General features: G+C 32.9%; 54 protein-coding genes (2 of these 54 running past the window's edge). 8 read left to right on the top strand and 46 right to left on the bottom strand.

The window, feature by feature from the left end:
* The 11 genes from ACFSR1_RS22615 to prs form a co-directional block, all read right to left on the bottom strand.
* A protein-coding gene (locus ACFSR1_RS22615) for a nicotinate phosphoribosyltransferase (protein ID WP_378295300.1) crosses the window boundary here: on the bottom strand, positions 1-938 show its 5' portion. 508 nt of this gene lie to the left of the window's left edge; only the first 938 of its 1446 coding nucleotides appear in the window; the start codon lies at positions 936-938; the stop codon falls past the left edge of the window.
* 111 nt (positions 939-1049) lie between these two features.
* Positions 1050-2204 (bottom strand): hypothetical protein, encoded by a 1155-nt coding sequence (locus tag ACFSR1_RS22610; protein ID WP_378295299.1) that lies wholly within the window; start codon positions 2202-2204, stop codon positions 1050-1052.
* Positions 2205-2280: 76 nt separating this feature from the next.
* Positions 2281-3015: a metallophosphoesterase family protein gene (locus tag ACFSR1_RS22605; RefSeq protein ID WP_378295298.1), complete on the bottom strand. Its 735-nt coding sequence runs from the start codon at positions 3013-3015 to the stop codon at positions 2281-2283.
* A 53-nt stretch (positions 3016-3068) separates the two neighbouring features.
* The gene (locus ACFSR1_RS22600; protein ID WP_378295297.1) at positions 3069-3614 is read right to left on the bottom strand and encodes an RNA 2'-phosphotransferase; all 546 of its coding nucleotides are present in this window, start codon (positions 3612-3614) and stop codon (positions 3069-3071) included.
* 83 nt (positions 3615-3697) lie between these two features.
* Entirely contained in the window at positions 3698-4240 is a 543-nt protein-coding gene (locus ACFSR1_RS22595) for an LOG family protein (RefSeq protein ID WP_378295296.1), read from the bottom strand.
* The gene (locus tag ACFSR1_RS22590) at positions 4228-4746 is read right to left on the bottom strand and encodes an O-acetyl-ADP-ribose deacetylase (protein WP_378295295.1); all 519 of its coding nucleotides are present in this window, start codon (positions 4744-4746) and stop codon (positions 4228-4230) included. Before ACFSR1_RS22590 ends, ACFSR1_RS22595 begins: the two co-directional genes overlap by 13 nt.
* Before the next feature lie 17 nt (positions 4747-4763).
* Entirely contained in the window at positions 4764-5351 is a 588-nt protein-coding gene (locus ACFSR1_RS22585) for a DUF4291 domain-containing protein (protein WP_378295294.1), read from the bottom strand.
* Between the two features lie 16 nt (positions 5352-5367).
* Positions 5368-6003, bottom strand: coding sequence for a DUF4291 domain-containing protein (locus tag ACFSR1_RS22580; RefSeq protein WP_378295293.1), 636 nt, complete (start codon positions 6001-6003; stop codon positions 5368-5370).
* A gap of 24 nt (positions 6004-6027) precedes the next feature.
* Complete coding sequence (locus tag ACFSR1_RS22575; RefSeq protein WP_378295292.1) at positions 6028-6576, bottom strand: NADAR family protein; 549 nt, start codon at positions 6574-6576, stop codon at positions 6028-6030.
* 261 nt (positions 6577-6837) lie between these two features.
* Positions 6838-8148 carry a hypothetical protein gene (locus ACFSR1_RS22570; protein ID WP_378295291.1) on the bottom strand — a complete coding sequence of 437 codons (1311 nt, stop codon included), beginning with the start codon at positions 8146-8148 and terminating at the stop codon, positions 6838-6840.
* A gap of 77 nt (positions 8149-8225) precedes the next feature.
* Positions 8226-9047, bottom strand: coding sequence for a ribose-phosphate diphosphokinase (gene prs / locus ACFSR1_RS22565; protein ID WP_378295290.1), 822 nt, complete (start codon positions 9045-9047; stop codon positions 8226-8228).
* Positions 9048-9299: 252 nt separating this feature from the next.
* Here prs and ACFSR1_RS22560 point away from each other — a divergent pair, with 252 nt between their 5' ends.
* On the top strand, positions 9300-12605 hold the full coding sequence (locus tag ACFSR1_RS22560; RefSeq protein ID WP_378295289.1) for a DUF7452 domain-containing protein: 3306 nt from the start codon (positions 9300-9302) through the stop codon (positions 12603-12605).
* Positions 12606-12663: 58 nt separating this feature from the next.
* On the opposite strand, the gene ACFSR1_RS22555 is transcribed toward ACFSR1_RS22560, so the two are convergent.
* From ACFSR1_RS22555 to ACFSR1_RS22525, 7 genes are all read right to left on the bottom strand, one after another.
* On the bottom strand, positions 12664-13344 hold the full coding sequence (locus ACFSR1_RS22555) for an NUDIX hydrolase (RefSeq protein ID WP_378295288.1): 681 nt from the start codon (positions 13342-13344) through the stop codon (positions 12664-12666).
* A gap of 97 nt (positions 13345-13441) precedes the next feature.
* A complete protein-coding gene (locus tag ACFSR1_RS22550) occupies positions 13442-15709 on the bottom strand; it encodes an aconitate hydratase (protein ID WP_378295287.1) in 2268 nt (755 codons plus the stop codon).
* Between the two features lie 318 nt (positions 15710-16027).
* The gene (locus tag ACFSR1_RS22545; protein ID WP_378295286.1) at positions 16028-16495 is read right to left on the bottom strand and encodes a hypothetical protein; all 468 of its coding nucleotides are present in this window, start codon (positions 16493-16495) and stop codon (positions 16028-16030) included.
* Positions 16496-16680: 185 nt separating this feature from the next.
* A complete protein-coding gene (locus ACFSR1_RS22540; RefSeq protein ID WP_378295285.1) occupies positions 16681-17634 on the bottom strand; it encodes an AAA family ATPase in 954 nt (317 codons plus the stop codon).
* A 1-nt stretch (position 17635) separates the two neighbouring features.
* On the bottom strand, positions 17636-19066 hold the full coding sequence (locus ACFSR1_RS22535; RefSeq protein WP_378295284.1) for a peptidylprolyl isomerase: 1431 nt from the start codon (positions 19064-19066) through the stop codon (positions 17636-17638).
* Positions 19050-19898, bottom strand: a complete 849-nt coding sequence (locus ACFSR1_RS22530; protein WP_378295283.1) for a peptidyl-prolyl cis-trans isomerase — start codon at positions 19896-19898, stop codon at positions 19050-19052. Before ACFSR1_RS22530 ends, ACFSR1_RS22535 begins: the two co-directional genes overlap by 17 nt.
* Positions 19899-21854 carry a peptidylprolyl isomerase gene (locus ACFSR1_RS22525; RefSeq protein WP_378295282.1) on the bottom strand — a complete coding sequence of 652 codons (1956 nt, stop codon included), beginning with the start codon at positions 21852-21854 and terminating at the stop codon, positions 19899-19901. It abuts the gene before it with no gap.
* Positions 21855-22128: 274 nt separating this feature from the next.
* Between ACFSR1_RS22525 and ACFSR1_RS22520 the strand changes: the two genes are divergently transcribed.
* Together ACFSR1_RS22520 and ACFSR1_RS22515 are read left to right on the top strand one after the other, a co-directional pair.
* Entirely contained in the window at positions 22129-22368 is a 240-nt protein-coding gene (locus ACFSR1_RS22520) for a hypothetical protein (protein ID WP_378295281.1), read from the top strand.
* 90 nt (positions 22369-22458) lie between these two features.
* Positions 22459-22965 (top strand): OmpH family outer membrane protein, encoded by a 507-nt coding sequence (locus tag ACFSR1_RS22515; RefSeq protein ID WP_378295280.1) that lies wholly within the window; start codon positions 22459-22461, stop codon positions 22963-22965.
* A 66-nt stretch (positions 22966-23031) separates the two neighbouring features.
* On the opposite strand, the gene ACFSR1_RS22510 is transcribed toward ACFSR1_RS22515, so the two are convergent.
* From ACFSR1_RS22510 to guaB, 3 genes are all read right to left on the bottom strand, one after another.
* Complete coding sequence (locus ACFSR1_RS22510; RefSeq protein WP_378295279.1) at positions 23032-23865, bottom strand: tetratricopeptide repeat protein; 834 nt, start codon at positions 23863-23865, stop codon at positions 23032-23034.
* Positions 23837-24796: a hypothetical protein gene (locus ACFSR1_RS22505; RefSeq protein ID WP_378295278.1), complete on the bottom strand. Its 960-nt coding sequence runs from the start codon at positions 24794-24796 to the stop codon at positions 23837-23839. Before ACFSR1_RS22505 ends, ACFSR1_RS22510 begins: the two co-directional genes overlap by 29 nt.
* 215 nt (positions 24797-25011) lie before the next feature.
* Positions 25012-26484, bottom strand: a complete 1473-nt coding sequence (gene guaB, locus ACFSR1_RS22500; protein WP_378295277.1) for an IMP dehydrogenase — start codon at positions 26482-26484, stop codon at positions 25012-25014.
* A 309-nt stretch (positions 26485-26793) separates the two neighbouring features.
* Between guaB and ACFSR1_RS22495 the strand changes: the two genes are divergently transcribed.
* Entirely contained in the window at positions 26794-27564 is a 771-nt protein-coding gene (locus ACFSR1_RS22495; protein WP_378295276.1) for a phosphatase PAP2 family protein, read from the top strand.
* 9 nt (positions 27565-27573) lie between these two features.
* On the opposite strand, the gene ACFSR1_RS22490 is transcribed toward ACFSR1_RS22495, so the two are convergent.
* Positions 27574-28083 carry a DinB family protein gene (locus ACFSR1_RS22490; RefSeq protein ID WP_378295275.1) on the bottom strand — a complete coding sequence of 170 codons (510 nt, stop codon included), beginning with the start codon at positions 28081-28083 and terminating at the stop codon, positions 27574-27576.
* Between the two features lie 559 nt (positions 28084-28642).
* Here ACFSR1_RS22490 and ACFSR1_RS22485 point away from each other — a divergent pair.
* The gene (locus ACFSR1_RS22485) at positions 28643-29008 is read left to right on the top strand and encodes a hypothetical protein (protein ID WP_378295274.1); all 366 of its coding nucleotides are present in this window, start codon (positions 28643-28645) and stop codon (positions 29006-29008) included.
* Positions 29009-29069: 61 nt separating this feature from the next.
* On the opposite strand, the gene ACFSR1_RS22480 is transcribed toward ACFSR1_RS22485, so the two are convergent.
* Both ACFSR1_RS22480 and ACFSR1_RS22475 read right to left on the bottom strand, forming a co-directional pair.
* Positions 29070-29717, bottom strand: coding sequence for a hypothetical protein (locus tag ACFSR1_RS22480; RefSeq protein WP_378295273.1), 648 nt, complete (start codon positions 29715-29717; stop codon positions 29070-29072).
* 221 nt (positions 29718-29938) lie between these two features.
* Complete coding sequence (locus ACFSR1_RS22475) at positions 29939-30838, bottom strand: glycoside hydrolase family 16 protein (RefSeq protein ID WP_378295272.1); 900 nt, start codon at positions 30836-30838, stop codon at positions 29939-29941.
* 805 nt (positions 30839-31643) lie between these two features.
* Between ACFSR1_RS22475 and ACFSR1_RS22470 the strand changes: the two genes are divergently transcribed.
* Positions 31644-32387 (top strand): slipin family protein, encoded by a 744-nt coding sequence (locus ACFSR1_RS22470; RefSeq protein ID WP_378295271.1) that lies wholly within the window; start codon positions 31644-31646, stop codon positions 32385-32387.
* A 22-nt stretch (positions 32388-32409) separates the two neighbouring features.
* Here ACFSR1_RS22470 and ACFSR1_RS22465 read toward each other — a convergent pair whose 3' ends face one another.
* Entirely contained in the window at positions 32410-32766 is a 357-nt protein-coding gene (locus ACFSR1_RS22465; RefSeq protein WP_378295270.1) for a hypothetical protein, read from the bottom strand.
* 260 nt (positions 32767-33026) lie between these two features.
* Between ACFSR1_RS22465 and ACFSR1_RS22460 the strand changes: the two genes are divergently transcribed.
* Positions 33027-34109 carry an acyloxyacyl hydrolase gene (locus ACFSR1_RS22460; RefSeq protein ID WP_378295269.1) on the top strand — a complete coding sequence of 361 codons (1083 nt, stop codon included), beginning with the start codon at positions 33027-33029 and terminating at the stop codon, positions 34107-34109.
* Positions 34110-34133: 24 nt separating this feature from the next.
* Here the strand turns inward: ACFSR1_RS22460 and ACFSR1_RS22455 are convergent, their stop codons facing one another.
* From ACFSR1_RS22455 to ACFSR1_RS22440, 4 genes are all read right to left on the bottom strand, one after another.
* Positions 34134-34736 (bottom strand): hypothetical protein, encoded by a 603-nt coding sequence (locus ACFSR1_RS22455; protein ID WP_378295268.1) that lies wholly within the window; start codon positions 34734-34736, stop codon positions 34134-34136.
* Entirely contained in the window at positions 34729-35223 is a 495-nt protein-coding gene (locus ACFSR1_RS22450; RefSeq protein ID WP_378295267.1) for an RNA polymerase sigma factor, read from the bottom strand. The genes ACFSR1_RS22455 and ACFSR1_RS22450 overlap by 8 nt, the downstream gene beginning before the upstream one ends.
* The gene (locus ACFSR1_RS22445) at positions 35216-36055 is read right to left on the bottom strand and encodes an alpha/beta fold hydrolase (protein WP_378295266.1); all 840 of its coding nucleotides are present in this window, start codon (positions 36053-36055) and stop codon (positions 35216-35218) included. The genes ACFSR1_RS22450 and ACFSR1_RS22445 overlap by 8 nt, the downstream gene beginning before the upstream one ends.
* Before the next feature lie 214 nt (positions 36056-36269).
* Positions 36270-36461, bottom strand: a complete 192-nt coding sequence (locus ACFSR1_RS22440) for a cold-shock protein (RefSeq protein ID WP_299261159.1) — start codon at positions 36459-36461, stop codon at positions 36270-36272.
* 294 nt (positions 36462-36755) lie between these two features.
* Between ACFSR1_RS22440 and ACFSR1_RS22435 the strand changes: the two genes are divergently transcribed.
* Complete coding sequence (locus ACFSR1_RS22435; RefSeq protein ID WP_378295265.1) at positions 36756-37688, top strand: hypothetical protein; 933 nt, start codon at positions 36756-36758, stop codon at positions 37686-37688.
* Positions 37689-38017: 329 nt separating this feature from the next.
* Here the strand turns inward: ACFSR1_RS22435 and ACFSR1_RS22430 are convergent, their stop codons facing one another.
* From ACFSR1_RS22430 to ACFSR1_RS22350, 17 genes are all read right to left on the bottom strand, one after another.
* Positions 38018-39586, bottom strand: a complete 1569-nt coding sequence (locus tag ACFSR1_RS22430; RefSeq protein ID WP_378295264.1) for a serine hydrolase — start codon at positions 39584-39586, stop codon at positions 38018-38020.
* A gap of 282 nt (positions 39587-39868) precedes the next feature.
* Positions 39869-41713 carry a cystathionine beta-synthase gene (locus tag ACFSR1_RS22425; protein ID WP_378295263.1) on the bottom strand — a complete coding sequence of 615 codons (1845 nt, stop codon included), beginning with the start codon at positions 41711-41713 and terminating at the stop codon, positions 39869-39871.
* Positions 41714-42167: 454 nt separating this feature from the next.
* The gene (locus ACFSR1_RS22420) at positions 42168-42899 is read right to left on the bottom strand and encodes a LytR/AlgR family response regulator transcription factor (protein ID WP_378295262.1); all 732 of its coding nucleotides are present in this window, start codon (positions 42897-42899) and stop codon (positions 42168-42170) included.
* Entirely contained in the window at positions 42896-43957 is a 1062-nt protein-coding gene (locus ACFSR1_RS22415; protein WP_378295261.1) for a sensor histidine kinase, read from the bottom strand. The genes ACFSR1_RS22420 and ACFSR1_RS22415 overlap by 4 nt, the downstream gene beginning before the upstream one ends.
* A gap of 46 nt (positions 43958-44003) precedes the next feature.
* Positions 44004-44516, bottom strand: a complete 513-nt coding sequence (locus ACFSR1_RS22410; protein ID WP_378295260.1) for a hypothetical protein — start codon at positions 44514-44516, stop codon at positions 44004-44006.
* Between the two features lie 299 nt (positions 44517-44815).
* Positions 44816-47104 (bottom strand): alpha/beta hydrolase family protein, encoded by a 2289-nt coding sequence (locus ACFSR1_RS22405; protein ID WP_378295259.1) that lies wholly within the window; start codon positions 47102-47104, stop codon positions 44816-44818.
* Between the two features lie 484 nt (positions 47105-47588).
* Positions 47589-48866: an RNA polymerase sigma factor gene (locus tag ACFSR1_RS22400; RefSeq protein ID WP_378295258.1), complete on the bottom strand. Its 1278-nt coding sequence runs from the start codon at positions 48864-48866 to the stop codon at positions 47589-47591.
* Between the two features lie 9 nt (positions 48867-48875).
* Entirely contained in the window at positions 48876-49220 is a 345-nt protein-coding gene (locus ACFSR1_RS22395) for a YciI family protein (protein ID WP_378295257.1), read from the bottom strand.
* Positions 49221-49238: 18 nt separating this feature from the next.
* On the bottom strand, positions 49239-49586 hold the full coding sequence (locus tag ACFSR1_RS22390) for a YciI family protein (protein WP_378295256.1): 348 nt from the start codon (positions 49584-49586) through the stop codon (positions 49239-49241).
* 114 nt (positions 49587-49700) lie between these two features.
* Positions 49701-50867 carry a DUF3999 family protein gene (locus tag ACFSR1_RS22385; RefSeq protein ID WP_378295255.1) on the bottom strand — a complete coding sequence of 389 codons (1167 nt, stop codon included), beginning with the start codon at positions 50865-50867 and terminating at the stop codon, positions 49701-49703.
* A 49-nt stretch (positions 50868-50916) separates the two neighbouring features.
* The gene (locus ACFSR1_RS22380) at positions 50917-53235 is read right to left on the bottom strand and encodes a DUF2339 domain-containing protein (RefSeq protein ID WP_378295254.1); all 2319 of its coding nucleotides are present in this window, start codon (positions 53233-53235) and stop codon (positions 50917-50919) included.
* A gap of 211 nt (positions 53236-53446) precedes the next feature.
* Positions 53447-54208, bottom strand: a complete 762-nt coding sequence (locus ACFSR1_RS22375; protein ID WP_378295253.1) for a hypothetical protein — start codon at positions 54206-54208, stop codon at positions 53447-53449.
* Entirely contained in the window at positions 54205-54969 is a 765-nt protein-coding gene (locus ACFSR1_RS22370; RefSeq protein WP_378295252.1) for a YARHG domain-containing protein, read from the bottom strand. The genes ACFSR1_RS22375 and ACFSR1_RS22370 overlap by 4 nt, the downstream gene beginning before the upstream one ends.
* A 116-nt stretch (positions 54970-55085) precedes the next feature.
* Entirely contained in the window at positions 55086-56333 is a 1248-nt protein-coding gene (locus tag ACFSR1_RS22365; protein ID WP_378295251.1) for a DUF3570 domain-containing protein, read from the bottom strand.
* A 57-nt stretch (positions 56334-56390) separates the two neighbouring features.
* Positions 56391-56600: a DUF4266 domain-containing protein gene (locus ACFSR1_RS22360; protein ID WP_378295250.1), complete on the bottom strand. Its 210-nt coding sequence runs from the start codon at positions 56598-56600 to the stop codon at positions 56391-56393.
* Between the two features lie 59 nt (positions 56601-56659).
* Entirely contained in the window at positions 56660-57556 is an 897-nt protein-coding gene (locus tag ACFSR1_RS22355) for an FAD:protein FMN transferase (RefSeq protein WP_378295249.1), read from the bottom strand.
* Between the two features lie 86 nt (positions 57557-57642).
* A protein-coding gene (locus ACFSR1_RS22350) for a thioredoxin family protein (RefSeq protein ID WP_378295248.1) crosses the window boundary here: on the bottom strand, positions 57643-57671 show its 3' portion. 412 nt of this gene lie beyond the right edge of the window; only the last 29 of its 441 coding nucleotides appear in the window; the start codon falls outside the window, past its right edge; its stop codon occupies positions 57643-57645.

The following is a 57671-nucleotide window of genomic DNA, read 5'->3' as shown; positions in this document are numbered from 1 at the left end:
CCACAAATGATATCCACAGGATCACCAGAATCTGGTCTAATTACTAGTTTACCTTCACGCTGTAGAATTTCATTTTTTAACTTAGGAAGATATTCTGTCAATACTTTCCAGAGGTCCCAGGTATCAGATACTACAGATAAAATTCCGGCCGGATAGGTTTCCAATAATCTTCTGAAAGTACCGATCTCATCATCTTTACTACCGGCACACATTACACTATGTTCTGTAGCATTAACGCTACCAATTACTAATTCTTTGGTCACATCAGCATTATAATACATTTCATATGCTTTTGCTACGGGTAAGGTATCACTACCTGAAAATGAGAGTGCATGCCCCATACCACTTAGGATCGAAGATTCTGTACCAGACATTCCTCTCATGGAAAAATCATGACCTTGCCAGGTGATAAATTCCAAGTTTTCTTTATCAGTTTCTGAAGCGTAGTTACTAAGGATTTTTTGGTATTGTTTTGCAATAGTAGCAGAAGTACACGGTTGCCATATAATACTGGACAATAAGGTTTCTAAATAGTTTGTTAGCCAAAAATACTCCGGTTTTGTATTCACTAAGGTAAACATTGGTACTCTAATAGGAACCTCTGTGCCTTCAGGCAATGCTTTTATTTCTATTGGCAAATAGCCTAAATCATGTAATTCTGAAATATGCTGGATATCATAATCCACACCTAAATAATGATCCACATATTTTTTATATTCTGAAACAACTTCTTTTTTTGGGAGGTTGAAAAAGCTTTCATTAAATCTTTTGATCAAATATTCTTTAACAAAATACTGTAATCCAAAAAATACTACATTATCAATTCCTTCTATCCTGCTCTTTCTGGGAGTCCAGTTAGAATACACTAAGGTTGTTCCATCTGGATATTGTTCTTTATGACCTAATTTGTAACCGTCTGTTAATAATAGTGGATTCATATATGTTTATTATTTTGCGTTAATTATACGCAAATATAGTTTTTATTTTTAAACTGTAAAAATTTAAAATAAACTTTCTTGAGGATTATTCTAAAACTAATATAATAGATGCTAGTTTTCTCGCTTTAGATTCATGTGTTCTTTAAACACTTTTTGAAAGTTAATCAGATTCACTTCCTCATTTTTCACTTCCGAACCTTCTTTATATTCAATATAGAATGAGTTTTCCTTTTTCTCAATGAAACGAATTCCACTTTCTATTCTTCCATCATCGCCGGTTGTTACATATCCTCTCCATATTTCTGGTTCTTTAAGACGTGTGTCTTTTTCTCTCTTAATCTCATTTATAGAAGCCTCTATAAAATCATTAAAAAAGTTTTGTATATCTTGAGAAATGAAAATTTCAGGTTTTTCAAAATAGATCTTTGCCACATCTATTATATCTAATCTAGATGAATATTCTTTAAAACCATTAGTCCCGTATATATAAGTTTCCTCATTTTGATCATATATATACAATGTACTATTTGGAGGCAGGTTTTCTAACCCTTTTGTTATGAAATATTTAGAACCTATTTCCTTATCATTTATGGTATAGGAAGCTACCCAATTACCGCTCTTATTAAACATTTTTACCTCTAACTTATCTCCTACTGCCGCCAACGTTGGTGATCCTATGAAGATCGTATCTGAACGCAAGATTACAGAATTTCTTTGATAATAATGTATAGCAAATACATCCACGTGCATTGCTATAACTTTTTTGTTCTCAATTTTTCTTGAAATTATTCCTGAATCCAATTCCTCATACTCATACCCATCTATTATTTTACCATTCTGATAAACAGATTTAATATTTAATTTTGGCTTATATACATCTTTCATATACGCCTCATAATCTTCTTCACTCATTACTTCTCCTTCTTGCTCTTGTAAATCTTCTATTTCAGTGGTTTCTGCTCCTAATGCCATTTGATAGACATCTAAAGAATATTGAAATTTTGCTTCTCCATTTTCATAATAATCTACTGTTGGAAATTCATCATTTCCTTTTGAGAAATATCCGTTATACGGTTTACCATTTTTATAAAAGCCTTTATATACTTTTTGAGGTTTTTCGACAATAATGAAGGAATCGTCTTCTATGAAATCATCCATATGTTGAGAGTTTACAGGGTTAAATAAAAGAACGCAGAATACTGAAAGAAAAGTAACTTTGACACTACTTTTGATAGTGTTTCCTGATGGAAATTTGACAACAATCATTTACGAAATTTTAGAAGATAAAAGTAAGTGCAATTTTCTATAGAAAATACCCTGTTTTCAGTTAAAACAGAAAGTGTTAATTTCGACCTTTTTCATCAGGATACAAAGAAGGTAGAGCATCACTTTGCCAAAATTCTTTGGTATCGATATCTAGTATAGTAAGTTTTCCGGTAAAAGCTGCACCTGTATCGATATTCCATAGGTTATATGCTTTTATCGGTGAGTCCTGTTTATAATTCGTGGTAGGTGTATGCCCTATGTAGATTTCTTTATAATGATTGAATCGTTTTGGAGAAGTAAGTATATCTTCAAGCGTTTTTTCTGCTACTTTATCCGCAAGTAGTGCAGCTTCCCATAATGTTCTATCCCAGTAGTAATTGGATTCATATTCTTCCTTACCTACTCCGTGCATGGAAGTAAATCCGGCATGAACAAAAAGCCTGTTTTCCGAATCTATATAGTAATTCTGTAAGTCTTTAAAAAACTGTTTATGGGCATCACTGGTTAGCAAACCGGATTGAATATAACTATCTATTGTTTCTTTTCCTCCATGAGCTAACCAAACAGGATTTGTAGCTCCTTTATCCAGCCATAAACCACACCACAAATCGTGATTCCCTCTTATAAAAACACATGTATTAGATATCGAAAGATTTATTAATTTCTGAATTGTTTCTGCTGATTCACTCCACCCATCGACGTAATCTCCTAAGAAGATTAATTTATCTTCTGATGTTACTTTAGCTCTTTCTAACACCTGTATTAATGCTTTGTACCCTCCATGAATGTCTCCAATTACTAGTGTTCTCATAATATTCCTTTTTAAGACCTGTCAGGTTTTGAAAACCTGACAGGTCTAACTCCTTATTTTTTGAACTCAATATATTCTGGAGCAACAACGTCTGTCAACCACACACCATTATCAGATTGATAAAACTCAATCCCTTTACGGTGCATCTCACCAGATCGAACAGTAAGTATGATGGGTACTCCTCTCCGAGAACCAACTCTCATTGCAGTTTCTCGTTCTTCACTAAGATGTACGTGATGTCTGCTCATCTTTAGCAAACCTTTTCTTCGTATATCCTCTATGAACTTTCCTACTGTTCCGTGATATAAAAATTCTGGTGGCTCTATGGGTGTATACTTCAAATCAACTTGTATAGAATGTCCTTGATTCGCTCTGATCTTGGTTTCATCTTCATTAAATGCAAAACGCTTTTTATCATTGGTGGCAACGACTTCTTTTAGCGTTTCTATGTTTAGTTGCTTACGATGTGCGTTTGCTTTACTTATTAATTCACCTACATCTGCCCAACCGTTTTCATCTAATTCTAATCCGATCTTTCCTGGATTGTGCCTTAGGATAAGGCTTAGAAATTTACTTATTTGTATAGTATTTGTTTTCATTTTATTATTTCTTCTATTTCAGTTTGAGCTTGTCGAAGAGTAATTTTTCTAAAAATTTGCTTCGACACCCTCCGCCTGATATATTAACTCAATTCCTGAGTTCTATTTATTATTTCTTTTAACTCTTCATAATCAGAAAGCACTAAAAACAAATCATGCTCATATTCTGGTATGATATTTAGTTTTAACGAGTTGACGATTGCATTCCAGAAATCTCCAATTAAAAATACTTTAGGTCTATTGACTATTGATTCTTTTCGGATAATATCTAATGTCAAAAACACTTCTGATAATGTCCCAATACCTCCTTTTTGAACAATAAAAAGGTCTGTTTTATCAATTAGTAGTTCTAATCTTTGATAAAGGTTTTCTGTTACAACAGTTTCTGTTAGAAAATCATTTCCTTGAACTGAACCTACTTGCTTACAAGTAATTCCAACAGCCTTTCCTCCAGCATCAGTAATACCTTTAGACACTGCCTCCATCATTCCACCATATCCTCCATTCTTAACTATATATCCTTTTTCTGCTAATAAGGAACCTATTTTTATCGTTTCTTTATATTCTTTACTATTTCGATCTTTACCAGACCCTCCAAATAATGCTGCATATTTTATATCTTCCATGTCCTTAACAATTTGTCATACAGGTTATAATTCTCCTTATCAAAGCAAACAAAAATCACCTCTTCTATTTCATCTGATTTAAAATCATTAACCGTTTCAATAGCAATTTTGGCTGCTAACTCTTTTGGAAACTTATAGATTCCTGTACTGATGTTGGGAAAAGCAATAGTCTTAACCGCATTCTCTTGCGCCAATCTTAAAGAATTCATATAACAATTAGCTAACAGTTCTTCTTTATCTTTTCCTCCTTGATTCCATACTGGACCTACGGTATGAATTACATACTTAGCAGGAAGATTACCAGCAGTAGTAATGACTGCTTCTCCCGGATTGCATTTTCCTTGGGTAGCTCTAATCTTTCTACAAGCCTCTAAAATTTCATAACCTCCTTTTCGATGAATCGCACCATCAACTCCTCCGCCACCTAATAAAGAAGTATTAGCTGCATTGACAATGGCATCTACTTTTATAGCAGTAATATCAGATTGGAGTAGTTTTAGTTTCATTTTATTTTTTGTTACGTTTACCTAATTCCTATTCTTCGTTTTGTATCATCAGGAACTTCATATATTTTTTCTCCAGGCACTAATCTTTTAGCTTCTTTATATTTCCCTTCTTTTAGTAATAACCGGATTTTCTTAGTTAAGGGAGTTAAATCAGTTATTTCTTGTATCCACTCTTCATTATATTCTTTGATCAAACCTCTACCGATTCCTACTTGTATGGATCTGATTTGCATCTTAGCGCCTTTCAAAGTTCTTTCCGGATCCCATTGAATATGAACTTTTGCGTTTTTAAATTCCTTATCCCATAAAGCTCCGTTTTTATAAATAGCTTTATCCGGATCTGTTAGCACTCCTATTGATAAAGCTTTTTCCCAATGGGTTCTCTTTATTTTTATTCCGAGGATATACTCTTGATTGGATTTTGTTCCCCAATTACTTCGCTCCATTAACCATAAATAGGATGGTTTAATCCAAGTCATTCGATTAAAAGAAAAAGGTGATTCGAACTTATTATTCTTGATAGCAGGCAACGCAATGGATTTACCATATGCCTGATACACAGTAACTGTCTCTTTATCATAATCTGCTCTTATTGCCTGTATCATTTTTATATTGCTGCTATTATTTTAACTTTAAATACGTATTCAATTTCTCATTTCCAAAAATTATTGGTTTCTCCAAAGGAGTTATTAACGCTTCTAAATTATTAGATTTCACCAATTGATATTGTTCTTTTACAAATTCTGAAATATCCTCTATCTCCAAAATATCTTCTGAAGCATACGATTTTATAAACTCCTTTCTTAATCCTATCTGAATTGCTCTTCTTTCTAATTTAGAACCATAAGGATCGTGATCAGGATCCCATTGTAATCTCACATTAGAATTAGCCACATTTGCTTGCCAATCCTCGTAAGATTTGTATAACTCAGGCTTAAAAGAAGAATATACAGCATTGTTTAGGTATCTCTCAAAAGCTTCTCGCTTTAGATGTATAGCTAGTACAACTTCTTGCCCTTCTTTTGTTCCCCATCCATTGCGATACATCATCCAGAGAAAATTAGGCTTAATCCAAGTCATCCTTTCAAGACTAAATGATCCTCCAAAAAATTGATTTTCTACCGCGAAATTTCCAATTTCTGGTCTATATGATTGATATACTACTATTTTCTCATCATCATACTGTGCCATAATATGATAGCCTGATTGTGGCCAGTTTTGTTCTTGTTCTTTATATCTTATTAATTCTAATTTCATTTTAATTATTTTTTAAACTATCCTTTATGGACTCAACATTTCCCTCACCTCCATCAAGACAAAACCCAATAGGTTCTGTCCTCTCCATAAATTTGGGTTTTGTGCTTTTTCGTTTGCTTGTCCCATTCCGATTCCCCATATGCGATCTCTGGGACTAGCTTCTACTATAATTCTTTTTTTCGTATTCAATAAAAAGGCAGCAAGGTCTTGATGCTGAGAAAACTTATAATAGTTTCCTTGTTTTACAATCTCATATTTATGAGCATCCCATATTTTAGCATCAAAGTTTTTAACTTTTCTTCCTAATTGTTTGGCTTCCATAGGATGATTACAATCGATGATTTCTTTTAAAATAGCAACGTCTTCAAACAATCTGGCTTTTTCAGCCATCATCCAATGCTCTGCTGTTTTATATTGAATTCCTTCAACCTCGAAAGATTGATTCCACCATTGACTAAAACAGCTTTTACCAATACTTCCGTCTTTATTAGGCGTATGTCCCCAAAAGAATAGATACTTTAGGCTTTTACCTTTATTAAATTGTTCTTGTATGTTTTGTATTGTGTATTTCATTATTTCTTTTTTTACTCTTTTCTTTTTTGCATTGCCCAACCCTTCGACAAGCTCAGGATGACAAACAAAAAAGTCTAGTCTTATAATATTTCATCTAAAAAATATTGCTCTCTTCACTAAATTAAATTAAAACGTTTTTGAATTATTTAAGCTTTTGTTTTCAAAGGAAAATGTAACTTCAAATAACCTTTTTACTCTTCACAAATTTAATTTTACGTTTCGTTCACTTCATTTTTTACGTTGAAATTTCAATAGGACGTTTTACATTAATTGAGCTTTTAAAAAATCTTTCATTCCTACTATATTTATTTTTATTTTACCATTAAAATACTCGTGATAATCATCTCTTATTATTTTCTGACTTTTCACCATAGCTAAAGATTCTTTCTTAAGGATATCTATTAAGATTCTCTCCATGTTATTTTTATTGGAATCAATATCTATTACATTAGATAATGATGGATCGACAAAATTCAATACTAATTTTTCATTGTGAACTACAGCATTTTTAATACTAGTATTTATGTGTGCATCTCCGAACGAATACCCTATAATGTACATCTCATTAGTTAACATACAGTCTCTATCAAAAGTTGACTGCATCTGTCTAAAAGGTGATAGGAAAGATTTTTGTGTCTTATGATATCCTGTTACAATATTAGACATCAAAATATTCTTTCCTTTCTCCATTTCTAGCATGGGTAAATCAGTACTATTTATTGGTAAACCTGGATCAGGTTTCAATATAACTTGGGGATCAATTTCAAAACCATTTTCTCTAGTTTTAATTCTCCAAAAAACGGAACCGTGCAAACTATAATGTACATTGCAATCAAAGTCTGATAAAATCTTCTTGAGATCTATATTAACATTCTCTTGAGGTACAAATTCGCCTGTATCAAATCCTTCAAAAACTTTAATTCCAACTCTCTCAGAAAGAATTTTAAATACTCGATCATAATTTAAAGTATACATTCTTAGAATTGAATTTTTCGATATTTGCTTCATCCAATTTTGGAAATTTTCATTCAATTCTTTCTTTTCATCTGTCACAACTAATGAATGTCCTTTCGTATGATATGTATACTTAGAAATTCTATTACTAATATCTGTGAGGAGGTTTAACAGTAAATGTTGGAAAAAGAACTGCTTTGGAGATTCATTTGAATATGAATTCTTAATAAAATCTTGAGAAACCTTAGGGATATCAATAGTATAACCATGTTTCTCTTCTCCACCTCTAATTGAAAAATTCAGCAGCTCATTTTCAAATTTAGAATCCAAAAAGACTTTACTAAATGAATTAGTTTTCTTTCTATCTGCATACGAATAATAAATTATGAAATCCTCTATAATGTTTATTATTGTCTCAAAATTAATTTCAGTTTCATCGTATCCTTCTTTACTTAAAACCTCATATATAAATTTGGTAATTCTAGTTTCATTGTCTTTACAATAAAAACCATAATCTTTTATCGACTCTGTAAGCTCCCAAGTTGTAGGTCCGCCAAAATCTATTACTGCTCCTGCACCAAATAAAATAACTGTTCTTTTTTTGTCTTCATCCATCATGTTTCCTTCTTTTAATTCCTTATATACATTCTTTTTACATTCCTCACCATTCGATCTTCTCAGTTTAACAAAACTGATTATATGACAGAAAACTGCACCACTTTTTCCTCTTCTACATCTCTAAAAGAATTCGTTGTAAAAACAGTATCAAATGATTGATTTAATGCTGCAAATCCTTTACTGAAAATACCATGACTTACTGCCAGGCTTAATTTTCCTGCATTTTTTTCTTTTAATGCTGTTGCCAATCCTAAAAACGTTCCTCCTCCATCACAGATATCGTCTACAATCACACAATGTTTTCCTTTCAGGTCTTCTTCATATACTCTAAAGCCTGACAGCTTTCCGGTTTTTACATCTCGTTTCTTAGAACATTCTACTACTGCTATTCCTCCTAAATACTCTGATACTTTATAGATCTTTTTTAAAGCTCCACCATCAGGAGATATCAATAGCACCTGTTCATTAATCTGATCCAAACATTTCTTTACAAATTCATAATTTGAGATCACTTTTACATTATTCAACAAAGCTGGTGTCACCTCAGAATGCGGATCGAAAACCGTTACTTGGTTATATTTTTGGGCATTTATGATATCTGCATAGACTTTTACACTTAGAGACTCGCCACTGACCATCACTCTATCCTGCCTTGCCGCCGGAAAATATGGTATTAATACATTAATCAATTTTACATCCATTCTTCGCAATGCATCTGTAGCAACTAATAACAAACCAACATCATTAAAAGAATTCAATCGATGCGTAATGATTACTTCATTTTCTATAGACTTTTCGGATATTTTGATATGTGGCTCTCCCCCATTAAAAACAAAAGAGTTAAACTCAATTGATTTCCCGTAAGGAGTAAATGATGAATCTAAATGTAAATACTGCATAATTGTGTTATTTTTACGCAAATATAGAATAGATGAATTTATATACAAAATATTTTGCGTAAAAAATACAGTAAAATATTTTTTTAAGTAAATGAATCCTACTACCGAAACAAAAAATAAACTAATACTTAGTTCTTTTTCTTGACTACTATAAGACGGTTTTTAATCACTTTGATGTTTACCTTTTCTGCAAAAGATCCACTAAATCATGTTTTAATCACTTTTTCTAACAAACCTTAAAACCACAAGATCATGAAAAACTGGAGTTCACCTTTTACAAGTTATGTTCGTATCGTATCGCTAAATACCATACTAGCTTTATTTTTTGGAGTACTAGCTTATGCTCAATCATCAACTTTTAAACATAAAGCTACGGCTACAAATACATCAGGATATATCACAACAATAGATAATCCAAGAACAAACAACAGACCCGGAGCAATATTATTTGTTACTCATGATTATGCCTCAGGCCAATACAACAGTTCTCCTGTTGGAGTGTATTATTATGGAGGAAAATGGAGGATTTTTAATCAAAACAGAGCAACTATGAGTGTAAATACCACATTTAATGTGTTAACACAAACATCTGCGGATGCGCGTGTATTTATCCATAGTGCAACAAGCTCTAACACCAATAGTCATATAACTACAATAGATCATCCTGCAACTAACAATAACTCATCAGCCAAAATTATACTTACTCAATTTTGGACTTCAACATACAATCCACATAGCGTTGGTGTGTATTATTATGGCGGAAAATGGCATATTTTTAATCAAGATTTTGTTGCTATGCCGGTTGGTGCCAAATTTAATATAATAGTAGATCACAGCAAGTCTTTTACTCATACAGCTTCATCCAATTCTACCAGCCATATTACCACTCTCAATGATTTTGACACTAATAATAGGCCTAATTCTTTTGTTTTTACCACTAACAATTGGGGGACTAGTGGTCCGTATAATGCCCATGAGGTTGGTGTGTGGTATAATGGCGGAAGATGGAAACTCTATAACGAAGATCGCACTACGATTCCGTCCAACGCCAAGTTTAATGTAATTGCTTTTGACTTATCAGCTCCTAATATAAGTGGTTACTATACTTGCAACGATGGAGGACATTATTATATTCGTCAAACCGGGCAAGATATTTATTGGTTTGGCGAACATCCCAACGGAGGTTGGGCAAATGTTTTCAAAGGAAGAGTAAATGGATATCAAATAACAGGACAATTTTATGATGTACCTAAAGGAAGGGCTCAAGGAAGCGGTACGCTCACATTAGCTATAAATGCTACAGGAACTTCTATATCCAAAACTGGTGGCAGTGGTTTTGGAGGATCCTTGTGGTCGAAAACTACACGACCAACAAATCTGCTAAGCTCGAGACCAGCAGGTTTTCATAGTATAAATAATCAAAACGTTCTAAATGGAAAATGGAGAGGAAATGATAATGGTTCCTATTACATCCGCCAGGTAGGAAATACTGTTATTTGGTTCGGAGAACGTAATTATAACTCAGGAATACCTGGTTGGGCAAATGTTGCGGTAGGTACCAGAACTGGGAATATGATACAGCTTAACTGGATTGATGTGCCTAAAGGAAATGCCCGCGGTCAAGGGACTCTAACACTCTTTGTGCGTAATAAAAACGAAATTACAAGAAGTGCTGTTACCGGAGGTTTTGGAGGCTCTAATTGGAAACGAGGAGCAGAAGAAGTTCCAAGTAGCATCCTAAGTGAGTTTGGATATGGAACCATGAGAGTTAATGGAAAACAAGCCAGAGGTAGTAGGCCATTATTAGTTATTAGAAACCAATATAGTGATATGAGATTTCATAACCCTCATACTGTTTCGTATTATGACACTATGTTTTTTGGAAGCGGTACAGGAAGTAGCAATCCATCGGTAAGAGAATATTTCAAAGAAAATTCTTATGGTAATTTCACTTTTCATAAGGCTGGTATCGTAACTGTAACCATGGAAGATAATCCTAGTACTTCTATCAACGAATCTTTACTTAATTGTTCTGGTCGAAGAATGCTAAATGGAAATTCTTTATGTCCAGGTGTTTCCGGAAGATGGGAAGATGACATCCCTAAAATGATTGAATTGGCTGCTACCAGAGCAAGATTTGATTTTAGTCGTTATGACACAAATGGTGATAAAACCATTACCGCTGATGAGTTGCAAATTGTAATTATTGGAGCAGATATCCCTATTTCAGGGACAACCGCCACACATCCAGTATCGTTCGCAGATAGTGGCGCCAATCGATGGTCCGGTAATGCAGATTTTAGCGGCGGATACAAATATAGAGGATCCGTAGCTATATGTGGAGAAGGAACTGGATTTGCAACGTTAGTTCATGAAATTTCTCATTCGTTAGGAACAAAAGATTTATATGGAGCTGGTTTCAGACTTAATCAACGCTCCACTATAATGAGTGGTACTATTACATCCAGAGAAGATGATAAATGGTCTATAAATATGGATTCTTATCACAAAATGCGATTAGGATGGGTACAACCTCGAGTGTATCAAATATCTGAGGGTGGAGGCAGTATGGTTGTTAATGCTAACACCCTGGGTGGCAATGCACTTACAGATGCCAAAAGACCTGTTATTCTTTATGATCCTGCAAAAGGTACTAGTGAATACTTTATGTTAGAGGCTCGTTTGACAGCAAGTAGCACTTCTTGGGGGTTTGATAATCTTCTCTCTGGAAATGGAATAAAAGTATGGAGGGTTAAAACAAAATCAAACCATCTTCCTAAAGATAACCGAATCATTCTAAGAGGGCCTAACAGTACGATAGAAAGCAGACGATCCGGTGATGATATAAATATTACAAATGCCAGTGGTTTGCTTTGGGAAATTCATAATGGTCAAAACGATAGTAGAAATACTTCGCTACGAGGAGATGATATAGAAGGTCACGATTTTCACTTATATACGCTTAGCCCGGATACTCCTTTACCAGGCCGCGGAAGATCCTGGTTACAAACGGATGGCAACAATACCGGAATGATATGGTCTAGCGGAAATAACTCTAAATTAAAACTATCGTCTTACGACAGTTCTGGTTCTCCTGGTTTTCATATCGTAGATTGGATCCTGGATCCATCTATACCCACACGCTCTTCGATAGAAGCAATAACATCAAAAAACTCTGATAGGGAAAAAATAAGTATCCCAACATACATGGGAGCCTGTCACATCGATTATAGAAATCGAGAAAATACAATGCATATTGCACAAACTCCGCAATTGGATTTTGAAACAATCGCTAAAAACTCTAATCAATTAATATCCAATATACCTAATCCTTTTACAGATCAAACGGTAATCACTATACAACTTGCTCCCGGATTTGTTTCTGGTAGTATACAGATTACCGATGTTACCGGAAAAGCTATACAAAAGATTTCGTTGCAAAAAGATCAGAAACAAATCAACTTTCGAAAAGGAACGCTCAAAGCCGGTGTTTACTTTTATTCATTAGTTGTAAACGGACAGTTAATTAAAACCAATAAAATGATAATTGGAAACTAATCATAAAGCAAAACACATAAAGTCTGAATTTCTTGTTTTTACAACTTGGAATTCAGGCTTATTTTATATCAAAAAGGAAGCCTTCTTCTTTAAGCTTGAAGTATTGTTTATGATTGAATTTGAAAAGATTAGCTGGCCTTCCTCTTCCTTCGGATATTTTTTCTTTTAGTTCTTCTAAAATACCAAAACTTAGAATCTTCTTTCTAAAATTTCTTCTGTCAATCTGCTTATCCAAAATAGTCATATACAGTTTCTCTAAATCCGAGAACAGGAACTTATCAGCAAGTAAATCAAAACCTATGGGTTCATAGGTCAATTTATTACGTAGTCTCTTTTTAGCCATATCAAGAATTACAGCATGATCAAAAGCTAATTCAGGAAGTTCATTGATATCGAACCAAGCCACATCATTTGCATCTGTATCTGCTTTTATACTATGATGCTCTGGTTTTACTAAACCAAAATAGGTAACACTTACCACTCTATTTCTAGGATCTCTACCGGGTTTACCAAAAGAATACAGCTGCTCTAAATAATCAACAGTTACGTTAGTTTCTTCTTTAAGCTCACGTTCCACAGCATCTTCTAGGCTTTCATTCTCCAACACCAAACCACCTGGTATTGCCCACGAATCTTTATACGGCTCTACATCTCTTTTAATCAAAAGCACATGTAATGCTTTATCTTTATAACCAAAGACTACTGCATCAACCGCTACTTTAATATTTTGGCGTACCATATACGCAAATTTACAAAATTCAGTGGCTTTATAAAACAAAAACTCCCGAAGAATAGTCTTCAGGAGTTTTAAATAGTTTATTATATCTAATCGATTCTTAAGCGTTTTGCTTTTTGATTAAATTTAAAGCAGAACCTTCTTTAAACCACTCAATTTGAGCATGGTTATAGGTATGGTTTACTTCGATTATATCTTTTGATCCATCTGCGTGAACAAACTCGATATTTAAAGTCTTCTCTGGTGAGAACTCGTGCAGATCTAAGAAGTTGATGGTATCATCTTCCTGAATTTTGTCATAATCTGACTCATTTACAAAAGTAAGCCCCAACATACCTTGTTTCTTAAGGTTTGTTTCGTGTATACGTGCAAATGATTTTACAATTACAGCCACAACACCTAAGTGTCTTGGTTCCATTGCAGCGTGCTCACGAGAAGAACCTTCTCCGTAGTTATGATCACCTACTACAATAGTAGGAACTCCTGCCGCTTTATAAGCTCTTTGTACGTTAGGAACTCCGTCATATTCACCATTTAATTGATTTTTCACGAAGTTAGTTTTCTTATTATAAGCGTTCACTGCTCCGATCAAACAGTTATTAGAAATATTATCTAAATGTCCTCTATAACGTAACCAGGGACCTGCCATAGAGATATGGTCTGTAGTACATTTACCAAAAGCTTTGATCAATAATTTAGCTCCTTTAATTTCGTTCCCAATTGGCTCAAATGGAGTTAATAATTGAAGCCTTTCTGAGGTAGGACTTACATTTACTTCTACTCCAGAACCATCTTCTTGTGGAGCGATATATCCAGCATCTTCTACTTCAAATCCTTTTGGAGGTAATTCCCATCCGGTTGGCTCTTCGAACATTACTTCTTGCCCTTCTTCATTGATCAACTTATCTGTTAACGGATTGAAATCTAAGCGTCCTGAAACAGCAATTGCAGCAGTCAATTCTGGAGATGCTACAAAAGCGTGTGTATTTGGGTTACCATCCGCACGTTTGGCAAAGTTTCTGTTAAAGGAGTGAACGATACTGTTTTTTGGAGCATTTTTAGGATCACTATATCTTGCCCATTGCCCGATACAAGGTCCACAAGCGTTGGTAAAAATCTTAGCATCCAATTTTTCGAATATTCCAAGAATACCATCTCTCTCTGCTGTATATCTTACTTGCTCAGAACCAGGATTGATTCCTAATTCTGCTTTCATTTTTAATCCTTTGTCTAATGCTTGTTGTGCAATCGAAGAAGCACGAGATAAATCCTCGTAAGAAGAGTTGGTACAAGAACCTATTAATCCCCATTCTACTTGTAATGGCCAATCGTTAGCTTTTGCTTTTTCGGTCATTGTAACACCCACTTCTGTAGATAAATCCGGAGTAAATGGTCCATTTAATAATGGTCCAAGTTCAGATAGATTGATTTCAATTACTTGATCAAAATATTGTTCTGGATTTGCATATACTTCTGGATCTGCTGTTAAGTGCTCTTTCACTTTATTTGCAGCATCTGCAACATCTTCTCTATCCGTAGCACGTAAATAACGTTCCATAGATTCATCGTAACCAAAGGTAGATGTTGTAGCTCCAATTTCGGCACCCATATTACAGATAGTACCTTTTCCTGTACAAGACATAGATGTTGCTCCAGGGCCAAAATATTCTACAATAGCTCCGGTTCCACCTTTTACAGTAAGAATTTCTGCTACTTTTAAAATTACGTCTTTTGGCGCTGTCCAACCAGATAATTTACCTGTTAACTTTACACCTATTAATTTAGGAAATTTTAATTCCCAGGGCATTCCTGCCATTACATCCACTGCATCAGCTCCACCAACACCTATGGCTACCATTCCTAATCCTCCTGCATTTACTGTATGCGAATCGGTACCAATCATCATACCTCCAGGGAATGCATAGTTTTCTAGTACTACCTGGTGAATAATCCCAGCTCCCGGTTTCCAGAACCCAATTCCATATTTATCTGATACTGATTCTAAAAAGTTAAACACTTCGCTACTAGTATCCATAGCAGATTTTAAATCTTTATCTGCGCCTACTTTTGCCTGAATTAGGTGATCGCAATGTACCGTTGTTGGTACAGCAACTTTCTTTTTACCGGCTTGCATGAATTGCAACAGTGCCATCTGAGCGGTTGCATCTTGACACGCGATACGGTCTGGTGCAAAATCAACATAGTCTTTTCCTCTCTTAAAAGCATTTTTTGCTTTCCCATCCCAAAGGTGTGAGTATAAAATTTTCTCTGCTAATGTCAAAGGTTTTCCAGTCACTTCTCGAGCAGCATCTACTCTTTCTGCAACCTGAGCATAAACCTTTTTTATCATATCGATATCGAATGCCATATAGTTGTGTTTTATGTATTGAAAAGTCCGACGAAAATACAAATTTTAAAGGATTTTATTAAATGAATGGCGTTAATAATCCTTTTTTACGTTTTTGAAAAAAATATCATATTTATTTACAGAAATCGTCAATTATGAAACAAGTAAAATAGTAATCGTATAAAAAAACATCTAATATTTTAACCCGTATCCTTAATAATTACGAAAACGTTATAGTAAAATGTTAAATTATTGGCTTAAAAACATCAGATTTCTTAGAAATGCATAAAAAAAGTGAAGTTTAATAACTTCACTTTTTGTCTATAACGTAAACTAAATTTATCGATCTCTATTTTTTCCTTTTCTGTGATCAGGATCTCTCCTTCTTTTTTTCTTCTTTAGTTCTCCATACTTTTTCAGCTGTTCCTCGTTCAGAGATGCTTCAAATTTACTTTTCTCTGATTTCATAGCTTCCTTGTGTGATTTTTTCATCTCTTTTTGTTCATCACTTAAGGTAGGTTTTAAGGCTTTATGCTTTCCTTTTCTAGAAAGATCTTCATTTTGAACAATTGCTAATTGCTCTTCTGTATAGGTTGCCTGCAAAGTCTTTCTATGTTCTGTATGTAATTGTCTTTGGTATTCTAATTGTGCCTTTTGATCTTCAGAAAGGCTTTCATTAAACTCTTTTCTTAATTCTCTCTTTTGTTTACGATTTTCTCTCCTATCTAATCCATCATCTTCTGATTGTGCAGACACCGTTAAGATTCCTAAAAACAGTATCATCGCGTAAGCTAAAATATTTTTCATTTACTAATTTTCTTTTTATTAAACTATATCTCTAATGAACGTTCAACAATATGACTTATAGAAATGAAAAAGGTTTAATCCGGTAGATACGAATTAAACCTTTTTAAATTATAATTTTATAAATTCTATTTTGTTACAAAAGAAGTGATGCTAAGATACTCATACCTCTACCACAATTTTGTTATCTAAAATAGACTTTGGATAATATCCTCAATGCTTACACCTTCTGCTTCCGCTTTGTAGTTTTTGATCATACGATGACGTAGTATCCCCATCGCTACTGCTTGTACATCTTCTATATCTGGAGAGAACTTCCCTTTAATTGCAGCATTGGCTTTGGCTGCTAAAATAAGATTTTGAGATGCTCTCGGGCCAGCACCCCAATCGATATAATTCTTAACTAAATCTGTAGCAGATTCGCCATCCGGTCTGGTTTTAGAAACCATTGTTACTGCATATTCCACCACATTATCCGCAACTGGAATGCGACGGATTAAATGTTGGAAGTCTATAATTTCCTGTGCTGTAAATAGTGGGTTAATCGTAGCCGAAGTATCTCCAGTGGTACTCTTTACTACTTCTACTTCTTCCTGAAAACTAGGATATTTAAGTTCTATAGCAAACATAAACCTATCCAACTGAGCTTCAGGTAAAGGATATGTCCCTTCTTGCTCAATAGGGTTTTGTGTAGCTAATACAAAATAGGGTAAATCTAGTTTATAGTGATGTCCTGCAACGGTAACAGCTCTTTCCTGCATTGCCTCTAATAATGCCGCTTGTGTTTTTGGAGGAGTTCTGTTAATCTCATCTGCTAAGATGATATTTGAAAACACAGGACCTTTGATAAATTTAAAATGTCTTGACTCATCTAGGATTTCACTTCCCAATATATCACTAGGCATTAAATCCGGTGTAAACTGAATTCTTTTAAAATCGAGTCCTAACGCTTTAGAAATAGTATTTACCATTAAGGTTTTAGCCAATCCCGGAACTCCAATTAGTAAAGCGTGACCTCCGGAAAATACAGAAATAAGTATTTGATCAATTACTACTTCCTGACCTATGATTATTTTAGCTATTTCTTTTTTGAGTTCGGCATGCTTGCTTACCAGTTTTTCTACTGCTGCAACGTCAGACATATTATTTTTCTTTTTTTAACCAGTTACCGCTATACTCACAGTCTCTGTACTCTCCATTAATCTTTATATAAGTATCATTAATTTTTTCTTCCTGCCATTTACGAATTGCTTCAATCTGCTTTTTTCTAAGCGCTAACTCTTGTATTTTTAAATAGTCTTTAGAGTAATCTGCAATATGTTCATCAAACCGATTCAAAACCGTTATTAATTTGAACTTTTTACGGCCTTGACGATCCTGATCAGGAATCACCAACGAAACTTCATTCGTTTTTAATTTTGATACTTGATCGTACAATATAGGATCAATTTTGGTAAGTTCAAAACGTGTATCGCCGGTTGTTGGATTTAATAATTGTCCTCCATCCTCTTTGGTTTCTTTTTCGTCACTAAATTTTCTTGCTGCTTCTTTAAAACCTATGGTCCCTGAAACTACAGCAGTACGAACTGAATCTACAAGCTTTTGTGCTGTCTCTACGCTTTCTCTGGTTACGTCCGGAACAAGAAGAATATGTCTTACATCAATTTCTTCTCCTCTTACCTTATCCAATTGTATGATATGCCATCCAAAATCAGTTTTGAAGGGCTCACTAACTTCTCCAACTTGTAAACTAAACGCTACATCTTTGAATTCTTTTGCAAACGGTGTCTGACGATTTAGCGTATACTTACCTCCTTTTGATTTCGATCCGGGATCTTGAGAATACAACACAGCTTTTGTAGCAAAACTGCTTCCGTTTTCTACAATGTCCGTTCTAAACTGTTTTAATCTATCAACAACTTTTTGCTCCTCTTCTTCAGGTATTTTGGGCTCTATGACAATCTGAGCAAGCTCTAATTCTGTACCAAAAAGGGGTCTTTCTTCTTTTGGGATCTCGTCAAAAAACTCTCTGACTTCTTCTGGAGTAATTTCTACATCTTCTACGATCTTAGAACGCATTTGCTCAGCTAATCGGTTGCTCTTATTAATTTCAAAAAGTTCTTTTCTAAATTCCGTTTCACTATCTTTTCTATAAAACTTAAGAACTTTCTCCATGGTCCCGATCTCTCTGGTCATATAGTTCAATTGCTGATCCACCATAGAATTTACCTCTGCATCTGTAACAACAACACTATCCTGTACTGCGTGATGTGCATATAATTTGTTCTCAAACAAACTTCCTGCCAGCTCGCAACGACTCACATCTGATGCAGAAACACCTTCACTGATCAATTGTTGATATGCAATAGTGATATCACTATCCAGAATTACGTGTTCTCCGATAACCGCTGCAACTCCATCTATCTTAATTCTTTCAGATGGTTTTACAGAATCCTCTTTCTTTTCTGTTTCTTTTTTAACATCTTCAATAATTTCCTGAGCACATATATGACTTCCTGCTCCAAATAAAAATAAAGTAATAAGACAGGTAATCTTCTTAATTATAGATTTCAAATTGTTTGTTTTTAATAGCATCTTTGGTAATATCCTTTTCTAATTTTTTAATCAGCTCCCGCTTTCTCTTATTTAATATAATCTGTCGTATTGTTGGTTTTATATAAGACAAAGGTGCTGTTTCGTTCTTCTTTAATACTTCTTTAATTTTAAACATATACACTCCCAGAGAATCCCGTAATTGCACATATTTACCATCTTTGAGCACTTTATCCCTATCCTGACTCTTAAGAACCGGTATCTTATTTAATACCTGATCAAACTGAACCCAAATAGAATCAGCAAAAGAAAAAGTAACAAATTCTAACTTTTTACTTCGCAAATCTTCTTCATCCTCTTCATTAAAACGATTAAAACGTGTTTGCGTTGCAACAATATTATTATAATCAGGTGGCAAATGTAAGTAACGTAACTTTACTAATTCTTCATTCAGATTAAAATTTTCTAAATTTTCTGAATAATAGGAGGTCATATCATCTTCTGTAACCTCCATATTAATAGATTTATTGATTACAGCATCTTTGTATGCATTGATATACAAAGTACTCTTATAATCTTCTACAAGCTTATCAAAATCCTGAAGCTCTACTTCTGTCAAATTACGCTTAGATTGATCTATAAATAATTGCCTTGTTGCCCAAATATTGATATAATTATTTATGATATTAGTACTATCTTCTTTGGACGCACCATCCGGAACAAGGTTTTTAATCTCGTCTTTATAAAGATATGTTTCGTTAACCCTTGCTACAACCTCTTTATTTGATTGACGATTTACATTTCCGCAAGAAACCAATAAAAGAAAAAGTGCTATGATTGAGATAGATCGCATTTATATGGATAGTTCTTTTTTAATTTTTTTCAAAGTTTTCTTATTAAGCTCAATAGAATATTTTTTTCTGAGCTCATTTAACCATTTTCTTTCCAAATCTTCCTGAAAATCGTTAATAACCCTACCTTTAGTCTCTTCAAAAGTTTTAACTCTGGATGGCATTATTTCTAATACCTTGAATAGGGTTATATAATTATCTTGATTCATACTAACGACTTGTCCTTTTTTACCTGAAAAATTGATAAAAACGTCATTCTCTCCTTTTGTAATTTCTTCTTCCGAAAAAATAACTTTATTGTCATCAGATGTGTTTACTTCCTTCTTAATCTCTTCAATTGATTTTCCATTTTCAAGAAGAGTTTTAGTTTTATCGATTAGCTCTTTTTTAGAAGAAGATGCTTTGACAACTTTATAAGTTTCTTCTTTAACATAAGTATCCTTTCTAGCTTCATAAAACTTTTTGAGCCCAACCGAATCATTTTTTGCCGCATTCCATATTTTAGATTCCATCAAATCAAAGAGTAATAACCCATCTCTATATTCTGAAATCACATTGGCAAAATCCTGATTATCTTCTTCTAAATGCTCTTCATAATATTGAAGTAGTTTTTCTGACTCAAAATCGTCATACATCGAATCTATAAAAATTGAAACATCTGACATCTTTGTTTTTCTACCGCTTCTTTGTGCTACAAAACCAGCAAAATCATTATATAAAAAACTATCATCACCAATTGAGAACATAGATTTCTTTAGCATTTCATCAGCAGGAATCTCCCATTTTTCTTTAAATATGGTCGTTGGCACTATGGTATTGAAATACGCTATTGCTTCTTCATTTCTTTTTAAAGCATATTTTTCTCGTAAAGAATTTATAAAGGATTTAGTAATCAGTTGAGACCTGCTATCTTTCTTAATTCTTTGTGTAAGCTCTCCTTTTGACTCTTCAAAAGTTTTTAGAGGATGTTTTTCTATTAGTTTTATAATATGCCAACCATACTTTGTTTTAACAGGTTCTGATAATTCTCCCGGTGATTTCAAAGAAAAAGCAACTTTCTCAAAATTCTCAGAATTTAATGCGCCCTGTGCAAATCGATTTATTTCACCTCCATTAACTGCAGTATTGCGATCATCGCTATATTGTTTCGCTAAGGATTCAAAAGAAGCTTTTTGCGATAGTTGAGCACTAATCTCCCGGATTCTTTTTTCTGCTTCTTTTTCAGTTCTTTCCTTATTGAAGGCAACCATGATATGTGCTACCGTTACTTCTCCTAATGATTTCTGTTTGTCATTAACTTTTACGATATGGTAACCAAACCTTGTCTTAAAAGGTTTTGACACTTCTCCAATACCAGTTGTAAAAGCTGATTGTTCAAAAGGATATACCATTCTAAAAGCCGAAAACCACCCTAAATCCCCTCCGTTTTTCTTTACTGAAGGATCCTGACTATACTGAACAGCTATTTCTTTAAAATCAGCACCATTAACAATCTTATTCCTAGCTTCCGTAATTTTCTCATAGGCCGCTAAAGTGTCTTTTGGAGATGCACCCGGTGGAATCTGAATCAGAATATGACTGGCATTTACTCTTTCTTGTAAACGGTCATATGCCTCTTTCACTAAAGCATCAGACGCTTTTGTATCCGTGAGATATCCTGAAGAGAGCTGTTTTTTATATCCTTCTAACTCTTTTATGTATGATTGTTTTTTATTGAGTCCTTGTTCTTTAGCTTCCTCAAGCTTTAGTTTATAATTAATAAAAAGTTCTAGGTATTCATCAATATCCTTTTGAGATTCATCTTTTACCAAATCGATATTTTTGAGATAAACTCTTTTAAATTCTGATGTATACACCGGTGAGTCATTAATCGTAAGAAGTACAGAATCCTTTTCCTGACCATATACCAGGGAGCAAAGAATTACTCCTAAAAAAAGTAGAATAGATTTTTTGTGCATAGTTCTATTTAATAAAGTCCCCAATCGGACAAAAATAACAATATTAATACGTTTTACAAGCTCTTTCTTGTAACGAATGATTAGGGCACTATAGTATTAAATAGCTTTTAAAGTTTTATGAATCTCCCTATATTGGCATTTTATGTCCTAATTGGAAATAATAATTATAGAATACATTCGCAAAATTAAAATTGCGCTACTTAGAGATTAAGCATTTGCAGAAGAAGGAAAAAGTGTATTAGAAGATTCGTAACAAATAACAATATCATAAAAATTGGAAAGAAAACTAAAACTTATCTGGGATTTTAGAGGTCCGGCTGCGAGTAAAACAGCAACGCATCACGAAATTCATCTTAAGGAATATATCACTTTAGAAAAACTGTCTACAAATATCACAGGACATCAAGATATTAATGAAATGCACAGTATTGCTTTTATGGTGGTTACAGATTCTGAAATGAAAACAGTAAGAGATGCCTTAAAACCTCATCGTGGTCAACTGTTTGAAGAATAGATTTTTAAAAAATATGGGTCTTGGCACGTATATTGCCTTAGACCTTATATATTTGCAAAAATTTTAAAATTAAGAATTAAACAAGTTACAATGAAAAACATATTATTTCCAATTCTATTATTGTTTATCAGTGCACAAACCATTGCACAGTCTAAGGTAGGAACTATCGATACGGATTTTATACTTTCTAAAATGCCTGAACTTACTAAAGTACAGGAAGACTTAAAAGCATACAATACAAAGTTAGAGGCTGACCTAAAAGTAAAAGTGGATGATTACCAGGCTAAAGTAAAAGCATATCAAGATGGAGTAGCAGCTATGACAGAGCCGATGAAAAAGACAAAGCAAGAAGAAATCATCAATTTAGAAAATGACATTGCTAAATTCCGTCAAAATGGTTCACAATTGGTTCAACTAGAGCAAAATAAACTATTACAACCTTTATATACCAAAATTGGTAAAGCATTAGAAGAAGTTGCCAAAGCTGAAGGATATACACAAGTATTAACTATCACTAGCAGTGGTTTGGCATATGTAGATCCAAAATTTGATCTTACTAAAACAGTAATGACAAAACTGGGTATTCCCCTGCAATAATAGATTAGATCCATCACAAAATAATTGAAAAGCCTTAGATATTGCGTAATACCTAAGGCTTTTCAATTATTTACCTATTTCTCTAAGTTTATCCTCTATTTGCATTAAGTATATTTCATTATACACTTCTTTATAAGGATCTGATTTTTTAAATCCCTTAGATACTAATTCTTTGGCTTTTTCTATATGCACTAGAGCTTCATTTTTCTTACCAATCTCCAATAATGCGATTCCCTTATAATAGTGTGACAATGAAGATTTGTCATAAACTTTAATACCTAAATCAAAATCTGCAATCGCTTTTTTATATTTTTTTAATGCTGTATAACTAATACCTCTATACGGAAATGCCGAAGGATCTATATATTCCATTCCTTCTTCATTTATTGCTTTTGTAAATTCCGCTATTGCTTCTTCATGTCTTCCTAATGCCTGCAAAACTTCTCCTTTAAGAAAGTTTACATTATTCCCCCAGGCATAATCTACTTGTCCGGGAGTATAGTCATCATATCGATTAAGATATTCTATGGCACGATCATAATCTTTATATAAATCAGTCATCAGCCAAGATGTATAATACAATGTTTCTTTGGGATCGAGTTTCATTGCTTTTTCTAATAAAGGAAATGAAATATGGTAATCCCCTATTTTGCTGTGCCCTATCGATTTACCTTGATAGTAACTAGCATTTTCTGGATTCAATGCAATTAAAGAATCTGTATAAGCCTGACGAAACGAACTAGCTTGATAATGAAATCCTCTTTGATATTCTAGCTCTTTGGTTCTTAAAACCCTTTCTTCTGCCGTCAGGTTTTCAAAATCTTGTTTTTTTGTTTCTTGACAAGAACAAAAAATTATAAACAGAATGCAATTAAGGATATATGCGAATGATTTTTCCATCTTTTATTCTAAAACTTAAATAAATATATGTGTCAATAATTTGGTCTGTCTTTGGATGTCTTCCAGGAATCCAATCTTGCATTCCTTTTACGATTTCAAGAATCTGATTACCAATTGCTTCTGAGAATTTTTTGAGTTTATAATCATAGTCAAAAGCTTGATGCTCAAACATCCCAGCTTTTCCTTCGCAATTAACTACAAACCTGACTTGAAAAATTCCAGATTCTTTAGAACCTTCTGGTGCATTATATTGTTGATCAACAATTTTCCTGATGTGATACAAACCTCCATTATATTCGGTTCCGTGATAATAATATCGATCTCTTGGATTATTCTTATTTATATATTGATTACATAATTGAAACACAGCTGGTTTCAAATTCTCTGGTACTTTTGAAGCTTTATATACAATGTTTTTAAAAACCCCATCCACAAATCCAAAAGTGACTATCTCTTTTTCGGAAACAGAAATAATCTGTTCAATAAACTGATAGTCTCTATTGCAAGCTATTTGATTACCTTTTTTAAGCAAAAAAGCCGTATTCTTGTAAGACAATATTTCAAAGCAATAACGATTGTATCCTTTTATTTTTTTTGGAATAAACTTCAACCTATCACCTTTTTTTTCAAATATAAAAACCCCTTGATCAGTTTCCCATTTCTGTGAGAATAAAGCATCTCTTACGCTGTTTATATTGATTGAATCTGTTGGAACAATCTTATGTGCTATACTGTTTATAAATTGAAGACGATCATTATCAATTTTAAACTTATTTATCGGAATCTGAACAGTGTCTATAGCTATTGAATCTTTAGAATATGTTAATTTTCTTTTTGCTAATTGTCTTTCTTCATCCAAATTTTTATAATAAAGGCTATCTCCAATAAACTCCATAATTACGGTATTTGGTTTATAATAGTCTTTATCCATGTGGATTGCTTGTACTAACCATTCGCCTTGGGTATCTACCTTATTGAATGAAGGTTTTTGATGATTAGAGCACCCTATACAAATACAACTTAGAAAAAAAATAACACATTTTATTTTCATTATTCTTACTTGATTGATTTTGAGTTTAAATAAACATACAAAAAAAGCAATACGTTACCATATTGCTTTAGTTTTTTTATATCTAATCCTGCAGATTACCTGCTATAATTAGGTGCTTCTTTAGTAATGGTTACATCGTGCGGATGACTCTCATGTATACCACTTGCTGTAATTTTCACAAATCTTCCGGTATCCTGAAGTGTTTTGATATCTTTTGCTCCACAATATCCCATACCTGCACGTAATCCACCAACAAACTGATGAATACTTTCATAAAGTTCTCCTTTATAGGCAACACGACCCACAATTCCTTCGGGAACCAATTTTTTAATGTCATCTTCTACATCCTGAAAATAACGGTCTTTTGAACCTTGTTTCATAGCCTCAACAGATCCCATTCCACGATACGACTTAAACTTTCTTCCTTCGTATATAATAGTTTCTCCGGGAGATTCTTTTGTTCCTGCTAATAAAGAACCTAGCATCACTGTATCCGCTCCTGCAGCAATTGCTTTTGGTATATCACCTGTATATCTGATCCCTCCATCTGCGATAACTGGAACCCCAGATCCTTTTATTGCAGATGCAACTTCTAATACAGCCGAAAACTGCGGAAATCCAACTCCAGCAACCACTCGCGTTGTACATATCGATCCAGGTCCAATTCCAACTTTTACCGCATCAGCACCCGCTTCTACTAAATACTTAGCTGCTTCTGCTGTAGCAATATTACCTACGATGACATCCAGATCCGGAAACTTCTTTTTTACTTCTTTTAGGACACTAACTACTCCTTTTGTATGTCCGTGTGCTGTATCAATAACTACAGCATCTACTCCAGCATTTACAAGTGCTTCAGCACGATCAACTGCATCTCCCGTAACACCAATTGCAGCAGCAACGCGAAGACGCCCTAAACTATCTTTGTTAGCACTTGGCTTTAAGGTAAGTTTAGTAATATCCCTAAAAGTAATCAAACCTACCAAAGTGTTATTATTATTAACTACAGGTAACTTTTCTATCTTATTATCTTGCAGGATTACTTCTGCTTCCTGTAATGAAGTACCTTCGGCAACAGTCACCAGATTCTCACTAGTCATCACTTCTGATATAGGTCTATCATTATTTTTTTCAAAACGTAAATCGCGATTGGTAACAATACCTAAAAGTTTGTGGTTTTCATCGACTATAGGAATACCTCCTATGCTATGCTCCCGCATATTATTTTTAGCATCAGCTACTTTAGCATCTAATGGTAAAGTAACAGGGTCGATAATCATTCCGCTTTCTGCTCTTTTAACTTTACGCACCTTCATCGCCTGTTCCTGAATGGTCATGTTTTTATGTAACACACCAATACCACCTTCTTGTGCCATAGCAATAGCCATGCGACTTTCTGTAACGGTATCCATAGCCGCAGAAACTATAGGAACATTAATCGTTATGTTTTTGGTAAATTTTGTTTGAATACTTACTTCTCGTGGTAACACTTCAGAAAATGCTGGTACTAAAAGTACATCGTCATAGGTAAGTCCTTCTCCAACGATTTTGGATTCGTGTGCTGTCATCGCAATTAAGATTTAATTGCGTGCAAATATAAGCCTTTTTTAAAGGATTCCTATTAAACAACAGGAGTAATGTCCTTTTTATTTTTGGACTTAAGAATTAAAGAAATAATAGATTTTGTCGAATTATTAAAAAACTAGCAAAACAACCTTAAACACTGGTTTTAAACCTATTAAAAATCATTTTATGCAATAATTTTTTAAAAAAACGTTAATAAAATATATGTTTTTTTAACATTATTTTAATATTTAAATAGTATATTTCGAACAGGTTGACCCCAAATCACCTGTAGCCCCAAAAAAGAATAACCTATGAGAATTAGTATTAGCCTGCTATTGGTATGCTTATGTATCAATATTACAAATGCCCAGTTTACAGAATCGCCACTTACCAAAGTTCAATTGAAAACTTCTAAGCAAACTGAACGTAAAAAACCCAAAAAGAATTTATTCACAAAAAGAATTGTACCTATTACATTAATTGCTTCTGGGATTCTATTATCCACCAGTGATTTTGAGAAATCATTACAAAAAGATATCAGAAGTTCTGTAGGAAATGATTTTTACTTTGGCATGGATGACTATACTAGATATGCACCTATTGTACAAATGTATGCTGCTGATATATTTGGAGTTGAATCCAGAAACCATTGGTTTGATCAAACTAAAAATCTGTTAATATCATCTTTGGTAACCAGTGCAGCCACAACAATACTAAAGAAAGAAGTTGGTAAGCCAAGACCCGGAGATCCATCTCAGTTGAATTCCTTTCCTTCTGGACATACTTCTATGGCTTTTGTTTCTGCTGCTGTTTTATATGAAGAGTTTATAGATACCAGTCCACTTTTAGCATATAGCGGATACTTTTTTGCAGTTACTACAGGTAGTTTAAGAATGATGAATAACAAACATTACCTCTCTGATGTTTTGGTTGGTGCAGGTATCGGTATCCTAACTACCAGATTGGTGTACCATTATGAACATCTTATATCTTGGAATCCTTTTAAAAACTCAGAAGATATTGCCTTTGCGCCACATTTTACAGGAGATGGTGTAGGAGTATATTTTTCTAAATCTTTTTAAATTAAGTAATTACCAACCACCCGCATACGAAAAATCTTCTCCTGAAGCATATTTCAAATAATCAAGCTTTAAATTTGTGATTTGTTTAAAATGGAGATGATCATGAGCGAGCCAGTTAGCGAGAAACTGCTGGGCAGTCATTTCACCAAAATCAGGATGAACTGATATGTTGTTCCAACTTGGAGTTACCAAAGAATCTAGCCAATGTAGAGATGCTTTTCGTTCTTCTAAAAAATTATTTAGAACCCTATCATATTCTTGTTTGATATAGTCTCGATCTTTAACCCAACCTTCTGGATCAATGGGCATAAACTGTTCATCAGGGGTTTCAAGCACATGCTTTGTTCTTTTTCTGAAATCCTCACGTTCTTCGTCATAAAGGTGACAGACGATCTCCAATAAACACCAACGACCCGGTTTATCTTTCCAGATGTATTCTTCTTTGGGGATACCTTTTAGCAACTGCTTAAAAACTTGTTGGTTTCTTGATAAACCTTTAATTATAGTTTTATGGTTCATTATTAATGTCTTATTTGTGGTTTCTAAATTCTTCTGTTAACCAAAATATAGTATAAAGATTAAATGATAGGTGCAAAAGAAAAATAACTTCATACTAAAGAGTGGTCTATTTACTCCTATATTTATTTCTAAGGATACAATCGATCTACTATAAAGAATAACCAGACCAAGGGTAACAAACCCCTATAAAAATCAGTTATTTAACTCTTTACCTATATAATAGTATAGCTTACTTTTGAAAAACAATATTGAAGTTCTTATAATTATTTGAGTTAGCCAAAATTCAATATATGTAATAAACAAAAAGCCTAAAAAAATGTGACACCAAAAACTCTCTCTTTGAGTATGGGCCAGTCAGAACCGAGGGTAAGAAAAAACTAGATAAATGTAATTGTATGCATTTCTGACAACAGTGGAAGTATTCAAAACTACGTGGTAATTATTTTTTTTAGGCTTTTTTGTAATACTAATTTTCAAAAAAACTTAAAAATCGTTTCTACCAAGTCTTTCCTTTTTAAGTACGACTGCACTTACATTTAAAAACAAAAATCACATAATTATGCTCTCTATACATTCTAGAAAAATCACCAGTTTTTTAATGGTAATCGCCATTTCATTTATTGGGGTTAGCTGCGGAAAAGAAAAATGTCCAAAACCTGATGCAGAAAATATGAAAGCTACTATTACCATTGCCGCAGGAGGATTGGCAATTAGTGGCACTGCGGGATCTGTAAAACCGGGGGCTACTATAACCATTACAGACACCACAGGAATATCTACCACGGTAACCGCAAATAATGATGGAAGCTTTTTTGCACCATTTGGTCAGTCCAATGCCGGAATCGGAGATGTATTATCAATCACTCAAAAAACTAATAATTGTGCAGAAAGTGATAGCACAGATGTGACCATACAGCGACCTTAATAACCAGCCGCAAAAGGGTTAGCAAATATTTAATACTATTTCTAACCCTTTTTAAATCAATTTAGTTATTGTAGGGATCCATTATATTAATCGGTTTATGTCCCTGCTCTTTTTTAAGTTGTCTTTTATTAAAACTTCCTTCAAATTCATTAGAGTATATATTTACTATATCCTCCAAATTTCTCATCATTCCTATATGTAACCTAAATCTAAATTTCGATTTAATCTTTCCTTCTATACAAGGAGCAGTAAAATCCCAATATTCATTTGGATTGATATATACAGAATGATAACTATTGCCACACCAACTGCTTGGTAAATATTCTATGTCTTGCCATTTATTATTATAAAAAACTTGTCGAATAACAGAAATCCTGCTGTCTTGAGCAGATAATTGAATAATGGAATCGGTATTATTGATTAGAAACACTTTAAATCCTTTTACTCCTTTTTGAAATTCAGTTATAGAATCCGTATTAACAATTAGTTGAAAATCTGAAGTCTTCCCTATTTCCTTAATAAATTGATTATTTTTTATAGGTTTATTCTGTGCCTGATAAAAACCTCCCGGAGCTTCTGTATCCGTTTTACTGGTTCCTGCGTAAAAATATCCTCGAAGTTTATATTGAACATCAAGACATTTTAAATCCTGAGCCTCGGCATACCCAAAGCATATTATTAACAAAGTGGTAAGTATGCTATTTTTCATATTGATTGGTCTTCAAAACTTATACCAAAACTAGTAATTGTTACACCTAGTGAAAACCGATATTTTGTTAAACTATCTTTTGACTGAGTTAACCTATTAGTTCAATTAGTTAATATACTTTAGAGACTATTCTATTTTAAATTCTTGATAAACTATAAATCAAAAATACTGTCCCGAAATAACCACGAGACAGTAAATTTCAGCTTCAATAGTATTACTTTTTAAATACTTCGCTTATCTAATCGTACATAATCTACATACATATAGGTATTCCAGAAGATGTTTATTCTAGAATTATTAAAAATACCTGTATCAGATCCTACATTTAAATTAAATACAATATTATGATCTTTAAAATTCTCTAACTTTAGGTCATTATCCACGCTATTCGTATAATTAGCAACACGATTTCCATCTACATAGATTTGTACAGTCACACTGCCATTTCTGTTGATCCATCTTTGTTGATAGGTGTGCCATCCTTCTCCGACACTGTAACCTCTTTCTGCATTTGTACCTAACTGATTTTGTAAATAGTTCTCACCATAAAACAAGTTACTGGCAAATCTTGCAGAATTACCAAAAGAATATCCCTCCATGATATCAATTTCTCCACGAGTAGGCCAAGTATTACTTCTTTCATTAACAGTCCAAAATGCAGGCCACGCACCATACGTTTCTGCAAATCCTTTATAATTATTTCCTTCTCTAGCGATTAATTTAATTCTTGCCGTCAATCTATACTCTTCATTTCTTCCAGGATGAAAATCAAAATTGGATTTTACATGCCCTGATTCATAAGAGTCATCGCCTGATTTATAGGCTTGTAAACGCAAACAACTGCGCCCATCAAGACTAGCAATTTCAGAATTCCAATTTCTATATGTACAACGACTAGAATTATAATCTGCTCTATTATGCGTTCTCTCCCATTTGTTCAAATTACCATTAGAATTAAAGTTATCGGTAAATTGTCTGCTCCAAGGTCCTTTTGCACTTATGAGTTCATCTACATTTTCCGGTTTATCAGAGACTTCTTCAACTATAGCATCTTCAACTTCACATGCAAATACAAAACAGATTAATAATAAAAGCCCTAAAAATTTGACAAGTGTTCTCATAGTATTAAATTTTAGTTAACAATAATGTCACCAAATTAATACCTGAATTACCAATTTGTTAAATAAATGACTTAAACTATATTGAAAATATTATTTTTATGTTATTTTTTTGATAATTAATCAAATGTCACAATGCTTTAACCTTAGATTTCATGCGGGATTAAAGAAAATTCTATAACGCAAACGTTTTCGTAATTTTATTGCTGTTTTTTTTGTTATAATTTTAAAACTTAAGAAAAACTTAAGATATTTTAACAGCAAAAGAACTCAAAATCAGACTTGTATCTTATTACATCCATTAGAAAAAAGCCATGTTTTTCTTCTTAAGAGGAGAAAATAGTTTCCTTTCAAAAGTAAAAAAGTTAATCATTTAAAGATTTTTATGATTGTATGTTTTGTGTAATAATGGAATTATTTATCGTCATTCCGAATTTATTTCGGAATTTCATTACACTTATAAACAATGATTTATAATGCGAACCTGAAACAAGTCAAGGTCGACTATTATGATTTATTATAGATTACGAATATTCTAAACGGGTTTTTATAATACTACAGATTTTTATTCTTTTTAATTTGTTATAAATAATTATAACCTTGGGTTAAATACAAATCGTTAAATGTTTTGTCCTCCTTCCTATTTTTCGTAACTTTAGTAGGAACACCTTAAACAAAAATGAAAGCTCATTGTTTTCTTTTTTATGTTACATTGTTGAAGTCTAAAAAGCAATCTCTTTCCCCTTCCATAGCTTTCTTTAAGGCTTTTTGAAAATTAGTAAAGTACTTAACGCAAAAAACAAATCAAATGAACCCAATAACAATTGCAGGTATTATATTCGTCATTTTTTTATTTGCCGGAATACGAATCGTTTTTGAATACAAAAGAGCCTTGAAATTCCGTTTTGGAAAATATATCAAAACCCTCCAACCGGGTTTTAGGTGGATCATCCCAATTATAGAAACTATCCAAATAGTAGACATCCGTGTGATTACGATAAATGTAATCTCTCAAGAAGTGATGACAGAAGACAATGTTCCTTGTAGTATTGATGGTGTTGTTTTTTTTAAGATCAATGATCCTGAAAAGGCAGTATTAGAGGTAGAAGAATATAGATTTGCTATTTCACAGTTATCACAGGCTGCTTTAAGAGATGTTTGTGGTAAGGTGGAGCTCGATACTATTTTATCCAAACGTGAAGAAATGGGAAAGAATATAAAGGGTATTGTAGAACAGGAAACAAAAGAGTGGGGTATCGAAATTATAGATGTAAAAATAAAAGATATTCAGTTGCCGGAAAATATGCGTAGAATGATGGCTAATCAGGCAGAAGCAGAACGTTCCAGAAGAGCGAGAATCATTTTAGCACTTGCAGAAGAGCAAGCAGCAGGCAAGCTACTGGAAGCAGGTAAATTAATCGATCAATCTCCCTCTGCCATAAAATTAAGACTGTATCAAACGTTATCTAACATTGCAGCAGAAAAGAACTCTACGATTATTTTCCCATTCCCGGAAGAGGTATTGAGCAGAAAACCTAAAGAAACAGAATGACATATCCTATCATTGTAGCTATTTAGTCTTTAGCTTTTCTATGTCTAACCGACCAAAAGATATTAAGCAAAAAGGCGCCTAATGAAACCAACCCAATTATCAGAATAATTTCGAATTGAATATTTTTAGAAGAAACAATTAAGGATAAAACGATTAATCCTACGTGAATCATAGATAAGACTTCTCTGGTCTTTATTCCTATGAGTTGCAATATTCCATATCCGAGTAAAAACAACAACCACAAGGAAGGTTCAAAAAAGTAGAATAAATTAATAATATCTGAACCCCATCCAACCGTTTGATTCATTCCTACTGGAAATCTTACTCCTGCTATAAAAAAATGAAAAATAAGGTATATAATTCCAATCAATAGGAACATCCTTTTTTCAAATATATTTCTAAGAGATATCATTTCAGATTTATTCCCCGATATCTTCATTCCAGATTTCGGATTTATTTTTTTATAAAGGTATTCATTAATTCTTTACACGTTTGGTCGTCTAGAACAATTTACAAAAAGCCCTGTCACATCTAATTAATATAGATTTCATCAAGATAACCTTTAAGAAGCATTATAATTCAGAGATTTTATTTAACTCATAAGAATTTTCAGTAAATTTAATAAGGCTTTGATTTGCAATGAAAAAGATTTTAGGATTATCAATACTACTACTAACCTACACTTCTGTTTGGGCGCAAATGAACCCTTCATTTTATGGGGTGAAATCACACTACGGTTTTATCATAGCACATTCACCAGAATTAAAACCTATCTCACAAACAAATCCTTATGGAATACAACTGGAATATAGTTGGTTAAAGACAAGCGATAAAGCCTGGAAAACCTGTTTTTGTTATGGCAGATCCGGTTTTTCATTCGCCTATTTTAATTATGCCAATCCGGATGTATTAGGTAGTTCCTACAACTTGATTTACTTTGTAGAACCTTATTTTACTTATAGAGGTCCTTTAAAATTTTCTTTAAGAGGTTCTATAGGAGCCACTTATCTTACTGAAAAATTTGACGAAGAGACAAATCCAGAAAACTTACTCTTCAGCACACATTTTAGCTTTTATCTAGCTTTATCTATTAACCTTAACTATCATATTAATGACAGTTATGCTATTAACCTGTCTGCAAATTATAATCATATTTCTAATGGAGGTCAAAAACAGCCAAATAAAGGAATGAATTTTCCAACCCTTTCCATTGGTGTAGATAAAGTAATTAATAACACACCGCTAAAAAGAAAACCGAAATCCTTACGATCTTATGACACCTCTTTTGATTATTATGCAGGAGCATTTGCCAGCTTGAGATCCTCTGATCGGGATGCTGAAGCTTCTAATCATCTTTTGATTGGGTTTATGGGCGGAATCTTAAAACCTATATCTGGCATTAACGGCCTTAATGCAGGTATTGAGCTATGGTATGACTACTCTGACAGAGAAATAGCAAGACAACAAGGAATCAACGATTCTGCTTTTTCTTCTGCCATTACGGCCGGACATCATTTTTCTATTGGTAGTTTTTATTTTTTACAACAATTTGGTTTTTATCTAACTCGTCCAAAGAATATTCAAGGAAATTGGTTGTACCAGCGATATTCTTTTTGGTATAGTATTGGTTCTTCTAAACGCTGGACTATTGGAGCGTCTTTAATTGCTTATGGTAAAGTAGCTGATCATATGGATGGCAGATTGATTTATCTGATTAATTAATCCATTATGTTGGTTAAACCCATTTTATGCAGCCTCTTCTGTCATTTTCTTTTTCAACTCGATAATCTCCGACAAAATTTTTATTTCTTTTTTAATGTTTTTCCGAATAGCAACAAAAGGGATTATCGCACCGATGATGTATGAAATATCTATTAAAACTATTTGCCAGGTTTCAAAATACAAACTAAACTCTGGAGTGATCATGTAAAAACCGATAGTATACAAGCCTAAAATTCCCAGAGTTATTGGTCCATGAATAGTTTTTCTGAAATTATAAAAGGTAATTGTATCATTCGTTGTGTTCAAGGCACTATCCATCATATTGATTTTTTTCGCTTTGAAAACACTTATCATTTCAATAATAATTCTTACTAATAATCCACCGACCATCAATCCTACACCTACTCTGCTCAATAGCTCCTGCACTGGCGCCACAAAATAGAAAAAAGTAATTATTCCTATTAATACTATGGATAACACCAAAATATTTCCATAATGAAAACGCGTACTCCAACTTTTCTTTTTTCTTATTAACGAGAATACCTCTTCTATATCTTGTGATTTATTCTCAAAACTATTTTTATCTTTTTGCCATTGACTTTGCAATGCTTCAAATTCATTACTCATGATCTAGTATTTTTTTAAGTCTTTTTTTTATCCTATAAATCTTTACTCTTACATTGGTTGGTTTAATTCCCATAACTTCGGATATGCTATCATAATCCTGCCCATCTAAAACCATCATAATAAGTAAGCGATCTACTTCTTCTAATGCTCCAATAGCGCGGTACAAGCTCTGATTCTGTTCTGAAGCGACTTCGTTAGATTCTTCTCTTAAGGCATGCTCTACTTTTTCTAGAGCTACCTTCTTTTTATTTTTCTCTTTTCGGATATGTTGTAAGCAAGTATTTACAGTAATTCTATACACCCAGGTTTTATGAGTCGATATACCTTTAAAACTATCCATTGCATTCCAGATATTGATAAATACTTCTTGAGACAAATCTTTAGCCAGATCATGATCTCCTTTCATATATCCCATACACATCTGCAGTACCATAGGATAACATTGCTTATAGATTTTTTCGAAAAGCAGTTGATTTTTTTTACTCATTAATTAGGAACGTATTTACTTTTTTATAAAACAAATCTGGTTGATCAAACATAATAAAATGCTTACTATCAGGTATCATTTCTATTGTTTTATTAGGTAAATCAGCATATTGCTTTTCATAATTTGCTTTTGCCATTTCTATAGTAGGAAATGCAGCGCCTAGAATCAAAGTTTTTGCCGTAATTTTGTCCAGTACTTTTCTAAGGTCTAATTTTAAAAGATCTGTGTAGCCATATACATAGGTTTTTCTATCTGCCTTAAGAATCCAATTAAGCAAGGTGTCCACTTTATCTTTAGTATTAGTCATATTCTGAGCCATCATCATTGCTGTTTGTTTAAACTGATCATCATCCATCGCCAGCATTTGCTTGTTATACGGACTTTCATATTGAATCTGACTTTCTGGTACACCAGGCATCATTAATTCTCGCACACAAGGAATAGAATCCACAAGAATCAAACTTTTTATTTTATTTGGCAAAGCAGCAGCGATATCTACCGCTAGATTTCCTCCCATACTATGTCCAATAATTATAATATTTGTTAGTTTCCTTTTTTCAATATAGGTTATCAATTCTTTCTTGATAGTTTCGTACCAAGGCATAGCGATAGGTGCATTACCATCAAAACCTGCGTAGGATATCATATGATTCTCATGATTACCTTGCAGATTTGCCGCTGTATCATGCCATATAGAACCGGGATTGGTGAAGCCCGGTAAAAATAAAACAGGACTTCCGTTTCCAGATACTTCTGAAATAATTGCGGGTGCTTGACTAAATGCCAAATTAACTATTGCGAATAAAACGAGTGTAATTTTGAAATTTTTCATGATATTTTGTTTTTGATTTCCCCTTTGATGCAAAAGATCACTAATTGTTACACCCTATTTTAAAAAAAACAACAAATATTATATAAATAATTGTTTTTCCGTTATTTGTAATTCAATATCATGACAAAAGAATTTTGTCAATATTCCTGAAATCCATAAAAAAAGCCTATCAAAATTGATAGGCTGTTCTATTAAAAAAGTTATGTAGTATATATTAAATTACTTTTACATTTACTGCGTTTAAACCTTTTTTACCTTCTTGTAGATCAAATTCAACCTCATCGCCTTCACGAATCTCGTCTACTAATCCTGAAATGTGTACAAAATGTTCTTTGTTCGAACCTTCTTCTGTTATGAATCCAAATCCTTTGGCATCGTTGAAGAATTTTACTGTTCCTTTGTTCATTGTTAAAATTTAAATTAATTATTTATTGAAAGACAAAGATGATGCCAAATGTGAGTTTTAAATAATTTAACACATCTTCGTTATTGGTAAAGCTACAAATAATAATCATATATCGTTTACGGTAATACCTTTGATTAACTATTCGATCGATACGGTAACAAATTGGTATTGTATTTGATTTAAAGTAAATAAACAATTTTCTGACAGTCATAATTATTTGAAAAGCAATCCAAATAGCTTAACTTTAATTATTATCACGGGAAGAATATCACACAAATTGAACGCATAAAAATGATGAAGAACACTCTATTTACAATAATTCTGTCACTATTATTTTCTATAGTAATGCATGCTCAATCACCAATCGAGGGAAGTTATGTAGAACTGTCACAAGAAGAATATGACAAACTAGCACAGATCAATCAAGAAAATGAACTTAATGGTAAATATTATATTAGGGAATTTAAGGACAAAAAACTGGTCGGCATTCATAAAATTGAATACCGAAAAGGAAAAAAAGAAGGAGAATGGTTGCATTTTTTAATTTTTAGAAAGAAGGGAACTTTAGATTTATCAACGATAGAAAACTACGAAGATGATCAAAGAAATGGATATTATTATAATTCTGACAATGGCTTTACTTTTACAGAGGAAGGAAATTATGAAAAAGGGAAAAAAGAAGGTTTATGGAACGTAACAAAAGGTGGTTCTAAGGAGAAAATTAATTATAAAAACGGTAAAAAGCACGGTGATTATTGGCGTCAAGACGAATCCGGAGTCATAGTAAAGGGATCATATAAAAAAGGTGAGAAACTAGATGATTGGACGATTGAAGACCTATCTGGAAATCCCCAAACAACAATAGAAGGTGGTACTCAAATTACCGAAAGCCCTGTAACCGCATCAAAAGAACAAACGATTGAAGGTACAGTTCATAAACCAGATGGAACTATTGTACCTATTGCTGTTGTAAAATTACAGTTGTCTGATACCGCTTGCGCATACGCTTTTACAGATTATGATGGTAAATTTAGTATAGAAATTGATACCAATAAGATCACATCGGATAGTTATTTTGAAATCGTAATCGACAAGTTTCCTAAAAAAATAGTCCCTTTTTCAGATTTTTCTAACCAGGACACTTTTGTACTCGAAAAGGGTAGGAAAAAAGTAACCTATGATGAATATCGCAACTATTACGAATCCATGAAGGATTGTCATTTATAATCTCTAGAACGACATTTTTCCCTAAGTATTCTGAAATGAGGATTACTAATTCCATTTAGTCTAAGCAATAAACAGTAGGGTATTACCTATAATTAAGCGTTATATACTAAAGGGAACGTTATGATATTTTTAAAAACACATTTTAGATTCAGTTTTAAATTGGTAATGAACTTTCTAAAAGAATTACCATCTTCTTGTGGGTATGCCATACGGAGATAGTTCAAACTTAGGGCTTGGAAAAGAGTTTTGCATTAGATCGATCTTGTACCATTTGTCATTTGGATTTACCGGTATTAGCAATATTATTCATTGTTACGATTTATTCAATGTTACTTTTTAACCCGTTTTAAGTCTAAATCTTGAAAATCGAAACTAAAATCAATATTAGGAGATATGCCTTTCATTTTTATGCTTATTCCTTTGCCTTCTTCGTTTAAACTAAATATGGCAAATGCATCTGCATTCATGTCAGTATATTCCCATTTAATGGCAAATGTAGTAGCTTTATAAAAGTACATTTGGCCATTCAACTTTGGTGATCGTTTGGATGTAAACCAAAGCTTACCATCCTTCATTGCAATTTCTACTTCGCCAAACCAGTTGTCTTTATAAGTTCCCGTATAGTTATTTAAATCAATGATGGAAGATTTGTTTTCTTCAACAGCCTTCCACACTTCAGTAGTCACCGCATCTGACTCGTTACCCCTAGTTTTTGTTCTATCTGCCAATTCTTTAATCCAGTCTCTTTCTTCAATCTCTAAATAAGAATCAAGTATCATCTCTGGAATGGAACTATATGCGCTTCCTCCAGACGATGAATTCGTTAAAACCACAATCCCCAGATTAAGTTCAGGAACTAAAACTGTTTTAGAAAGCATACCTGGCAAACCACCAGTATGGGAAACAACAATTTTCCCTTGTTTATCTATGATAAACCAACCTAAACCGTAGGCTGCAAAATGTTGCTTTGTTCTTGGATTCGGTTTCGTCGTAAATCCTAAGTTAGTGTGGGGCTTCCACATCTGATTTTGTTGTTTTTCTGAGAATAATTCATTAGACAAATCCTTTCCATATTTACCCCTATTTAATTGCATGATCATCCATTTACTCAAATCGTCAACACTTGCATAAATACCACCTGCTGCAGCTACAAGATCTCCATCATAAATTGGTAATTGTCTTATTTGCTTGCCTTCTGAATCGTGTGGCAACGCAAGGTTGGCATTTTTTTGTAGTCTCGAATTTGTGGGTACTGAGTTATTCATACCTAATGGTGCAAATATTTTTGATTGTACAAAATCAGACCAGCTCATTCCGCTCACCCTTGCCACTACTTCTCCTGCTACTATATACAATAAATTGTCATAATCATATTTAGTCCGAAAGTCAGAGGTAGCTTTCTGGTATTGAAAACTAGTAAGAACATCTTTAATGGTAAAATCTCCTCCATCAGGAAAAATCATCAGATCACCTGCTCCAAGGCCTAAACCACTTCTATGAGTTAGAAGATCTACAATAGTAAAATTAGCGGTTACATAATCATTATACATTTTGAACTCAGCAATATGATCGATCACCCTATCCTGCCAATTAAGTTTGCCTTCATCTACCAGAATCGACAATGCGGCAGCTGTGAACGCCTTAGAATTGGAGGCAATAGCAAACAATGTGTGCTTATCTACCTTATTCTTGTTTTCAATGGATTTAACTCCGTACCCTTTAGAGTGAATTAGATTTCCATCTTTTACAACAGCTACGGCAATCCCAACAGAAGGAGTTGAATCTAATGCTCTGGCAACAAGAGCATCAATTTGAGCTGAATTAATTTCTTGACTAAAAAGTGAATTCCCAATAAATAGACACAGAATCGATAATGTAAGCAGGACTAATTTTTTCATAATTACTTCATAATTGGTTCTAACATTATATGTGTCTTAATAGCGTAAAATGTTACTAAATAATTGACGAATCTATCAACACTTTCTTTTGATAAAAATTTAAAAGCTCCTCCGATAAAGACATGTCTAATAACCAAAACTTGTGCAATCGCAACCAAAATAACTACTGATAGCTCATTAGTTTCTGAAAAAATAGTTTTAAAAAGCCCAACAATTAGGAAACATAGAAAAAACACTCAATAACCTGAATACCATAGGAGGCTCTCACCATCTCTACGATAATCAAATTTTTTCAATAAAATCTAAAAATACCTTTTTATGAAGTTCCAGATCCATATTAGGAGAAAGCGCTACACGAGCAATATAATCTTTGTCGCCTTCTTTAGTTGTCCCTTGAGTAGATGTTGCAGGTATTGTCCAATAACATCCATTTAACTGACCATAGCTCACACAGTATTTACTTTCATTGGGGATTTCTGTAATCATTAAATTAATTAATTTAAGATTCAATGCTCTTTTATAAGATTCTTTTTCTTCGTCAGTAGCACCTTTAGTTGGAAGATCTAATGAAAAAACGGATGGAGTAAATCCCTGTTGTGCCAATGCTAACGAAACAAAATTGATTTTCGCCTCAGGTAAAGTATCATTGATGAAGTTTACAAATTCACGTGTATTCTTGTAAGCATCACTAATTCTTTGATTCATTGAAGGCAACTGTTTGGCTAATATTTCATATTGTAGCGCTGTTGCTTCGTTATCGCAAAGATTTAGATGTAATTCAATTTTCTCCATTAAGAGGTCCGTTTTTCTATTCCCAACAACATAGCCAGCGGTACATAATCCTCCACTTGGAAATTTTGATCCACTAGCGTACGAAATAGCACGAACCGTTGAGAGTATTTCACCTTCACCCAAAAAGAGAACATTAGGACAAAATGTTTGATCCAAAATAAAAACGGGATCAACAGCAATTTCACCTGTAGTAGTTTTACGCACAACGCTTAAAGCATCTTTTAATTTTATCAGATCAGGAACTTCCACTCTAGGATTTGTCGGAATTTCAGCGATGATATAAGGGATAGCATCTTCCTTAGCAATTTTATCTAAAACTATATCTATACTTTGCACCATATCATTATCACCATCCACTGGTAAGTCCATCACTTCCACATTGTCAATGCAAGCAGCAACTCTTCTTGCCTGATCATTTGTACCACCATAACAATTTGGAGGAACAACAAATTTGATAGCCTTTCCTTTATGTTTTTCCTGTGCATTGTGAATTAACCCCATCATAATCGCATATTGAATAGATAGGCCACTAGAACCAACTAGTGGTTTTGTAGTTGTGCCAGTAATTACTGTAATCGATTCTAAGACACGTGTTTTGTTTGTCTCAATAGTATTTTTCTCAGTATCAAAAGAAGATTTCTTTGTTAGAGCGCGTAATGCAATAAGACAATTGGCTGGTGTCATTGCAATGGTTTCTCTTCTTCTTACATGCTGAATTTCTGAAATGTAACTTTCATTTTGTTCACCATTTACCAATAAAACGCTTCCCAAATCAGAATAAACACTGATAAAAAAGTCAATATTTGAGGAAAGATCAGTAGCACTAATTTCATCTTGCTCTGAAATTAAAATGATACTGCCGTTAAACTCAGGAATGGCGGATGCTTCCGCAACATGCTTTAAATCAAATTCATAACCATAAACATTCTTTAATACTTCAGCATCAAAGAAATGCGGTAATTCATCTGTATAAATAATTTGGGTGTTTTTATCATCTAACAAATTTTTTCTTAGAATTGCCAAAATAGGAATCGTCTTTGATGAAAAACTGATCACATTTTCTGGTTTTAAATTATTTAAATTAGCAATTCCCCATTCTAATACGCAAGATAATGGATGACCTAATCGTATATAATCATAAGCAGTTGGTAATTCCGTTAGTGCTGAAGATTCAGAATTATTGTCGTTAAACAAGATTTCAAACTGTTCTAAGAATTGAGTTTTTGCCAGTTTTTCATCATAAATATCTAGTCGATGCGTAGTTAGATTTAACCAGTTAGTTGGCATGTTTTCTAATACATCTTTAATATAATTTAGCATTTTATTTACTCCCATAACTTTCACCTTTAAATAGGCTGTCAATATACATTAACTTAAACTTTTTTTAAAGTGCTACCGAGCGTTTTGTCAGTCCCTCATATGGTAAGATACCTAACAATAAATCTGTCGGTTTTGAGAATCTTTCTTACACGATTCCTTGGAGTTAAACTTTAAAAATAGTGGTACAATTCTAATGCTTATTACACTTTATAATAATTCCTGATGCCAAGCGTCACGGCGTTAAGCAAGCCTGGGAGTAATTATAGTAACCATTAAAAATTTAAAATTACAGCGTCAGAAAATCTAATTAATATAAGCTTTACAGAAGAAGAATTAACAGCTCATAGCCATTTGTTGCTTTTATAAACCTACTTGTGGCTTATAGCTTCTTAGTAGTATGATTACTCTTTATCTATAGAATGCGAGAGGCATATGTTTTTACTTGCTTGCTTTCCATCCTGTAGTTGAATTAAAAACTTAACTGTTCTTTAAAAAGATAAGATTGTCTTCTGGAAATTTCAATTTCTTCTCCAGAGTTCATTTCGATTTTTAGCTTTCCATTAAACCAAGACACTACTTTTTTTACGTGATTTATATTGATGATCTGCTGTCTGTTGGCTCTAAAAAACACATCACTTGGTAGTTTTTCTTCTACTTGGGCCAATGACTTATAGATTAACGGTTTATTGTTTTCAAAAAACACACGTGTATAGTTACCAACTATTTCAAATATTGTAATATCCTGAATTTTCACTAGCCAACATTTCTCTCCATCTTTAATAAATATTTGTTTATCTATACTTAAAGTTTCTTTATTTTTAGTATCAGACGTTGGGCTACTACTTGCATTTTCAATTACTTTCTCGATACTTTTAGAAAATCGCTTTGGGTTAATTGGTTTTAATAAATAATCAAAAGCATTGTACTCAAAAGACTTAATTGCATATTCATCAAAAGCTGTGGTGAATATAGTTATAGGAACCTCATCTAACATTTCTAACAATTCGAATCCATCTTTTTCAGGCATATTAATATCTAAAAACAATAGGTCCGGTTTTGTGTCAGTAATCAACTTAAAACCTTCGTCTACGTTTTCTGCTTCACCTATAAGCACAATTTCTTTATGTGCCACAATGAGTTCTTTTAACTCATTACGAGCCAATCTAGAATCTTCAACAATAACTGCATTTAATGTTATCATGTTAACGGAATTTTAATAGTCGCCACCACTTTGTTTTCTATTTCTTTTAAATTAAAAGTAGCGTCATTACCAAAAAGCAATTCAAGACGTTTTTTTATGTTTTGTAAACCTAGCTGGGTAGAATTTTCACTTTTTTGTAAAGTTCCTGAATTAGCTACCTCAATATGTAACTGATTGTCTTCTATCATTGTTGATAAACTCACTTTACCGCCTTCTTTCAAGTTAGAAATTCCATGTTTAATAGCATTTTCAACTAACATTTGGATAATCATTGGCGGAATTTGCTTGTTTAAAGACTCTTGATCAATGTCGGTTTCGAATTGTAAACGTTTTTCAAACTGAATTTTAGAAACTTCTACATAGTTTTCTACCATTTCTAATTCGTCTTCTAAAGCAATAGAATCAACATCACTTTTTGTAAGCGAATATCTCAGCGTTTCAGAAAGATTGGTTAACATTTGTCTAGCTCTCCCAACATCTTCCAACATTAATCCACGAATATTGTTTAAACTATTAAACATAAAGTGTGGATTAATTTGTCCTTTTAAGGTGTTTAGTTGAGACTCTCTTAAGCTTGATTCTAATTGTAATTGTTTTAGTTGTACTTTTTTTAATTGATGATAAATTTTAATAGTTAAAAAAATAAAAAGCCAAATAATAAATAAAGTTGCAAAATAAACGACATTATATATTTTACCTACCGTATTAGCAACAACATATTCCCCTTTAATTAAAAGTGAAGCATACCCTAAGATCGGCCAAATTATAAAGTTATAAAATATTTGAGTACTTATAAAAACTAATATAATTGGCCATAACAGTTTTAAAAACCTCTTATTCAAGTCTACCTTATAATCTATATATAGTGAAATAATAAAACTACATAAGTAAGCAAAAAGACCACATAACATACTTTCTGCTAAAATTAGTATGAGCCGTTCATCAGTTAACTCTTTCGTATTCAAAAAAAGTTTAGGACCAGCTAAGGTTAGAAAAAAAATAAGAGACCAGCCAACAAAAGCAAAAAATATATAATACTTATTTAATGATAATTTCATTTATTTATAACTTAAAAATGAGCACAATATAAGATATAATAATATTCTATTGTTGTAGTAATTCATTTTTCATTACGCTTTCTAACGTTAGGATCTGTCTATCTATTTTTTTAAATGCTAATCCACCTAAAACAGCTACTATACCTATGTAAATAACTGCAGCAACAATAGCTGCTATATAATTAAATTTTACAGTTGGACCAAAAGGAATAAGTGTTATGATCCAAAGTGCCATAAAATACATTTCGTATTTTTTTCGTTTAGAAACATACCCTTTAAATTTTGACAAACTAGTTACTAAAGAGGTCTGAGTATATGATTTTTGTTTGATGTTTTTTAATGATAAAAACTTTACAATATAAACTACTAAACCAAAGGCTCCTGTTAATAATGATATAACGACCCCTATGTTTTCTTTTGATATATAAGCCAATATTAAGGATAGTGCAATTAAGATGATTGATGATATTTTAGCCATTTTTGAGCCATTTAATAACATTTTGAAATTTTTTAACTGATATTGAAATGTATCTTTTCTGCTTGTTTTTGAATTTTTCATAATTGATTTTATTATTATTTGATTTGATGATTTAACTTAATACTAATTCGATAATGGATGCTAATTCGATAATTGCTACTATAACTAATTTGATCATGATTTTGTTTGTTTTTAGTTGTAATTACTGTTTGTTTTTCTGATTGATGTTATAAAGATATCGCATGATTTATCATTTAAAACTGAAAATATGATGAGTGGTAGAAAGGATATGCTAAACGGAAAAACACTGCTTTATTAAAATAAAAAAAGACCTAATAAGATTATTTCTTAAAAGGCCTTTTAACTAAATTTATTTAACTTTATTTCAAATGTTGAGCAAAGAAACCTAGCATTGTTTTGTACAATTCTATTTTGTTCTCCTCATGCCCAAAACCGTGTCCTTCGTTATATTTTACCATATATGGCACATCAATACCTCTGTCTCTCATATTCTTTACTATTTGATCTGCTTGTTCTATTTTAACTCTTGGATCATTAGCGCCTTGAATCACTAATAGTGGTTGAGATATTTTATCTGCATTTAATGCTGGAGAAACCGCTGTCATTATTTTATGTTCTTCAGGATTTTCCGGATCGTAATATCTGTCTTTATACCATTGTATATATGATTTTCTAATTCCAGTGAAATTTTCTAACTGAGAAAACAAGTTGGATACACCAACATAATCTACTCCACATATATACATTTCCGGTGTTTTAATTAAGCTTTGTAATGTTGCCAAACCTCCATAACTTGCTCCATAAACAGCAACTTTATCCTCATCTATCCATCCTTGGCTTATTGCATATTTTACACCATCTTCTAAATCATCAATCATAGCTCGCCCGACTTGTTTATCTCCAGCTTTTTGAAATGCTTTGCCATAACCTCCAGAACCACGGTAATTTACTTGTAATGTTGCATACCCTCTACTTGCAAATAATTGTACTTCTTCTACATAACCCCAACTATCTCGTACTCCGAATGGCCCTCCGTGTGGATTTAAAATTAATGGTACTTTTTGATTATTTAATGCTTCTTTAGGAAGAGTAATGTACCCATGAATTGTTTTTCCGTCTCTACTTGTAAAACTAATTGGCTTCATTGCTGCCATATCGCTTTCATTTAAATGAGGTAGCATATTTCCTAACTCTTCAAATGAATCATTCGGTAAATTATACAGATAATAAATCCCTCTTAATTTATCACTAGAAACATGAACAATGAACTTTGTCTCTTCATCATTATAGCTTAAAACAGAGATTTCTTTTTCTCCGAATTTCTTGTGTAATTTTTTGTATATTTTTTTATACAACGCACTAACTGGCACTACTGTTTCCTTAGCACCTTCGTAAGAATAAAAGTCTATTTCAAAGTTTCTTCTTTTTGATGAAATAACGATATTTTTGATTGCATAGGTATCATCTTTAAATATAGTTTTAAGTATTTTCTTTTCTTTTAAATCGTATGTATACACTTCATATTTATCACTAGTTAAATTGCTTATTAAGTAAGCATCGTGAGGGTACTCTGTAGTATAATCGAATGCTAAAATTCCATCGTTAGTCTCAAAATCGGTTTGATTTCTCAATTCAAATTCATTAGTTTCTAAATTTTTATAAAAGTTTTCAATATACTTTCCTTCTTTTAGTTTTGAGTATTCCCTTAACACTCCTGAATTATCAAAAGTATATCCGGCTATTGGTGTATTAGGGTCTTTATTCTCAAATAATTTTTTAATCTCTCCAGAGTTTATATCAATTTTGTAAGGTTCAAACAATTGTTTGTTATCCTTATTCATTTGGATAATCATGTGATTTGGATCATCTTTCAATACGTTAGATAGCTGTACCATAGTTTTGTCAAACGGAGTAAGCTCTATGTTGTTTGTTCCATCTGGATTTGCTCCAAATAAATGATAATTTTCATCTCCTCCCTTATCCTGAAGATAGATTAAACGATTATTTCCTTTCCAAAAATATGTTCTTACCAAGTCTTCTTTTTCATAAATAGCCACAGCTTCTTTACCGGTTGATAAGTTTTTAACTATTACATTATTCTTCCCTTTCTCATCTATTTTTCTATAAGAGATGTAGTTTCCATCCGGAGAAATTCTAAATATGGACAGTTTAGGTTTCATAAAAAAATCTTCGACAGAGTATTTATAGGTTTCTGTTTCGAGTGCAGCAATTTTTTCTAGCGTTTCTTTACTTGAAGGTAAGCTTAAATCTCCTGGTTTGATTTTAACTGTTTTAACCAAATTGAATGGATAGTCTTGTCCTAATTGAGAATATATACCATTTAGATTTTTCTCTTCCAAAGTACCAACGTATTTCAACTTTAATTTAGCGGATTCAATAGTTAGGGTATTATCTACAAAAGATGTTTTTTCTAATGGAAATCCAACAACTCCTTGAAGTGGAACATCAAAAGTTGATGTATATTTTCCATTTTCTTCGTTAATGTTAAAGCTCATTTCTAATTTCATTCCCTGAACTTCTAATTCACCTTTCCAGGTTCCTTTAACGTCTTGGGCAATTACTCCTATTGTATATACAAAAGCAATAATGCTAAATAAATATTTTGATTTTTTTCTATAACTTTTCATGTGTATTAAAATTTACTGTTATTAATTACACATCAAAACTAGTTAAGAGCGTTAATGGATTTGTATGAAATATGATAAGTGGTAAAATGAGATATGCCAACGGAATAATGAACTCTCAATTTGTTGGTTGATGTTATTTTATTTTTTAACCATTGTATTGTGCTAACCCTATGTGCCCAAGAGATAGCTCTCAACTTTATCATTGTCACAGCTAGCCTGACAAATTTTAATTGTTTTATTTCATTTATAGACTGATAATCATTCGGAAAATTAAATATTGTATACTTTTTGTTTACGTTTCAGTTTTATGATTTGCAAAAAGAAGATACCAAAAGAAAACATGAGATGTAGTATGATTTTAACGTCTATAGAACTATTTCTAAGATATCATTCATTTAACTCTATTAAAGCAATCAATACTAAAATTTAAAATCAATCATACAAATGTGGAATCATACAAATGTGGTAGTTTTTCTGTCAATTTCTATTCTAAACATCTTACTATCTTATTGTGTAGTAATCGTTGCTCTGGCTTGGATTCGGTAAGTTGTATTGCTTGTTGATAATATTCAACAGCGGTACTGGGTTGTATCAAACGCTCATGGATTTCCCCCAAAATAGCGTGATATAGGTAATACTTGTTCATTATCTTATGATCTTTAATCTCTTGTATCGCCATTAATGCATCTTCAGGGCCGTTTAATTCTAATAGTACCATGCATCGGTTCAAAAACACAATAGGATCATTATCTATTCTTAATAAAAGGTCGTAATATCCCTGTATTTCTTTCCAATCTGTAGTTGCATAGCTAGAGGCTGTACAGTGCTGATACGCTATGGCTGCTTCCAGATGATATGTAGTAAGTGTTTCACCAAATGCAGCTTGATTAAGATACTTGCTTCCTAATGCAATGAGTTCTGTATCCCAAGTACTTCTGTTCTGATCTGGTAATAATATGAGTGCTCCTTCTTCAGTAATTCGACTATCAATTCTGGCAGCGTGAAAACACATCAACGCCATCAAAGCATATACTTCTGGCAATTGTGTACGCTCACTATCTAACAATGATTTGCATAACCACATGGCTTGCGAAATTAAATCCGTTCGTATCAACTGATCATCATGTGTGGAATTATATCCTTCGTTAAACATCAGATAAATAGCACTTAATACAACCTTAGTTTTGGAATTGATTTCTTCGGGTATCGGAATTTTGGGTCGTATTTTATGTTTTCTAAAATACTCTTTTGTTCGATATAGTCTTTTAGAGATCGTATCATCGGTTGTGAGAAAAGATCGTGCAACTTCTTTGGTACTAAATCCACAAAGGGATTTTAGCATAAAAGTAATTTGATTTTCAGGAGAAATATCCGGGTGACAACACGCATACATCATTGCCAAAAAATCATCTTGTATATACTGTTCTTTCCAAAAATTATCCATTGTGCTGGCTAATGTATATTCTGAAGTCAATAATTTTCGTTCGGGATCAGAGAAGTCGATGGTTTTACTATGCTTTTTCCTTCGTATGATATCAATGGCTTTGTTTCGCGCAGTTCTGTACAACCAGGCCTTTGGATTGTCAGGAATTCCTCTAAATTTCCAGGTTTCCAGGGCACTCACCAAAGCGTCTTGTACTACATCTTCTGCCATTTCAATATTCTCTGTACCAAAAATTTTAATTAAAACGGCAACCATCTTTCCGGATTCTTGTCTAAAAAGATGGTTTAACGTAGTATCTATGTGATCTCTGGATTCCAATAGTACGGATTATTCCATTGGGGCTATTTCACGAATTTCTAAACTACAGTCATACTCAAAACTGGGGCAACCTTTTGCGATATCTGTGGCGTGATCCGCAGAATCTGCTTTAATCAAAAGATATCCTCCTACCAGTTCTTTTCCTTCTGCAAACGGGCGATCCGTAATCTTCTTTCCTCCTTCTGTCATGGTACATCCTTCATTAAGTAATGGTTGTCCGCCTACCAATTGATCTTCTTTAGCCAGTCCTCCCATCCATTGCTGCCAATGTTCCATATGCTTTTGCATATCACTAGGTGATACAGTATTGTATTTTTCTTGTCCACCTCTTATAAGTATTAAAAACTCTTTCATCTTACATATTGTCTTTGATTAAACATCATCCGGCCAAACCTCTCTAACTTCTACGGATGACTCCCATAGTAATCCAGGGCATCCTTTTGCCATTTCTGTAGCTTCTTCTAATGTTTCTGCTAAAACGATAATGTAACCACCTACTATTTCTTTAGCTTCAGCCAAAGATCTGTCTGTTACTTTTGTACCTCCAGGAAGGATTGTATTCATTGCCGGATACAGGCGCTCACCTCCGACATATTTTTCTTGTTCTGCCATTTGTCCAATCCATTGCATCCACTTTTCCATATGTGCATTTTGTTCTTCTGTAGATTTAGCATCCCAGACCTCATCTCCGCCTTTAAAAAGGAACATAAATTGTTTCATAATTTTATTTATTTATGGTTTATATGGTTCTATGACGAAATGATTTAGCGTATTTGGACAATCTTATTGAAAAATAATTTTGGAAGGAATTCTCAACACATCCCTTCTGAAGTTTTACTTCTTTTTCATCATCATAAGGGTGAAACCTCCCAACAGTATAATCACAACCCCCATTACTGCCCATAGCCATATTTTATTTTTAAAAAGAGGCTCTACAACTTCAAGTTGATTTTTTGGAATAATTTCTTCTGCTCCTAGTTGTAGTTCTATTAACTTTTCCGGGACTGTTTCTGTCATATATTGAAGATCATACGATGGTTTGTTAATATCTTCATTTCCATAGGTAAGAAAATAAGTAGCAGGAGTTGTAAATCGCACAATTAACTCATGACTAAAACCTTTTACCTTGATTGTTTCAATATCTAATTCTTCGTTGTCTTGATTGTCAATTATTAACCTAACTTTATTCGTAATTGTACTATAAAAATTAAATTCATTTTCCTCAAAAGAATTTAAAATACCTGAAGTTACATTTCTATAGTTATATCTCCAACCTTTTTCATTTTGCACACTATCCTGCAGATATTCTATGCGAATAGGTCTGTAATAGTCAAAATCATTCTTAGCCTTTATTTTTATATAGCTTAACGGAACAGGCATCTGCAAATCCAGATCAATTATCGTTCTCTTATTTTGTTTTTGTTCTCTTCTATGTACTGATTTGATAGCATACGTATTGTAGTTACCTTCTTGTATTTCCTGTAAACTAACCTGGGCATTCTTTACTTCTGGTGCTTTATTTCCTTTTATAAAAACTCTATAATATTGATATTTAGAATTCGGAAACTTTATAGTTGTAAAATCATAAGAGGTCAATTCATTTTTAATAGATAGAATACGATAATCATCTACAATCGTAAACCAATTATCTAAATTCTGACTACCTTCTAAAGATACCAACCTGTCAAAATTATTTTCCTGAAAAAACAATCTAATTTGATTGATCGTTTGATTCCTTGGGACTTTATAGGTAACAAAAGATCCTTTTGTAGTTATTGACCTATTTAGAATTTCGAAATTAATCTGTTTACTGGATCTTTTAGGTTGATTTTGTTTTAAGAGATAAGGAGCTTCTACCGTATCATTATCTTTTGTAAGTCCAAAGACCCTTATATCTGAAAAATCAGAAGACACATTTTTAAAAATGTCATTCGGCAACTCTATTGTATGCCAATTATCAGATATCCCGGATAAGGATCTTTTATATTCGTATGTATCCATCTGTCCATACATTTGGGAACAGATTAAAAATAACACCCAAAGTACTGTTCTAATCTTTAACCTCATCGGTAATAATATGTTTGTATTTATTATATAAGAATGAAATAATAAGTAATAACAATCCCAAAGAAACGAATACAATTGTCTTAGAAATCGTATTAAGATGTGCTATATCATATAAAAATAGTTTGATCAATGTAATCCCAAAAAGCCCAAACGCTATAATTCTTATATGCTTTATTTTTTTCCAAAATCCTAAAACTATCAATACTAATGAATACAGCCCCCAAAGTATACTTAACCCTAGCTTATCTGAAGACGCATAACCCGCCATATCTAACCAGTGAATTAATTCGCTACTAAGCATCCAAATCACGGCAATTTGTAAAATAATATCAAAAGCTATTTTAAAATTACCTTTTAAGAAATGCTGTCTTACATATTGATAACAAGCAACTAACAATATAAAACAAAAAGCCAGCGAAATATATCGAATACTAATATGATACAAACCAGCCTCGCCAGATTCGAGAAGTGTAGGATCCAAGTAACTCTCTCGTAATTCACTTAATATATACAACCCGCTGGTCAAAAACATCAATAAAGCCAATAGATTAAGTATTATATTAATATACCCAAAAACCATGTTTTTAATCTTATTAATATTCATAAAAGATACTACGGATAAGAAAATAATAGTGTAATTAATTAGCCAAATACCCATGAAATTTTGTTTATAGGACTCTAATGTTTCCCAATAATCAATAATTTCTAGGAAAAAGGTCATATATAACACAAATAAGAACATTGCAGAGATCCATAAAGAAATTAGCTGATACCAGGTTTTGTAATTAGACCAAGGAAATGGGTATTTCTCACTAGTATGAACATAAAGAATATATCCTAAAGATGTTACGCACAATAAAGATGTGAGTACCGATATATTAAAAAATGGTGTTGTGGAAATTTCTGATATCCCAGAAACATAAGAATATTCTCCATAATACATCCACCAATCCTGAAGCAGACTAAAAAAGGTTAATGCTATTACCGGGTATGCCAACTTTTCATAAATAGGTACTTTCTTAGTTCTCCCTATCCAAAATAACAGAGCGGCCTCTGCAGCCCATAGTAGCGTCACCCAATTACCATCTAACTGAACAGGAAAAGCTATGCTAATAAAAACCAACACCATTCCTGACGTAAAATAAAACAAATTACGATCTGCTAATTTCAGTCTATAAATAAAAACGCTCACCGCAAAATGAATAATCGCGTTTCCTAAAGTAAACACTCCTAATAACTGCTCACCGGTAGGATGATCATTTAGTAATGAAAATCCTATCCCGTAAAAAACAAATGCATTCATCAATTGAAGTAATACATCTCCAGTACCAAATTTTTCTTTCTTTCGTAGTTTATACACCAGAAATATAAAATAGAATGTAGCAAAAAATACAAATAAGAAGATAGAAGCTGATCCAAAATGGGTATCTGTTTCATAACTCATTGCATACCAACTAAAATAAATCAACCAGGTAAGAATAAAAGAAGAATAATATAGTGGTTTCCAATATTTTTGTAGCGATATGATTAAAATACCAATATTAATAATGGCCATATAGCTAAATAAGACCGTTACTTTTCCAGATCCATCACTTAATAAAAATGGAACCGCGTACGCACCTACCAATCCTATATGTGCAATCACCTGTTTATTATATTGTATCGCTGCAAATACGGTAAAAATGGTAAATAGTACCATTAATCCAAATGCAAACAGTTGAGGAAAGAGATCATATAAACTATAGGCCAAAAAGGTTATAAAGTATAATATAGCCATCGCACCGCTAACTAACACAGCACTAAAATTCTCATACTTCTTCTTTAGTTTCATCCCAACAGCGATTAATCCTATTCCTGTAAGGTATCCCAGGATTATTCTGGTTAATGGACTGATTAAATCGTTATCAATAGAATACTTTGCACCGATTCCAACTCCAATGATGAGAATAATAACCCCGATTTTGCTGATTAGATTTTCTCCAATAAACTTTTCTAAGTTGGATTTCTCTTTTGGCTTTGTAGCTTTTTGGGTTTCAGGTTTAGAAGCAGCAATTATAGGCTGTTTCTGAGCTAAAGGTTCAAAAGTTTTAGCTGTGTCTTCTACCTTTTTTAAAGCGGGTTCTGCAACGGGCGAAGTAATTTTATTTTCTTCTATTGGTTTTTCTTTTACTTCTTTAGCTTTTTTTAGTTGAAGTATTTCTTGTTTCAAGTCTAAGATTTCTCTATGAAAAACTTCTTGTTTTTTAGAAAGAATCTCCACTTTTTGAAGGAGTTCATTAATGTACTCTTGATTATCAGCCATTTTGGTTTTGGTATAAAAATGAATACTATATAGTTCTATTCATTATAGAAATATAGGCAAAAAAAGAGCATTGGTACAACTCCAAAAATATCTTCTACCTTGTTGTACTCAAAAATATGACGAATAAAAATGAATTTGTCCCCTGAAAAAAGGGAATTGTATAAGTGGTTTATAGTGTATAGAAAAACAAAAAAAATAGATAACAAAAAATCTAAAAACCAGTTGTGAATAAATTTCTTGCTCCCCTGATACCGCATTTTTGATATTTATGATAAGCTTGTGCGGCTCTTTCATCAATTTGTTTTCCGGATTCTCCATCCATCCAACCATCAATAGCAGCTTTTAATGTATAGGCTTCTGGCGCCATCAAATGAGTAGTCCACAATACCGGATTTGCTTTTGCTTTTATAATTTCAGGAGAAAAAAAACTTTTGCTATAACAAGCCAGAATTATAACATCTTTTGTTTTAGTAACGGATTCTTTATAAGAAACATTCACATCAAAATCCATTAAGCCGTCGTGTCCAACATATGCTAGTAAATCTGATCCTCCGCCAAAATCTAATATTTTTTGTTTTTCTGTTACCTGCAAAGGCACCTGACCATTAGAAGCTTTTAAAAAATCTTCTATACTACTTTTGATTTTAGCACCGTCATAAGCATCTGCTAGTATATAGACATCTTTTGTTACGTGCCTAAACAACAATCTTTCTAAGATATTCTTATTTTTATAAGGTATACTTTTTATAAGTTGCCAATCCTTTGTTTTAACTTTAAAAAAAGTTTTAACACCGTAACCTGCTCCCCAATACAAATTATTCTTAGGGTCTTGACCATTACCAATACGCTCTGGAACCGGCACAATACCCTGGTTTACGTTATCACATAAAGCAACGAAAACATGAATCGTCTTTGTCTGGCTAAAAGATATCGTAGTAAAAAACGAGAATATAAATATCACTAAAGCTTTCATTGTTTCATACTTAGAATAACTTCCACATTCTTTTTCTCAATATCGGTCAGTTTATTAACGGCATCAGTATCTGATGGTATGTACCAGGTTTTCGATTCGAAGTAATCCTGCCATTTCGTTTTGGTAAACACATATCCGTGAGCAGCAAAAATCTCATTCTTAATCACCGCTAATTCTTCTTCGGTCTTATTATTAAGCTCTTCTTTTGTAAAAACTCTATGTGAGAAAATATAGTTATCCCGTTCAATTGCTTTTAGATCCGTATATGGCTTTGAGAAGCTTCCATTTTCTTTTACAGGTTGAAACTCTAACCATACTTTTACACCAAGCTGCTTACCATCTCCTAAACAATCTACTTTTGCTCTGGTTTCCTTAAAAACTAGCAGATCATTTGACACAAAAATGGATTCTCTTCTATCATCAAAAGAACAGTCTGCTATCGCTCTTTCATATGCTATAGTGTCGATTTTTTCTCCAGTATTATTAAATGAGGTTATCGAAGATTGTTGGCAACTACCTCCCAAATTACATTGTAATATAGTAGAAAGGATCGTATAATCTTTTGTCTTAACAATAACCTTTCCTGTTAACAAGCGATTGGCTCTCTCTGTTGATTTAAAGTTAAAATATTTTAATGCCAGATCTTCAGGAATCTGTTTTCCGGATTCTGTAAATAAGATCTGTAATGTTTCAAACTCACTTTCCTGTGCATTCACCAGTAAAGAAAAAAACATACTAAAGAAAACTACATATCTAATCATAAATAATTTAGTTGTATGTAGGTTGGTAAAAATTGTGTTTGGGAAGTAGTACAAAACTAAAAAAGATTCTTAAATAGTAACTGGCTTTAAGATTTTTTTGAAATAATTTTAAATTCTTAATCCATTACAAAATTAAAACCACCGGATATGATACTGGCACTAAGCCCGGTACTACGTTCATACTGGTTAAATCGAAGATCTATTGTTTTGAGCCCAAATTTCCAGATATGAAAATTAGCAAAGATATCTGTATAACTTACCCCAAACCCATATTGATTGGCATCAAAATCAGACAAATCATAATCCGATGTGTAGAATTCCTGAGTGGATAGGTGTTGATTGAATGGAGCAAAATAGTCAGCGGCTGTCTGCGTATAGTATCTATAACTAGGATATAACGTAAATCTATCTGTAATCTTAATTGGTATCTCTATACTTGCAGTATGAGAATTGATTCCCCAATCATCCGTATAATATCTGTAAAAAGTACGCACTACAAATATCTCATTTATATAATAATGTAACCTACCACCAATAGCTGTTTTAAAACGGGAATCCGGCAATCGTTCTATATCATCACCGTATGTAAACTGTTGAACCACAACATCTGCAACGTCGGCAAATTGTACTCTTTGAAAAGGAGTGGATAGTAATCCCTCTTGTTGTATTACATCTAAAGCTAATGAAGCCTGTAATTTCTTAGTCAATATCTGAGAAAAACCAAATCCTACAGAATATGAATTACGGGATTCGTCTGAGTGAGGGACAAAGTCAGGATTATCTCTTAGTTCTGACGGATAAATGGCGTTCCAGGTATCTAAGAAAACATTAGCATTAACACTTACTTCTGTATTTTTTTCATTAAATAATTTAGTATAACTCCCTCCAAAACCCACAGAGAAATAGTCATATTCATTAGCCAAAGAAATGTTAGCGGACCAGATATCATCTCTATCTTCACTACTATGACTATATGTACCTGAAAAAGTAGCTAAAACATCTTTTCCTGATGCTCCCGACGATGCTACAAAAGGGTCTGCAGGTCCATCTCCATCAAAAGGATTCACATTACTGGAAGAAGCAGATGTATATGCAGATATACCTGCATCTATCGTTAATACATCGTCATCATTTAATGGAATGGAAACTACAATTGTCGGAGTAATATCAGTCAACTCTTCTGTACCTATTCCACCCGTAACTGCCGCATTATTTCCATCTTGCGTATAGTAACTCATTAAGAAATCTACTTCTGTGGATTCAAGAACTCTTTTCTTATACGTTAAGATAGAATCTTGTAGTTTTTCCTGAGCGGTTACCGTGATCGCACAGATCAATGCTAGTAGTAAGGGTATTCTTTTCAAAAGCCTAAATAATTTATTATCTGGTATTATATCTTTAAATGCCTATAAGTGATCGTCCTAGTTACAACCACAGCCTCCACCTGTTTTACCACCGTTTGCCCCAGCAGCAGATTCTCTATACGCTTGAAAATTTGTTTCAAACCGTTTGATCTTCTTAGAAGCTAGTTGCATATCAGGGTCATTAATAGTTACCTTTTCATATTCTTTTACCGTAGCACAAGAGCCTAAAAACGCCGATACAGCAACCATCATTATTATTTTTTTCATTTGCTTTTTTATTATATTCATAGCCAATCATAAATCCAGTTCATATGATATGACCTTAGCTACCTATTATCTATCTTTATATTATCCGATGTATGTATATTTCCATTTTCATCAATAATAATACATTCTATACTTCTTAACTGATTGATTCTATTGATTCCTATTTCTTTCCCCATAACAAAAATAGAGGTTGCCAACGCGTCCGCCAATTCAGCTTTTGGAGCAAAAACTGTTACACTTACTATTCCACTAGAAGGATATCCGGTTCTTGGATCAATAATATGGGTGTAGCGCTTATTATTAAAAACTACATACTTTTCATAATTACCAGAAGTGACTACTGCTCCATTCATAATAGGTAGTAAAGCAAAAGCATTATTTTTATTCAACGGATTTGTGATAGCTACTTTCCAGTCACTTCCGTCAGGTTGCTTGCCCCACGTATTCATATCACCAGATGCATTTATAATTCCTGCTTCAACTCCCTTATTTATCAAAAGCAATTTTGCCTTATCCGCAGCATACCCTTTACCAATCGCTCCAAAACCTATCTTCATTCCTTTAACCTTTAGAAATATAGTCGATTTTTCTTTATCAAGCACAATATTTTCATACCCAACTTTAGAGACAGATGCTTTTATTTCTTCCTCAGTTGGCATTTCCTTCAAGCTACCGTCAAACTTCCATATTCTATCCATAGAAGCGTAACTGATATCGAATGCTCCATCTGTTAATTTTGAAATTTGGATAGATCTTTCAATCAATTCAAAAAGCTCTTGATGTACTTTTACAGGCCGTATTCCTGCATTTTTATTAATTAGAGAAGTTTCTGAATTCGAATCCCAAGACGAAATTAGTTTTTCAATTCTCTCTATTTCTCTAACAGCGATATCTATATACTGATCGGCTGTTACATTGTTTTCTGCTACCACCGTAATATCAAAATCACTTCCCATTAAAAGTAGACTTCGTTTATATGTTTTTTGTGCGAAACAAAAACTGAATAAAAATAGTAGTAATGATGTGACTTGTAATCTCAATCTTATCGGATCATTTTATTTAATATCTCTA

Origin of the sequence: Aquimarina rubra, from assembly GCF_042684305.1 — a bacterium.
Lineage (GTDB): Bacteria > Bacteroidota > Bacteroidia > Flavobacteriales > Flavobacteriaceae > Aquimarina > Aquimarina rubra.
Note: the sequence above shows the minus strand (reverse complement) of the source record. Positions and strands in the feature narration are given on the sequence as shown.

Bases quoted from the DNA above. Each gene is read 5' to 3' on its own strand.
- ACFSR1_RS22610 (WP_378295299.1), bottom strand. From the start codon at position 2,204: ATGATTGTTGTCAAATTTCCATCAGGAAACACTATCAAAAGTAGTGTC.
- ACFSR1_RS22605 (WP_378295298.1), bottom strand. From the start codon at position 3,015: ATGAGAACACTAGTAATTGGAGACATTCATGGAGGGTACAAAGCATTA.
- ACFSR1_RS22600 (WP_378295297.1), bottom strand. From the start codon at position 3,614: ATGAAAACAAATACTATACAAATAAGTAAATTTCTAAGCCTTATCCTA.
- ACFSR1_RS22595 (WP_378295296.1), bottom strand. From the start codon at position 4,240: ATGGAAGATATAAAATATGCAGCATTATTTGGAGGGTCTGGTAAAGAT.
- ACFSR1_RS22590 (WP_378295295.1), bottom strand. From the start codon at position 4,746: ATGAAACTAAAACTACTCCAATCTGATATTACTGCTATAAAAGTAGAT.
- ACFSR1_RS22585 (WP_378295294.1), bottom strand. From the start codon at position 5,351: ATGATACAGGCAATAAGAGCAGATTATGATAAAGAGACAGTTACTGTG.
- ACFSR1_RS22580 (WP_378295293.1), bottom strand. From the start codon at position 6,003: ATGAAATTAGAATTAATAAGATATAAAGAACAAGAACAAAACTGGCCA.
- ACFSR1_RS22575 (WP_378295292.1), bottom strand. From the start codon at position 6,576: ATGAAATACACAATACAAAACATACAAGAACAATTTAATAAAGGTAAA.
- ACFSR1_RS22570 (WP_378295291.1), bottom strand. From the start codon at position 8,148: ATGATGGATGAAGACAAAAAAAGAACAGTTATTTTATTTGGTGCAGGA.
- prs (WP_378295290.1), bottom strand. From the start codon at position 9,047: ATGCAGTATTTACATTTAGATTCATCATTTACTCCTTACGGGAAATCA.
- ACFSR1_RS22560 (WP_378295289.1), top strand. From the start codon at position 9,300: ATGAAAAACTGGAGTTCACCTTTTACAAGTTATGTTCGTATCGTATCG.
- ACFSR1_RS22555 (WP_378295288.1), bottom strand. From the start codon at position 13,344: ATGGTACGCCAAAATATTAAAGTAGCGGTTGATGCAGTAGTCTTTGGT.
- ACFSR1_RS22550 (WP_378295287.1), bottom strand. From the start codon at position 15,709: ATGGCATTCGATATCGATATGATAAAAAAGGTTTATGCTCAGGTTGCA.
- ACFSR1_RS22545 (WP_378295286.1), bottom strand. From the start codon at position 16,495: ATGAAAAATATTTTAGCTTACGCGATGATACTGTTTTTAGGAATCTTA.
- ACFSR1_RS22540 (WP_378295285.1), bottom strand. From the start codon at position 17,634: ATGTCTGACGTTGCAGCAGTAGAAAAACTGGTAAGCAAGCATGCCGAA.
- ACFSR1_RS22530 (WP_378295283.1), bottom strand. From the start codon at position 19,898: ATGCGATCTATCTCAATCATAGCACTTTTTCTTTTATTGGTTTCTTGC.
- ACFSR1_RS22525 (WP_378295282.1), bottom strand. From the start codon at position 21,854: ATGCACAAAAAATCTATTCTACTTTTTTTAGGAGTAATTCTTTGCTCC.
- ACFSR1_RS22515 (WP_378295280.1), top strand. From the start codon at position 22,459: ATGAAAAACATATTATTTCCAATTCTATTATTGTTTATCAGTGCACAA.
- ACFSR1_RS22510 (WP_378295279.1), bottom strand. From the start codon at position 23,865: ATGGAAAAATCATTCGCATATATCCTTAATTGCATTCTGTTTATAATT.
- ACFSR1_RS22505 (WP_378295278.1), bottom strand. From the start codon at position 24,796: ATGGATAAAGACTATTATAAACCAAATACCGTAATTATGGAGTTTATT.
- guaB (WP_378295277.1), bottom strand. From the start codon at position 26,484: ATGACAGCACACGAATCCAAAATCGTTGGAGAAGGACTTACCTATGAC.
- ACFSR1_RS22495 (WP_378295276.1), top strand. From the start codon at position 26,794: ATGAGAATTAGTATTAGCCTGCTATTGGTATGCTTATGTATCAATATT.
- ACFSR1_RS22490 (WP_378295275.1), bottom strand. From the start codon at position 28,083: ATGAACCATAAAACTATAATTAAAGGTTTATCAAGAAACCAACAAGTT.
- ACFSR1_RS22485 (WP_378295274.1), top strand. From the start codon at position 28,643: ATGCTCTCTATACATTCTAGAAAAATCACCAGTTTTTTAATGGTAATC.
- ACFSR1_RS22480 (WP_378295273.1), bottom strand. From the start codon at position 29,717: ATGAAAAATAGCATACTTACCACTTTGTTAATAATATGCTTTGGGTAT.
- ACFSR1_RS22475 (WP_378295272.1), bottom strand. From the start codon at position 30,838: ATGAGAACACTTGTCAAATTTTTAGGGCTTTTATTATTAATCTGTTTT.
- ACFSR1_RS22470 (WP_378295271.1), top strand. From the start codon at position 31,644: ATGAACCCAATAACAATTGCAGGTATTATATTCGTCATTTTTTTATTT.
- ACFSR1_RS22465 (WP_378295270.1), bottom strand. From the start codon at position 32,766: ATGTTCCTATTGATTGGAATTATATACCTTATTTTTCATTTTTTTATA.
- ACFSR1_RS22460 (WP_378295269.1), top strand. From the start codon at position 33,027: ATGAAAAAGATTTTAGGATTATCAATACTACTACTAACCTACACTTCT.
- ACFSR1_RS22455 (WP_378295268.1), bottom strand. From the start codon at position 34,736: ATGAGTAATGAATTTGAAGCATTGCAAAGTCAATGGCAAAAAGATAAA.
- ACFSR1_RS22450 (WP_378295267.1), bottom strand. From the start codon at position 35,223: ATGAGTAAAAAAAATCAACTGCTTTTCGAAAAAATCTATAAGCAATGT.
- ACFSR1_RS22445 (WP_378295266.1), bottom strand. From the start codon at position 36,055: ATGAAAAATTTCAAAATTACACTCGTTTTATTCGCAATAGTTAATTTG.
- ACFSR1_RS22440 (WP_299261159.1), bottom strand. From the start codon at position 36,461: ATGAACAAAGGAACAGTAAAATTCTTCAACGATGCCAAAGGATTTGGA.
- ACFSR1_RS22435 (WP_378295265.1), top strand. From the start codon at position 36,756: ATGAAGAACACTCTATTTACAATAATTCTGTCACTATTATTTTCTATA.
- ACFSR1_RS22430 (WP_378295264.1), bottom strand. From the start codon at position 39,586: ATGAAAAAATTAGTCCTGCTTACATTATCGATTCTGTGTCTATTTATT.
- ACFSR1_RS22425 (WP_378295263.1), bottom strand. From the start codon at position 41,713: ATGGGAGTAAATAAAATGCTAAATTATATTAAAGATGTATTAGAAAAC.
- ACFSR1_RS22420 (WP_378295262.1), bottom strand. From the start codon at position 42,899: ATGATAACATTAAATGCAGTTATTGTTGAAGATTCTAGATTGGCTCGT.
- ACFSR1_RS22415 (WP_378295261.1), bottom strand. From the start codon at position 43,957: ATGAAATTATCATTAAATAAGTATTATATATTTTTTGCTTTTGTTGGC.
- ACFSR1_RS22410 (WP_378295260.1), bottom strand. From the start codon at position 44,516: ATGAAAAATTCAAAAACAAGCAGAAAAGATACATTTCAATATCAGTTA.
- ACFSR1_RS22405 (WP_378295259.1), bottom strand. From the start codon at position 47,104: ATGAAAAGTTATAGAAAAAAATCAAAATATTTATTTAGCATTATTGCT.
- ACFSR1_RS22395 (WP_378295257.1), bottom strand. From the start codon at position 49,220: ATGAAAGAGTTTTTAATACTTATAAGAGGTGGACAAGAAAAATACAAT.
- ACFSR1_RS22390 (WP_378295256.1), bottom strand. From the start codon at position 49,586: ATGAAACAATTTATGTTCCTTTTTAAAGGCGGAGATGAGGTCTGGGAT.
- ACFSR1_RS22385 (WP_378295255.1), bottom strand. From the start codon at position 50,867: ATGGATACATACGAATATAAAAGATCCTTATCCGGGATATCTGATAAT.
- ACFSR1_RS22380 (WP_378295254.1), bottom strand. From the start codon at position 53,235: ATGGCTGATAATCAAGAGTACATTAATGAACTCCTTCAAAAAGTGGAG.
- ACFSR1_RS22375 (WP_378295253.1), bottom strand. From the start codon at position 54,208: ATGAAAGCTTTAGTGATATTTATATTCTCGTTTTTTACTACGATATCT.
- ACFSR1_RS22370 (WP_378295252.1), bottom strand. From the start codon at position 54,969: ATGATTAGATATGTAGTTTTCTTTAGTATGTTTTTTTCTTTACTGGTG.
- ACFSR1_RS22360 (WP_378295250.1), bottom strand. From the start codon at position 56,600: ATGAAAAAAATAATAATGATGGTTGCTGTATCGGCGTTTTTAGGCTCT.
- ACFSR1_RS22355 (WP_378295249.1), bottom strand. From the start codon at position 57,556: ATGGGAAGTGATTTTGATATTACGGTGGTAGCAGAAAACAATGTAACA.